The organism is Aliamphritea ceti (assembly GCF_024347215.1).
Taxonomy (GTDB): Bacteria; Pseudomonadota; Gammaproteobacteria; order Pseudomonadales; family Balneatricaceae; genus Amphritea; species Amphritea ceti.
Window position 1 is genome coordinate 920511 of sequence record NZ_AP025282.1, and the last position, 57671, is coordinate 978181.

The 57671-nt window shown below is 47.4% G+C and carries 45 protein-coding genes, 2 tRNA genes, 3 rRNA genes and 1 pseudogene (1 of these 51 only partly in view); 30 read left to right on the forward strand and 21 right to left on the reverse strand.

Translation table 11 applies throughout. The features are described 5' to 3' along the window. From OCU49_RS04170 to OCU49_RS04235, 14 genes are all read left to right on the forward strand, one after another. Positions 1-1038 carry the 3' portion of a nitric oxide reductase activation protein NorD gene (locus tag OCU49_RS04170; RefSeq protein ID WP_261843734.1) on the forward strand. It extends 834 nt beyond the left edge of the window, so 1038 of the gene's 1872 nt are visible here — the last part of the coding sequence; its start codon lies beyond the left edge, outside the window; it ends in the stop codon at positions 1036-1038. Positions 1039-1176: 138 nt separating this feature from the next. Next, positions 1177-2565: a siroheme synthase CysG gene (cysG, locus tag OCU49_RS04175; protein WP_261843735.1), complete on the forward strand. Its 1389-nt coding sequence runs from the start codon at positions 1177-1179 to the stop codon at positions 2563-2565. 253 nt (positions 2566-2818) lie between these two features. Further along, positions 2819-3664: a uroporphyrinogen-III C-methyltransferase gene (gene cobA / locus OCU49_RS04180; RefSeq protein WP_261843736.1), complete on the forward strand. Its 846-nt coding sequence runs from the start codon at positions 2819-2821 to the stop codon at positions 3662-3664. Between the two features lie 34 nt (positions 3665-3698). Continuing rightward, positions 3699-4043, forward strand: a complete 345-nt coding sequence (locus OCU49_RS04185; protein WP_272885320.1) for a c-type cytochrome — start codon at positions 3699-3701, stop codon at positions 4041-4043. Next, the gene (locus OCU49_RS04190) at positions 4040-5230 is read left to right on the forward strand and encodes a cytochrome D1 domain-containing protein (RefSeq protein ID WP_272885321.1); all 1191 of its coding nucleotides are present in this window, start codon (positions 4040-4042) and stop codon (positions 5228-5230) included. The genes OCU49_RS04185 and OCU49_RS04190 overlap by 4 nt, the downstream gene beginning before the upstream one ends. Before the next feature lie 2 nt (positions 5231-5232). Continuing rightward, positions 5233-6240: a siroheme decarboxylase subunit beta gene (gene ahbB / locus OCU49_RS04195; protein WP_261843737.1), complete on the forward strand. Its 1008-nt coding sequence runs from the start codon at positions 5233-5235 to the stop codon at positions 6238-6240. Then, a complete protein-coding gene (locus OCU49_RS04200) occupies positions 6237-6716 on the forward strand; it encodes an Lrp/AsnC family transcriptional regulator (RefSeq protein ID WP_261843738.1) in 480 nt (159 codons plus the stop codon). The genes ahbB (OCU49_RS04195) and OCU49_RS04200 overlap by 4 nt, the downstream gene beginning before the upstream one ends. Continuing rightward, positions 6706-7197 (forward strand): siroheme decarboxylase subunit beta, encoded by a 492-nt coding sequence (ahbB, locus tag OCU49_RS04205; RefSeq protein ID WP_261843739.1) that lies wholly within the window; start codon positions 6706-6708, stop codon positions 7195-7197. The genes OCU49_RS04200 and ahbB (OCU49_RS04205) overlap by 11 nt, the downstream gene beginning before the upstream one ends. 3 nt (positions 7198-7200) lie before the next feature. Continuing rightward, entirely contained in the window at positions 7201-8412 is a 1212-nt protein-coding gene (nirJ, locus tag OCU49_RS04210) for a heme d1 biosynthesis radical SAM protein NirJ (protein ID WP_261843740.1), read from the forward strand. Next, positions 8402-9901 (forward strand): cytochrome D1 domain-containing protein, encoded by a 1500-nt coding sequence (locus OCU49_RS04215; RefSeq protein WP_261843741.1) that lies wholly within the window; start codon positions 8402-8404, stop codon positions 9899-9901. The genes nirJ and OCU49_RS04215 overlap by 11 nt, the downstream gene beginning before the upstream one ends. 451 nt (positions 9902-10352) lie before the next feature. Next, positions 10353-11981, forward strand: a complete 1629-nt coding sequence (locus OCU49_RS04220) for a cytochrome D1 domain-containing protein (RefSeq protein ID WP_261843742.1) — start codon at positions 10353-10355, stop codon at positions 11979-11981. An 84-nt stretch (positions 11982-12065) separates the two neighbouring features. After that, on the forward strand, positions 12066-13838 hold the full coding sequence (locus OCU49_RS04225; protein WP_261843743.1) for a NapC/NirT family cytochrome c: 1773 nt from the start codon (positions 12066-12068) through the stop codon (positions 13836-13838). A 214-nt stretch (positions 13839-14052) separates the two neighbouring features. After that, on the forward strand, positions 14053-14733 hold the full coding sequence (locus OCU49_RS04230; protein ID WP_261843744.1) for a Crp/Fnr family transcriptional regulator: 681 nt from the start codon (positions 14053-14055) through the stop codon (positions 14731-14733). An 85-nt stretch (positions 14734-14818) separates the two neighbouring features. Beyond that, positions 14819-15454: a tetratricopeptide repeat protein gene (locus OCU49_RS04235; protein ID WP_261843745.1), complete on the forward strand. Its 636-nt coding sequence runs from the start codon at positions 14819-14821 to the stop codon at positions 15452-15454. 113 nt (positions 15455-15567) lie between these two features. Here OCU49_RS04235 and OCU49_RS04240 read toward each other — a convergent pair whose 3' ends face one another. The 7 genes from OCU49_RS04240 to OCU49_RS04270 all read right to left on the reverse strand — a co-directional run bounded on the left by OCU49_RS04240 (position 15568) and on the right by OCU49_RS04270 (position 24271). After that, on the reverse strand, positions 15568-16497 hold the full coding sequence (locus OCU49_RS04240; protein WP_261843746.1) for an MBL fold metallo-hydrolase: 930 nt from the start codon (positions 16495-16497) through the stop codon (positions 15568-15570). Positions 16498-16545: 48 nt separating this feature from the next. Continuing rightward, positions 16546-17256, reverse strand: coding sequence for an HAD family hydrolase (locus tag OCU49_RS04245; RefSeq protein ID WP_261843747.1), 711 nt, complete (start codon positions 17254-17256; stop codon positions 16546-16548). 36 nt (positions 17257-17292) lie between these two features. After that, on the reverse strand, positions 17293-19035 hold the full coding sequence (locus OCU49_RS04250) for a Na/Pi cotransporter family protein (RefSeq protein ID WP_261843748.1): 1743 nt from the start codon (positions 19033-19035) through the stop codon (positions 17293-17295). A 127-nt stretch (positions 19036-19162) separates the two neighbouring features. Then, on the reverse strand, positions 19163-20797 hold the full coding sequence (locus tag OCU49_RS04255) for an ABC transporter ATP-binding protein (RefSeq protein WP_261843749.1): 1635 nt from the start codon (positions 20795-20797) through the stop codon (positions 19163-19165). Beyond that, positions 20794-21690: an ABC transporter permease gene (locus OCU49_RS04260; RefSeq protein ID WP_261843750.1), complete on the reverse strand. Its 897-nt coding sequence runs from the start codon at positions 21688-21690 to the stop codon at positions 20794-20796. Before OCU49_RS04260 ends, OCU49_RS04255 begins: the two co-directional genes overlap by 4 nt. A 19-nt stretch (positions 21691-21709) precedes the next feature. Continuing rightward, positions 21710-22678 carry an ABC transporter permease gene (locus tag OCU49_RS04265; protein ID WP_261843751.1) on the reverse strand — a complete coding sequence of 323 codons (969 nt, stop codon included), beginning with the start codon at positions 22676-22678 and terminating at the stop codon, positions 21710-21712. 3 nt (positions 22679-22681) lie between these two features. Beyond that, positions 22682-24271, reverse strand: coding sequence for an ABC transporter substrate-binding protein (locus OCU49_RS04270; protein ID WP_261843752.1), 1590 nt, complete (start codon positions 24269-24271; stop codon positions 22682-22684). A gap of 595 nt (positions 24272-24866) precedes the next feature. On the opposite strand from OCU49_RS04270, the gene OCU49_RS04275 reads away from it, so the two are divergent. Continuing rightward, positions 24867-25799 (forward strand): LysR substrate-binding domain-containing protein, encoded by a 933-nt coding sequence (locus tag OCU49_RS04275; protein WP_261843753.1) that lies wholly within the window; start codon positions 24867-24869, stop codon positions 25797-25799. 74 nt (positions 25800-25873) lie between these two features. Here the strand turns inward: OCU49_RS04275 and OCU49_RS04280 are convergent, their stop codons facing one another. Next, positions 25874-27115, reverse strand: a complete 1242-nt coding sequence (locus OCU49_RS04280) for an alkaline phosphatase family protein (RefSeq protein ID WP_261843754.1) — start codon at positions 27113-27115, stop codon at positions 25874-25876. 268 nt (positions 27116-27383) lie between these two features. On the opposite strand from OCU49_RS04280, the gene bufB reads away from it, so the two are divergent. From bufB to OCU49_RS04295, 3 genes and pseudogenes are all read left to right on the forward strand, one after another. Next, positions 27384-28226 (forward strand): MNIO family bufferin maturase, encoded by an 843-nt coding sequence (gene bufB / locus OCU49_RS04285; protein ID WP_261843755.1) that lies wholly within the window; start codon positions 27384-27386, stop codon positions 28224-28226. Then, positions 28216-28980, forward strand: coding sequence for an HvfC/BufC N-terminal domain-containing protein (locus OCU49_RS04290; protein WP_261843756.1), 765 nt, complete (start codon positions 28216-28218; stop codon positions 28978-28980). The genes bufB and OCU49_RS04290 overlap by 11 nt, the downstream gene beginning before the upstream one ends. Positions 28981-29161: 181 nt before the next feature. Beyond that, positions 29162-29347 (forward strand): annotated as a pseudogene (locus OCU49_RS04295) (BufA1 family periplasmic bufferin-type metallophore); the annotation flags it as partial. Positions 29348-29417: 70 nt separating this feature from the next. On the opposite strand, the gene OCU49_RS04300 reads toward OCU49_RS04295, so the two are convergent. From OCU49_RS04300 to OCU49_RS04315, 4 genes are all read right to left on the reverse strand, one after another. Further along, a complete protein-coding gene (locus OCU49_RS04300) occupies positions 29418-30005 on the reverse strand; it encodes a hypothetical protein (protein ID WP_261843757.1) in 588 nt (195 codons plus the stop codon). A gap of 4 nt (positions 30006-30009) precedes the next feature. Beyond that, the gene (gene hemL / locus OCU49_RS04305; RefSeq protein WP_261843758.1) at positions 30010-31290 is read right to left on the reverse strand and encodes a glutamate-1-semialdehyde 2,1-aminomutase; all 1281 of its coding nucleotides are present in this window, start codon (positions 31288-31290) and stop codon (positions 30010-30012) included. Between the two features lie 104 nt (positions 31291-31394). Next, positions 31395-32036, reverse strand: a complete 642-nt coding sequence (gene thiE / locus OCU49_RS04310) for a thiamine phosphate synthase (RefSeq protein ID WP_261843759.1) — start codon at positions 32034-32036, stop codon at positions 31395-31397. Positions 32037-32153: 117 nt separating this feature from the next. Further along, positions 32154-33914, reverse strand: coding sequence for a chloride channel protein (locus OCU49_RS04315; protein WP_261843760.1), 1761 nt, complete (start codon positions 33912-33914; stop codon positions 32154-32156). Positions 33915-33955: 41 nt separating this feature from the next. Here OCU49_RS04315 and argC point away from each other — a divergent pair, with 41 nt between their 5' ends. After that, positions 33956-34987, forward strand: coding sequence for an N-acetyl-gamma-glutamyl-phosphate reductase (gene argC, locus OCU49_RS04320; RefSeq protein ID WP_261843761.1), 1032 nt, complete (start codon positions 33956-33958; stop codon positions 34985-34987). Between the two features lie 134 nt (positions 34988-35121). Next, entirely contained in the window at positions 35122-35472 is a 351-nt protein-coding gene (gene erpA / locus OCU49_RS04325) for an iron-sulfur cluster insertion protein ErpA (protein ID WP_261843762.1), read from the forward strand. A gap of 74 nt (positions 35473-35546) precedes the next feature. Here the strand turns inward: erpA and OCU49_RS04330 are convergent, their stop codons facing one another. Beyond that, positions 35547-36653, reverse strand: a complete 1107-nt coding sequence (locus OCU49_RS04330) for an anhydro-N-acetylmuramic acid kinase (protein ID WP_261843763.1) — start codon at positions 36651-36653, stop codon at positions 35547-35549. 29 nt (positions 36654-36682) lie between these two features. After that, positions 36683-38125: an OapA family protein gene (locus OCU49_RS04335; RefSeq protein WP_261843764.1), complete on the reverse strand. Its 1443-nt coding sequence runs from the start codon at positions 38123-38125 to the stop codon at positions 36683-36685. Between the two features lie 218 nt (positions 38126-38343). Between OCU49_RS04335 and tyrS the strand changes: the two genes are divergently transcribed. From tyrS to rrf, 5 genes are all read left to right on the forward strand, one after another. Beyond that, the gene (gene tyrS, locus OCU49_RS04340; protein WP_261843765.1) at positions 38344-39651 is read left to right on the forward strand and encodes a tyrosine--tRNA ligase; all 1308 of its coding nucleotides are present in this window, start codon (positions 38344-38346) and stop codon (positions 39649-39651) included. A 610-nt stretch (positions 39652-40261) separates the two neighbouring features. Next, a 16S ribosomal RNA gene (locus OCU49_RS04345) occupies positions 40262-41801 on the forward strand. A gap of 63 nt (positions 41802-41864) precedes the next feature. Then, positions 41865-41940 (forward strand) — tRNA-Ala (locus OCU49_RS04350). 275 nt (positions 41941-42215) lie between these two features. Then, positions 42216-45105: ribosomal RNA gene (locus OCU49_RS04355) — 23S ribosomal RNA — on the forward strand. A gap of 161 nt (positions 45106-45266) precedes the next feature. Then, a 5S ribosomal RNA gene (gene rrf, locus OCU49_RS04360) occupies positions 45267-45382 on the forward strand. Together the 16S, 23S and 5S rRNA genes with 1 tRNA gene alongside form the textbook arrangement of a ribosomal RNA operon. 545 nt (positions 45383-45927) lie before the next feature. On the opposite strand, the gene OCU49_RS04365 is transcribed toward rrf, so the two are convergent. Continuing rightward, complete coding sequence (locus OCU49_RS04365) at positions 45928-46203, reverse strand: peptidylprolyl isomerase (protein WP_376787890.1); 276 nt, start codon at positions 46201-46203, stop codon at positions 45928-45930. 102 nt (positions 46204-46305) lie between these two features. On the opposite strand from OCU49_RS04365, the gene OCU49_RS04370 reads away from it, so the two are divergent. Continuing rightward, positions 46306-46848, forward strand: a complete 543-nt coding sequence (locus OCU49_RS04370) for a GNAT family N-acetyltransferase (RefSeq protein WP_261843766.1) — start codon at positions 46306-46308, stop codon at positions 46846-46848. Here OCU49_RS04370 and OCU49_RS04375 read toward each other — a convergent pair. After that, a complete protein-coding gene (locus OCU49_RS04375; RefSeq protein WP_261843767.1) occupies positions 46845-47633 on the reverse strand; it encodes a substrate-binding periplasmic protein in 789 nt (262 codons plus the stop codon). The genes OCU49_RS04370 and OCU49_RS04375 overlap by 4 nt on opposite strands. Positions 47634-47864: 231 nt before the next feature. Between OCU49_RS04375 and OCU49_RS04380 the strand changes: the two genes are divergently transcribed. The 4 genes from OCU49_RS04380 to OCU49_RS04395 all read left to right on the forward strand — a co-directional run bounded on the left by OCU49_RS04380 (position 47865) and on the right by OCU49_RS04395 (position 50864). Next, positions 47865-48299 (forward strand): disulfide bond formation protein B, encoded by a 435-nt coding sequence (locus OCU49_RS04380; RefSeq protein WP_261843768.1) that lies wholly within the window; start codon positions 47865-47867, stop codon positions 48297-48299. Beyond that, positions 48296-48934, forward strand: coding sequence for a DsbA family protein (locus OCU49_RS04385; protein ID WP_261843769.1), 639 nt, complete (start codon positions 48296-48298; stop codon positions 48932-48934). The genes OCU49_RS04380 and OCU49_RS04385 overlap by 4 nt, the downstream gene beginning before the upstream one ends. Before the next feature lie 347 nt (positions 48935-49281). Then, positions 49282-49764: a 5-(carboxyamino)imidazole ribonucleotide mutase gene (gene purE, locus OCU49_RS04390; protein WP_261843770.1), complete on the forward strand. Its 483-nt coding sequence runs from the start codon at positions 49282-49284 to the stop codon at positions 49762-49764. Continuing rightward, positions 49764-50864: a 5-(carboxyamino)imidazole ribonucleotide synthase gene (locus OCU49_RS04395; RefSeq protein ID WP_261843771.1), complete on the forward strand. Its 1101-nt coding sequence runs from the start codon at positions 49764-49766 to the stop codon at positions 50862-50864. The genes purE and OCU49_RS04395 overlap by 1 nt, the downstream gene beginning before the upstream one ends. Positions 50865-51541: 677 nt before the next feature. Here the strand turns inward: OCU49_RS04395 and OCU49_RS04400 are convergent. The 5 genes from OCU49_RS04400 to OCU49_RS04420 form a co-directional block, all read right to left on the reverse strand. After that, entirely contained in the window at positions 51542-52537 is a 996-nt protein-coding gene (locus OCU49_RS04400) for an acyltransferase family protein (RefSeq protein ID WP_261843772.1), read from the reverse strand. A gap of 378 nt (positions 52538-52915) precedes the next feature. Beyond that, a tRNA-Ile gene (locus tag OCU49_RS04405) sits at positions 52916-52992 on the reverse strand. A 63-nt stretch (positions 52993-53055) separates the two neighbouring features. After that, entirely contained in the window at positions 53056-54861 is a 1806-nt protein-coding gene (gene rpoD, locus OCU49_RS04410) for an RNA polymerase sigma factor RpoD (protein ID WP_261843773.1), read from the reverse strand. 214 nt (positions 54862-55075) lie between these two features. Beyond that, on the reverse strand, positions 55076-57055 hold the full coding sequence (dnaG, locus tag OCU49_RS04415) for a DNA primase (RefSeq protein ID WP_261843774.1): 1980 nt from the start codon (positions 57053-57055) through the stop codon (positions 55076-55078). Positions 57056-57153: 98 nt separating this feature from the next. Further along, positions 57154-57603 (reverse strand): GatB/YqeY domain-containing protein, encoded by a 450-nt coding sequence (locus tag OCU49_RS04420; RefSeq protein ID WP_261843775.1) that lies wholly within the window; start codon positions 57601-57603, stop codon positions 57154-57156. Positions 57604-57671: the final 68 nt, after the last annotated feature.

A 57671-nucleotide genomic window follows, 5' to 3' on the forward strand; every position in this document is an offset into this window, starting at 1 on the left:
GATCAGGCTGAGTCGATCGCCAATGATATCGATAGAATGGCGGTCACCCAGGACAGCACACCAGTTGCCAGCCGTATCAAGTTTGATTTAGACCTGCCTTCTGCACTGGAAGATGATATTCCGCTGGGCGAGGGGATCCGTTACCCGGAATGGGATTATAAGCGTCAGGTTTTGTTACCGGATTACAGTTGTATTGTGCCGATGGAGAGCCGTAATGCTAAGGCATGTGATTTACCGGGACACCTGCAAACCACAGCCCGGCGGCTGCGTCGTCAGTTTGAAATGCTGACCAACCGTTCAGTTCGTTTGCGTAGTCAGTACGACGGTGACGAACTGGATATTGACGCTTATCTCCAGCACCGTAGCGCACGGGCCACCGGTCGAGGTGATGACGGTCGTTTGTATAGCCAGAAGCGGCAGTTGCAGCGGGATTTGTCATGCCTGCTGCTGGCCGATTTATCATTATCCACAGATGCCTGGGTTGGTACCCGTAACCCCGGCGAGGACTGTCAGGTTATTGATGTGATCCGTGACAGCTTGTACCTGTTTTCTGAAAGTTTGCATGCCAGTGAAGATCAGTTTGCCATTCACGGATTTTCATCCCGCCGGCGGGAGCATGTGCGCTTTAATTGTTTGAAAGACTTTGGTGAAACCTACAATGACAGTGTTCGGGGTCGTATTGCGGATATCTCGCCGGGATTTTATACCCGGATGGGGGCTGCGATCCGTCACGCTTCAGCCCTGTTAGCGAAACAGCCTGCAGAGAAAAAGTTGCTGTTGATTGTTACTGACGGTAAGCCCAATGACCTTGACCGCTATGAAGGGCGGCACGGCATTGAAGATACCCGTAAAGCTATTCAGGAGGCTCGCTGTCAGGGGCTGGTACCTTTCTGTATCACTATTGATGAGCAGGCTAATCAGTACCTGCCATATCTGTTTGGTCGGCAGGGATATACTTTTATCCACAGAGCCACCGAACTGCCTAAGAAACTTCCGCAGCTGTATCTGAAACTTACCGGTAAATTACTGGAACACTGATCGACTGCTATGTGCAGATTGATATACATCAAGGCGTCAGTCTGCGTGCCTGTTTAGGCTGATGTGAAAAGAGTGTTTTTTGTTTTCGTGCGCTCATAGACGAGCTTGCATATCAGATCTTTGCCAGGGGGCCGGCCAATGGATTTTCTGCCAATCTTTTATAATCTTCAGGATCAGCGCTGTCTGTTAGTAGGAGGCGGTGACGTCGCGCTGCGTAAGGCCAGTCTATTAGTGAGCGCGGGTGCCAGGCTGTGTGTCGTCGCACCGCAGTTATGTCCGGATCTGGAATCTCTTGTTCAGCAACAGGGCGGAGAGCATTGTCCGGCAGAATACTGTTCAGCGCACCTGAAAGGGGTAGTACTGGTCATTTCAGCCATCGAAGACCAGCACGTTGATGAACAGGTTTCAGCCGATGCAAAACAGCTCGGTCTGCCTGTTAACGTAGTGGATAAACCGGCCCTGAGTAACTTTATTATTCCTGCCGTCATTGACCGCTCTCCGATCGTAATGGCGGTATCCAGTGGTGGTCAGTCACCGGTGCTGGCCCGTCTGTTACGGGGCAAGCTGGAATCTATGATTCCTGCCAGCTACGGGCGGTTGGGGCAGCTAGCCGGTCGTTTCCGGGAGCAAGTAAAAGCCCGCTTCAGCACGCTTAATCAGCGTAGGGTCTTCTGGGAATCTGTTTTACAGGGACCGGTGGCAGAAATGATGTTCGCCGGCAAAGACCGGCAAGCAGAAAGTTTGCTGGAACAGGCATTGGAAAATGCAGATACGGGACGTTCAGATACCGGTGAAGTCTATCTGGTGGGGGGCGGTCCGGGGGATCCTGATCTACTGACTTTTAAAGCACTGCGCCTGATGCAACAGGCAGATGTCGTTGTCTATGACCGGCTGGTATCCCATCGGGTGCTGGATTTGTGTCGCCGGGATGCTGACCGTGTTTTCGTAGGTAAAACCTGCAATCAGCACGTTATTTCTCAGCAGGAAATCAATGATTTACTGGTTAAACTGGCAAAAGAAGGTAAGCGGGTATTACGCCTTAAGGGTGGTGATCCGTTTATTTTTGGTCGTGGCGGTGAAGAAATTGATCAACTGATGTCGGAAGACATTCCTTTTCAGGTGGTGCCAGGCATTACTTCGGCTTCCGGTTGTGCAGCCTACGCCGGTATTCCGCTAACCCATCAGAGTTATGCCCAGTCAGTGCGCTTTTTGACCGGTCACTTAAAAGATGGGCACTGTGATTTGCCCTGGTCAGAACTGGTTCGTGAGCATCAGACGCTGGTGGTTTATATGGGACTGCTGAGTTTGTCGCAGATCTGTGAGCAATTAATGCGTCATGGAATGTCCCCGCGCATGCCTATCGCACTAGTGGAAAACGGTACCTTACCAGAGCAACGTATTCTTACCGGTAGTCTTATGGATATTGTCGATCAGGCCGCTGTGACTGATTTTCAGCCGCCGGCACTGATTATCATTGGTAAAGTGGTTTCCTTGCGTGACAAGCTTGATTGGTATAGCCAGCGTTAGTTTTTACAGTAAGCGATGAGGCGTAAAGGTAACTGGTCGCTATTGGTGTATCAAAATACTGATAAATGACGTCTTATTTTTAGCGCAGTCTTACTTTGCTGCGCTATCTCCTCAATTCCAAGAAGCCTCTTCTCCATTCATTTTGTAAGGTTTTTATTGCCTAATCATGACTACTTGATTTTTATCAATGTGGCTCAGAAAGCTGCTGCATACACTGGCAATGTCTTTCAATCACAGTCAGAAGGAATGTGATATGAGCTTGCCTGAAACAGAATATTCTTCGTCCTCTAAGGGGAATATACCTCGCAACCCTAAGAGTAATGCTTGTGTATATCTGGTGGGTGCTGGTCCGGGCGATCCTGATTTACTGACTGTGAAAGCGCAGCGCCTGATTCATCAGGCCGATGCGGTGGTATATGACCGTCTAGTCTCTGAAGAAATCATCGCTCAGATTCCGGCAGGCGTTGCCAAAATTTATGTCGGTAAAGCCACTGGTCGTCATTCCATGCCGCAGGATGAAATCAATCAGTTGCTGGTCAAGCTGGCAAAAGGCTACCGGCATATTGTTCGCCTGAAAGGTGGAGATCCGTTTATTTTTGGCCGTGGTAGTGAAGAAGCTGAAGTACTCACCAAACATAACGTCCGTTTTGAGATAGTTCCCGGTATTACTTCAGCCATGGCCTGTGCGGCCTATGCGGGTATTCCACTTACCCACCGTGGTGTGGCAGACGGAGTGCACATTGTGACCGGACATCGCCAGAACGATCAGGGCCTTGAATTGGATCTTGGTGCCTTCAGTGACAGCCGCTGCACACTGGCCGTGTACATGGGGCTGGCGAATCTGACACCTATCGTCAATGCGGTGCTGGCCGCTGGCCGTTCGGCTTCTACACCGGTCGCGGTCATTGAAAAAGGCACCACGCCTGAACAACGCCGGGTTATTACTGATCTGGCACATCTGGTGGCTGATACCAAGGCGGCAGGTGTTGCTCCTCCAGCCATGGTTGTTATCGGGGATGTGGTCAATTTGGCCAACACGCTGGACTGGTTTGAACCGGCCAGTGATCAGTTACAGCAACAATCTCTGAGCCAGATGTAATCCACCGGATGTCAAAAAGGGAGATGTGAAGAATATGAAGTATTTAGCTGTTCTGACTATCTGCTTTTGCACTCTTAACCTGGCGCAGGCTGGTTCACTGACTGACAGTAATCAGTCTGTCACTCTTTCTGCTGAACGGCAGACAGAGCTGACTCATTTGCTCCGACACGATTGTGGATCTTGCCACGGTATGACCCTCAAAGGTGGTTTAGGCCCGGCGCTAACTCCGGATGTCCTGAACAATAAGCCTGAAGAATATTTGTTTCATGTCATCAGCTTTGGCCGTAAAGGAACGCCGATGCCACCCTGGCAGGGCATTCTCAGTAATGACGATATCCGCTGGCTGGTTGATGTACTTAAGGAAGGTGTTGATTCATGAATATTAAGAACTGGCGCCGGCATGCACTTAGCTGCTGTGTACTCCCTTTGTTAATCGGTTTCACGACTGCGGGCTACGCTGCCCGTGGTACCGGTGATCTGGGCGTTATTATCGAACGCGCTACTGGCAGTGTTCAGGTGGTTGAGCATACGAGCGGTTCTCAGCTTTATCAAATCGAAGGCCTGGGTGATTTATCCCACGCCTCTATCGTTTTTTCCCGTGATGAACGTTTCGCTTACGTGTTTGGCCGTGACGGTGGCTTAACTAAGTTGGATATTCTCAGTGGAGAAATCGATAAGCGGGTGCTGCAGGGTGGCAACAGCATAGGCGGAGCCATTTCTGAAGATGGCACGCTGGTGGCGGTCTCTAACTATGAGCCGGGCGGTGTCAAAATTTTTAATGCCCAGACCCTGGAACTGGTTGCCGATATTCCGGCAGTCGGGGCTAACAATGTGCAGTCAAAAGTTGTCGGGCTGGTAGATGCACCTGATAACCGCTTTGTCTTCAGCCTCTATGAGTCCGATGAAATATGGATTGCCGATGTGTCTGATCCGGCCACACCTGACATTACTAAGTTTACTGATATTGGCCGTCAGCCATATGACGCACTGATCACTCCGGATGGCCGGTATTACATTGCCGGTTTGTTCGGAGAGGACGGCATGGCGCTGGTCGATCTGTGGTATCCGGAGAAAGGCGTACGGCGGATTCTGGATAATTACGGCCGCGGTGAAGAGAAATTACCTGTGTATAAGATGCCCCATCTTGAAGGCTGGGCGATTGCCGGGGATTACGCTTTTGTACCGGCGGTTGGCCATAACCAGGTAATTGTAGTTGACCGTAAGAGCTGGCAGCAGACGGGCAGTATACCGGTTCACGGCCAGCCTATTTTTGTAATGGCCCGGCCAGGTGGACGACATATGTGGGTAAATTTTGCATACCCCAATAACGATACTCTACAAATTATTGACACCGAAACTCAGGAAATTGTTAAGACCCTGAAGCCCGGTAAAGCGGTGCTGCATATGGAGTTCACGCCAAAGGGAGACAAAGTTTGGACCTCAGTACGGGATGACGATCAGGTGCAGATTTACGATACCAGGAGTTTTGAGAAGCTTGATCAGTTACCTGTTGAAAAACCGTCCGGCATCTTCTTTACCAACCGTGCACACACCATAGGTCTATGATCATGAGTAGCCTGGAACAACGATTACTGAACAACTATCAGCGTAACTTCCCACTGGTACCTCAGCCCTATGAACAACTGGCTGGCGAGCTGGGATCGGACAGTCAGACTGTCCGCGATTTGCTGGCGGAGTTACTGATGCGGGGCAAGGTCAGCCGGGTTGGTCCCGTATTTAAACCCCGTATGCTTGGCAGCAGCACGCTGGCGGCCATGAGTGTGCCCCAGGAGATGCTGACCGAGGTAGCCACACTGGTGAATGGTTACCCGGAAGTGAACCATAACTATGAGCGTGAGCACCGGCTGAATCTGTGGTTTGTTGCTGTGGCGGCAGATCAGGAAAAGCTGGAACAGGTGCTTAGCGATATTGAATCCCGCAGTGGTTATGAGGTGATGAGCCTGCCTCTGCTGAAGGAATACCACATTGATCTGGGTTTCCGGATGGATGCCGGCGACAAACAAAAGGTCGCCAGTAACACTGAGCAGAACAATACGGACTGCAGTTTTGATCCGGCTCTGCACGGCTCACTGATTGCGGCAATACAGACCGGCCTGCCGCTGACAGAACGGCCTTACCTGACAGTCGGAGAACAGCTGGACTTATCAGAAGAGACGGTCATTGAAACCCTTTCTGAAATGCAGTCTGCGGGTATTATCCGCCGTCTTGGTGTCATTGTCCGCCATCATGAACTGGGATACCGGGCCAATGCCATGCTCGTGTGGGACGTGCCGGATGATCAGGTAGATGCACTGGGCCAGCAGCTAAGTGCTGAGCAAAAAGTCACCCTCTGTTATCAGCGTCCGAGAATCAAGCCACGCTGGCCTTATAACTTGTTTAGCATGATTCACGGGAAAAGCCGCGATGAAGTAATGGCTTACGTAGATGATTTGGTGGATAAGCTGGCACTGAAAGATACCCCTTATGAAGTACTGTTTTCACTGCAACGATTTAAGCAGTGTGGCGCGAAATACATTGTTCAGGAAAATGTTCCGCAACAGGCGGTAATGCGATGAACGAATTGAGTACAACGGCTTCTGCCGATGCACTGGACGCGCTGGATAAACGCATCATCAATACCTTGCAGCGCAGTTTTCCGGTTTGTGAGCACCCCTTTGCGGTTGTAGCTGAAGAACTTGGCACGACCGAAAACGAGCTGATCAGCCGTTTGACCCGGTTACGTGAAGACAAAATCCTGACCCGCTTCGGCCCGCTGTATAACGCCGATCGCTTTGGCGGAGCGGTGAGCTTATGTGCCATTGCCGTTCCGAAGGACAGGTTTGATGTGGTTGCCGAACAGGTAAATGCCTTTCCACAGGTAGCACACAATTACGAGCGGGATCATGAACTGAATATGTGGTTTGTAGCGGCAACTGAGAGCTGGCAGGAACTGGAAGAGACACTGGCCGCTATCGAAGCTGAAACCGGCCTGACAGTCAGGAATATGCCTAAATTACACGAATTTTATGTGGGGCTGTATTTTGAAATCTGATGAGCAGTTACAGGTACTGGACCGCGAAATTATTTTACTGACCCAGGCGGGACTTCCTCTGGTAGCAGAACCTTATCAACAGGTTGCTGAACAACTGGGTATAGAGACTGATTTGCTGATGCAGCGGATGAGAATCATGCAGGAAGACGGCCGGATCAGACGTATCGGAGCGGTACCGAATCATTATCGGCTGGGATATACCGGTAACGGTATGTCGGTATGGGATGTGCCTGATGAGCAGGTACATACGTTAGGGGAAATGATAGGTGGGCTGGACTACGTCAGTCACTGTTATCACCGCCCACGTTTTATGCCCGACTGGCCATATAACCTGTTTGCCATGGTACATGGTCACAGCCGCGATGAAGTGCGTGAAAAAGCACAAAAGATAGCTGAATTACTGGGAGAACACTGCCGTGCCAGAGACGTTCTTTTCAGTAGCCGAATATTGAAGAAAACCGGAATCCGCATTGGAGGCTGAATTATGTTTCGTATCTCTCAGTACATGCAGGAGCTTATAAATCCGACCCCTGTCGGGCCTAAACGTAATCCTCCGGGGCCGGTGGTTATCTGGAATTTAGTACGTCGCTGTAATCTTGCCTGTAAACATTGTTATTCCATTTCTGCCGACGTTGATTTCCCCGGTGAGCTTTCTACCACACAGGTCGTCGATGTGATGAAGGACCTGCGCAGTTTTAAAGTGCCGGTACTGATTCTTTCCGGTGGTGAGCCCATGTTGCGTCCGGATATTCTGGATATTTCCCATCAGGCCAAAGCCATGGGGTTTTATGTGGCACTGTCCACCAACGGTACCTTGATTGATGAATCTAATATTCAGGCACTGGCGGATGTTGGTTATGACTATCTGGGGATAAGTATTGATGGTGTGCGGGAAACCCACGATGAGTTTCGCCAGAAGCAGGGCGCTTTTGACGCGTCATTCAAAGGCCTGCAACTGTGCCGTGAAGCCGGCATTAAAGTCGGTATGCGGTTTTCAATTACGCAGGACAATTCCCACGAACTGCCTTATCTGCTTGATGTGATGGATCAGGAGAAGGTTGATAAGTTTTATCTGTCTCACCTGAACTATGGAGGGCGGGGCAACCGTCATAGGGGACATGATGCCGTACATCAGATTACCCGTGAAACACTGGACCTGCTGTTTGAGCGTTGCTGGGAAGATGTAAAAGCGGGCCGTAATCGTGAGTTTGTTACCGGCAATAATGATGCCGATGGTGTGTACTTTCTTCACTGGGTACAGCGGAATTTTCCTGACCGTTATGACCATATGCGCGCCAAACTGGCGCAATGGGGAGGCAACTCTTCCGGCGTGAATGTGGCGAACATTGATAACCTGGGTAATGTGCATCCGGATACATTCTGGTGGAATTACAATCTGGGTAATGTGCTGGAACGGCCATTTTCGGAGATATGGCAGGATACCAGTGATCCTCTGATGGCGGGCTTTAAAGCTGAACAACGAACATTAGGAGGGCGTTGTGGTGTGTGCAGCTATAAAGATGTTTGTGGCGGAAACACCCGGGTAAGAGCATTTCAGACGACCGGTGATCCCTGGTGGGAAGACCCTGCCTGTTATCTGGATGATCAGGAACTAGGCATCAACCTTGCCGATTATGAAACAGAAAAACCCGTCAAAATGGATCTGAATGTACGGAGGATTCGTTTTGCCAGTTAAGTGCCTTTCTGTATTGCTGCCGCTTTTGATCAGTGGTCTGGTGACGGCAGCTGAGCCACAGCAAGAACAATTGTTCCAACAACACTGCGCGGCCTGTCATGGGGCTGATCGGCTGGGTTTAATCGGTCCGGCACTGTTACCGGAAAACTTAAAGCGGGTACGTAAAAAAGCAGCTATCAGCTCGGTGACTAACGGGTTGCCAGCTACTCAGATGCCTGCGTTTGGCGAGGTTCTGAGCATAGCAGAAATTGCCAGTCTGACGGACTACATTTATACCCCGCTGGAAGAAGTGCCGCAGTGGACTGAGCAGGCGATAAAAGACAGTCATGTAATTCATAAGCCGGAGCTGGTAACTGGTGATGCCAGTACTGCAAAACCAGTGTATGACGCTGATCCGCTGAACGTATTTCTGGTGGTAGAGGCAGGCGATCATCATGTGTCGGTACTGGATGGCGATACGTTTGAGCCGATTCACCGCTTTAAATCCCGTTATGCACTGCATGGCGGGCCGAAATACACTTCGGACGGGCGATATGTGTATTTTGCCTCCCGGGATGGCTGGGTGACGAAATATGACATGTATAACCTGGAAGTGGTGGCAGAAGTCCGTGCCGGTATAAATGCCCGCAACGTTGCTGTTTCCGGAGATGATCGCTATGTGTTGGTGGGGAATTACCTGCCGCATACGCTGGTGGTGTTGGATGCTACTGACCTGAGTCTTGTAAAGATTATTCCGGTGTCCGGTGAGCAGGGGGAGAGCTCCAGAGTAAGCGCCGTATATGCTGCGCCGCCTCGACAGAGTTTTATTGCGGCTTTGAAAGACTTTAAGGAAGTTTGGGAAATCAGTTATGCCTCTGAAACACCCTTGCAGGTGACCCGCATTGGGTTGGATGATTATCTGGATGACTTCTTTTTTGACCAGCAATACGACCATATTATGGGTGCAGCCCGGAATGCAAAGAATGGTCAGGTATTTAATCTGAACCTGCAGCAAAAAGCCGCTGATCTTGATTTGACCGGCATGCCGCATCTGGGATCAGGCATTACCTGGCCGTATAAAGATACTGTTGTGCTGGCGACGCCAAACCTGAAGGAGCATACCGTTACTTTTATTGATACGCAGAACTGGAAAACTATCAAAAAAATCGATACTCAGGGACCAGGCTTTTTCATGCGCAGTCATGAGAACTCGCCTTATGCCTGGGTCGATGTGTTTGTAGGGCCCGATAAAGATGTGATGCACGTGATTGATAAGGCGACGTTAGAGATTGTTAAAACCCTTAAGCCTGAGCCGGGCAAAACATCCGGGCATATAGAGTTCACTAAAGATGGCCGCTATGCATTGCTCAGTATCTGGGAAATGGATGGCGCGATAATTGTTTATGATGCCGAAACACTGGAGGAAATAAAACGATTACCTATGAAAAAGCCGGTCGGTAAATATAACGTTTATAACAAAATAACCCGTTCATCCGGTACCAGTCATTAGAAAATTTGCGAATGAACTCAGTGTGCTTGCTGTAAGGCTCTCGTAAGTACACTGTTTTTGTTCGCACCTTCTTCTTTAAATAGATACGCATTTAAGCGTAGGTTTGTTTGCGTCTGTATTTTCTTTGTAAAATTGCTTTTTTGTTTTCAAGAAATTGATTTTTAAGCACTTTGTTTTTATAAGTTAATCTTGAACTCCTCTTTTTTGAAAGATTCACTGTTTAATTTAATTACAAAATACATTTTGTGATAATAAAAACTAATGCGTGATTTTTATTTTATATAAATTTCTTGATCCAGATAAATATGATGCTATTTAAAATAATCATATTGAAACTTTTTTATATAAATTGACCATTGTCAGTTTTTTTATTGCCAACATGATTAATAGTGCATCCAGTATAAGTTATTTAGCCAAACGAAAACGTAAATAACCGCTGGAGATGTGGTCGATGAAAACATTAAAGTATGGACTATCCACAATTGGCCTGGCTATTGGTATGGCAACAGGTGGATTTTCTATGTCTGCTGTTGCAGCTGAACCTACCTTATCTGAAGCAGACTTTGCGAAAGCACAGTTACAGTACTTCCAGCGTTGTGCTGGTTGTCATGGTGTGCTGCGCAAGGGCGCAACAGGTAAGAATCTGGAGCCAAAGGAAACACGTAAAAAAGGCCAGGAGCGCCTGGAAAAAATTATCGCCTATGGTACTGAGGGCGGTATGAATAATTTCGACGATATTTTCTCTGAAGAAGATATTGCTAATCTGGCAACATTTATTCAGATGGAGCCACCGGTTCCACCAGAAATGTCTTTAGAGCAAATGCGTTCGCATACTAAAGAGTTTGTTGCCCCTAAAGATTATCCAACTAAGCCAATGCATGATCGCAACTGGGAAAACTTCTTTGTTGTTATCGAGCGTGATGCGGGCACAGCGGCAATCATCGATGGCGACACTAAAGAAGTGATTACCCATATCGATACAGGTTATGCAGTACACGTAATCAAAGGTACTGAGCACCACAAAATTGATCACGCAGAAGATATTGGTCGTTTTTGGTACACCATTGGCCGTGACGGCAAGGTTAACAAGATCGATCTATGGCAAACCCCTGACAAGATGCTAGTTGCCGAAACTAAGATGGCTTATGACGCACGTGATATTGCTGTTTCAGGCGATGGTAAATACGTTGTTGCTGGTGGTTACTGGCCTGCGCATTTTGTAATCATGGATGCGGTTACATTAAACCCATTAAAAGTTATTACTACGCGTGGTTATAACACTAAAGGTGAGTTTGTTAACGAAGCGCGTGTAGCTGCCGTTTACACTTCTCCAAATAAATCTGAGTTTACTGTTGCTGTTAAAGAAACAGGTCAGATGTTGCAAGTTGATTACAGCGATTTAGATAACTTAACAATTACTTCAATTGCCTCTTCAGAATTCTTGCATGACGGTTTTTACGATCCTACAGGCCGTTACTTCCAAATTGCAGCTAACGCATCAAACAAGATGGTAATTGTTGATACTGAAACAGGTAAGTTAGAAGCTCAAATTGATGTTGATTCACTTCCTCACCCTGGCCCTGGTGCTAACTGGAACGATAAAGACTGCGGCCCTGTGGGCGGCACAACTCACTTAGGTACTGGTTTAGTATCTGTTTGGGGTAATGATCCGGCTGGTCACGCAGATAGTGCATGGAAACTTTGCTACGAAGTTGAGACTGATGGTGCTGGTGCATTCATCCGTACTCATCCAACGTCACAATACGTTTGGGCTGACCAAATTAAGCACCCTGAGCCAGAAATTCAGCAATCAGTACAGGTATTTGATAAAGATACCCGTGAGATTGTTAAGACTATCCGTGTAACTGAAGAGCCAGGTAAGGCGGCACTTCACATGGAGTTTAACGCTGACGGTACTGAAGTTTGGGTGTCTGTCTGGAACCGTAAAGATGCGAAGAACCCTACAGGTGAAATCGTGGTTTACGATGCGAAAACTCTCGAAGAGAAGACGCGTATTAAAGGCCTCACTACACCAACAGGTAAGTTCAACGTTTATAACCGTATGAACCATAAAACCTAGTCAACATTGAGTGATTAATGTGGCAGGCATAACGGGTGTTATGCCTGCTTTTTGTTCGCTTTGATTATAGTTGAAGAGTTGATCATGGATAAAAATACATCAAGCAAGCAAGGCTTCTGGTCCCGTCGTCGGATACTGGGGGTTACCGCTGCCGGTGCTTTAGTATTTTTTGTTGTTGGGATTATTTTCTGGGGCGGTTTCAATACCGCTATGGAAGCCACCAATAGCACTGAATTCTGCATTGGCTGCCATGAAATGAAAAATAACGTTTACGAAGAATATAAACCAACTATCCATTACACCAATCGTACCGGCGTTCGCGCAGGCTGCCCTGATTGTCACGTTCCCCGACCCTGGGTTCATAAAATTATCCGCAAAATTAAGGCATCCAGAGAATTGTTTTATTGGGCTACCGGCAAGATCGATACGCCTGAGAAATTTGATGAACATCGTCTGGGTCTTGCAAAAAGCGTTTGGGGAGCCATGAAAAATACTGATTCAAGAGAGTGCCGTAACTGCCACAACTTTGAGTCAATGAACCCAGAATTCCAAAAACCACGTGCACGTAAGCAACATCTTAATTCCTTTGAAACAGGTCAAACCTGTATTGATTGTCATAAAGGTATAGCGCATCACGATGTTCGTGATCAGTTGAATGACGAAGAATTAGAAGCATTAGAAGCGCCGAATCCTAAGTTTATCAAACCAATACCAAAGGAATATTTAGAAGGATTGGCACGTGCAGAAGCTAAAGAAGCAGCTGTTGTTGCTAAACAAAAAGCTGATACAGAAGCGATTGTTAAGCGCGCCGTTGATGCGGCTAAGGCTGAAGCAAAAGCGGAAGCCGAAAGTAAGGAGGCAGCGGTAAGCACAAATTCACCTGCACAGAGCAGTAATATCAATGTCGATTGGAATAAGGCTGGAACAACCGATATTACGGTTTTCTACCCTGGTACCGCTTCTATGGAATGGGTTCTTGGTCGTAAGCATGGTGGCAAGCGTGCCTTTACTAAAGGTGATCGTTGTGTCGAGTGTCATGATAAAGAGACAGCTGCAATCGGTGACCTGATTGTTAGCGGTGAAAGTAAAAAGGTTGAAGAACCTAATCTAATTCCGGGTAAGCGCGGCAGTATTCCGGTAGAAATTAATACTACTTATGATGATGAAAATCTGTACCTGCGCTTTAGCTGGACAGATGGTGATCATGCTCCTGCCCCTTTTGTTGAAGGCGGTAAAATGGATCCTGAAAACCCAATGAAACTGGCGTTTATGCTGGCTACTGATGAGGTTGAATATGCAGACCGTGCCGGTTGTTGGGGTACCTGTCATGCCGATGCTGATGAAATGCCTTTTGCACCGGAAGATCAGGTACTTAAAGATTCTGAATTGGCAGCACGTTTAGATCTGAGTTCAGGTGTGACTAAGTACCTGAAAGAATCCCGTAGCAAAATTGAGCTTAAGGGACGTAAAGGTAAAGCGTTAGGCGGCTGGGATAAGTTGAAAGCTGAAGGTGATATCACTGCTGCAATGGCTGCTAATCAGTATATGGATCTGGTGCGTTACAAGTCAGGTTCAGACGAAACTGAAGATGGTCAGATTCTTGCCGAACGGTCTATGCATGGCGGCCAGGGCGCTGAAGTGGAAGCGTCTATGAAAGCTGGTACATGGTCTGTGGTCATTAAACGTAAACTGAAGTCTGATAAACCAGGTGATGTAAATATTGAGCCAGGTAAACAGTATAACTTTGGTTTCGCAATTCACGATGATTTTACTGGTGGACGTTACCATCACGTATCGCTGGGCTATAAATTGGCACTGGATGATGCCGAAGCAGAGATTAATGCGGTTAAGCAGTAACAAATAACCGCTTCTACTAGGATAAGAGGGCTTGTGCTTACAAGCCCCTTATTTTTCTAAAAATGCTGTTTCTTATGAAATTAGCTCTTTCAAATCTGAATTTTGTTATACGAAAGCATCGGTCTTTGACATGTGTCGGGGTAACAGGTGTGTTCTGGCTGCTATTATTTGCAGATAACCATTGAACATATAATTGCCCGAGAGCCCGATAATCATGATTGAAGAAATTGCTGCAGAGGTCAGACAGCATCTGTTACTTTCATCGCTATCTGATCAGGCGTTTGCTGAATTAATCAGCCATTGCCGGATTGTGCACCTTGGACATAACGAAAGTCTGTTTCATCAGGGCAGCGATGCCCATAGTTTTTATATTGTCCTGAAGGGTAGGGTTAAGCTATTTAGAGTATCTCCGGATGGCCAGACTAAAGTCATTGAAGTGGTCAGCCCAGGGCAAGCCTTTGCTGAAGCCTTGATGTTTCTTGATCAGCATAGGTATCCTTTGAACGCTGAAGGTATGGAGCCGGGAGATGTGCTACTAATTCCTCGTCAGTACTATAAAAAGTTGCTACTGGCTGAGCCTGAGTGTGCAATGCGTTTACTCGGCAGCATGGCGCTGAAGCTACATCGACGTATTAATGAAATTGAAACCTTGACGTTACAGAACACCCGCCATCGTCTGGGACATTATCTTTCTAACCTGGCACCTGATCAGACAGCGCAGAGCTGCAAATTTGATTTACCAATGGCGAAGCAACTGATTGCTTCGCAACTGGGTATGCAACCTGAGACTTTTTCCCGTCTGATTAAAGAAATGAAGAGTGCTGGCATTATTTCCGTACATGGGGCGGAAATCTGTGTACATGACTTATCGCGTTTGAGGGCCTTTGGGCACTAGCTGAATGTGTCGCTGCCGGTATAATGGTCATATATATAGAGCTTTTAGTCCGGCTCAGGTTATTACCAGCAGATAAGGATTTTTCATGTCACCGATTAAACTTGCCGCTCTGGCTTTCAGCGTTTTGCTGACCGGTTGTGCGACTTCAAATTTTGTACCGGTTGTAGAAGAACGTGGTCAGAGTTCAGTGGGAGAAACCCGTTCGGCATCTGATTCCCGTCAGGGTGTGATCGTGACACCGGTTGATCCTACTCAGCCAATCGGTTCTGTTACTCGGGTAGATACCAGTGGTCAGATCCAGTCCCGTTCGCTGGACAGTCAGCCGGTTAAGCCTGATGTGCTGCCTACACAGGCTACAAAGCCTATTAAAACCTCCGCTTCTCTGACACAGGCGCCGCCGCGTAATCCTGCTGTTATTGCATTGTTAAAAACTGCTTCTCAGCAACAACAGCAAGGATCACTGAGTTCTGCCCAGTCGAGTCTGGAGCGTGCTCAGCGGATTGCACCACGGGATCCTCAGGTGTATTACCAGCTGGCAGATGTTCGCTGGAGGCAGGGGCAATTCCTGCAAGCAGAGCAATTAGCATTGAAAGGTGTTGCGGTTGCAGGTGGTCAGCCGAAAGTTGAACGTCGTTTATGGCTACTGATAGCGGATATTCGTCGGGAAGGTGGCGATAGCAGTGGCGCTAAAAAAGCTCGCGAGAGAGCCGGACAGCTGTAACATTTGATGATGAATTAAAAGAGGCGCATTAGCGCCTCTTTTTTTATGTATGCAGTTTTTGTGAAAGGTTCTGCATAAGAGCTCTTCACAAGAGCTTAATTTAAGAGCTTTGTTTAAGGCTCGAGCTGAATGATATCCAGATCATTCGCGAAGATAATATCACCGTTATACTGCTTACGAATTTCAGCTTCGGTTTGCGCTTCTTTACCCAGGCTTCGGTTCATACGGTGCGAAATGACCAGTTTTTCGGGTTTGGTTTCTCCGGCAATTTTACCTATGTCGCTTGGCAGCATATGGAGTCTGGCTGCTACGCCGAATGCACTTTCCGGGACGGCGTTGTGGGCAACAATAATGTCGCTGCCTTTAGCCAGAGTACTGAAGGTATCGTACTGGTTGCTCATATCACCAGTGAAACTGATACTACAGCCGGCAATGTTAACTCGCCAGGCCGTTGCTGCAATGGGGCCGTGATTGACAGGAATTGCTTGCAGGCTGATATCATCATTTAATGCATAGTTGCTGATTTCTAGCGGCGTTAGTGGAACATCCGTGGTCTGGATTTTGTAAGCACTGCGCTGGTCTGGTTCAACAAAATTTTGCAGGTATGAATAGCTGCCTTGTGGGCCAAAGTTTCTACGTATGAATGTTGATGTTGATGGCATCACCCGGTTACCGGCCGGGCCGTAAATCAGTAAATCGCTGCGTCGTGGTGTAAAGAATGAGGCTTTAATAAAGGCTGGAAGGTCGGCGCTGTGATCGACATGTAAGTGGCTAAACAGAATAGCATCAAGATCTTCGATTTTAGCACCGCTTTTTTCGAAGTTAATCCCACTGCCTGCACCTGTGTCGAGCAAGATTCTGGCGCGGTTGTCGAGCTTAATAAGATAACTGCTGGAGGCGCGGTTATCAGTGAATTCAGGGCCGCCGGAGCCTAGCACTTGCAAGCTCACACGATCGGCGTCGCATTGATGACTGGCTTGCACAAAGCTGGCTGTTGTCAGAAGGGTTGAAGCAAAGATCAGACGTTGCAATGAGGTAAACATGGTTGGCCCTCTTCCGTGAAAAAGGGCCAAGATGCCGTAAGCCGGTACTTATTGCAAGCGGTCCAGCAGGGCTGGGATTTCATTAATATTATTAAGAACATGATCAGCATGTTCGCCCAGCAGTTCAGCTGTGCTGGTACCGGTTAATACACCAATAGCCATGCCTGCTTCAGCGTTGCGTGCCATTTCGATGTCATGAAGGTTATCGCCGACAACAATTACTTCTTCAGGTTTGAGGCCTGTCTCTGCACAGAAACCCATTACCATACCTGCGCCAGGCTTGATGCCGTGACCGGTGTCGTAACCGCAGATAAAGTCTAATTTATCCAATACATTGAAGCGACCCAGCGAGCTGTAAATACCTTGCTCACTGTCGCTGGTAGCAATACCCAGCTTTAGCCCCATAGCGCGGAATGTGTTGAAGAGCATACCAAGATCCGTAACCGGTACACTGTGTTCAGTACTGCCTTCCTGAAAGATAGTGTTCAATTCATTTACCAGCTCATCACTTATCGGACGGTTGATAAATGGCGCCCAATGTTCGGCAATTTCACGGTTACTTGCCGCAGCCAGTACTGAACCACCGAGAATGATGTTTTGTTCTACATCATAGCCGGTCGCTTCCAGCATTTTTGCTGCAACTAACTCATCACCATCCGCCATCTTTTTAGATGCCTCATGAATCAATGGTAACCAAGAAGCCATGAAGTCGATGAGTGTACCGTCTTTATCGAAGAGTAAACCTTTGTAATGGGTCATAGTCATTTTCTTATAGAACTGTGTGTGAATAACGGATCACTGCGACGGTTTCGTGTCGGGCGTGGCAGTGGGTATTTTCTTATCTACCTGGGAGCTGATCAGCTCCTCCTGAGGTGTTTGGGTCGTTTGACGGCGTAACCGGCTGGCACGTAACTCACCGGCACGGTCGAGAATAGGATAGGCAACCGATGCCAGATGCGAATTGATGCGCTTAATATCACGAAGAATATCGAGAAAGAGTGCGCTGTCGGTCGCTGGCGAATTCACTTGCTCACGCAAGCGGCGCTGGTGAGCGTTAATGGCGTTGTTTTCCATTTCGCGAATAGCTGTTTTTTGCTCGAGTAATTCACGGGCATTACCGACCCGGCCATTCATTAACACGGTAAAAGCAAGTTTCATATTGTTCTGCGTTGCCGCGTGCAGTTCTTCAATCGCTCGCATATCGGCCGTTGCGAACTGAATGTTCTGGCTGAGAGTGCGGGATATCAGATCGGCGAGACTGCTTTCAACAATGTCACCCAAGTGTTCCAAGTTAGTGGTAAACGACATGTACTGATTGCAGCGGCGGCGGTTCTTTTTTCCCAGATCCCGGCGGCTTAGCTCGGTCAGATAGTGTTTGATCTTCTCGTGATATTCATCGACCAGATCATCTGACTGAGTGATCTTCTTCAGTGTACTGTTGTCCCGTTGCTGAAGGGCTTCAATACTCTTATTTACCATGTTATCCAACAGGTCTCCCATGCGAAGTACCTCACGCATGGCATTGGACAGAGCTATGGCCGGGTTATCCAGTGCTGAGCGGTCCAGGTAACGAGGTTTGACACTATTCGCGTCTTCTTCACGTTCTGGCAATAACCTGGTAACCAGTTTGGCTGCCGGATTTACTAACGGCAGGAACAGTACCGCAAGGCCCAGGTTGAAGAACATGTGGAAGTTTACCAATTGGCGTGCCGGTGATTCGCCTAATTCTGGCAGCCATGCCGTTACGATATTCAGTAATGGCAGCATGATCAGCACACCGACGGTGCGGAAGATCAGATTCCCCAGTGGTGGACGGCGTATTGCTGGGTCAGCGCGCATAGTCGAAAGAATAGCAGGTAGCGCACCACCTAGGTTTGCACCAAGGATTAAGACAAAACCAACATGCAGTGGCAGTGATCCGGAGGCGCCTAAAGCAACAACTAACAGGACGGTTGCCAGGCTTGAATGTGCCAGGAAGCTGATCAGTGCGCCGATCAAAATCGCCAGGACAGGCTCATCAGCCAGTGATGATAGCAAGAACTGAATAGTCGATGAGTCCCGCATAGGGGACGACGCGGTCACAATGAGCTGTAATGCCAGCAGCATCAGGCCGAGGCCCAGAATGATCTGTCCCAGATGTTTCTGACGTTCACTGCGGGCATTAAAATATAAGCAGACGCCTGCAAAGATTAAGACGGGTTTGAGCAGGCTGAGATCCATCGACAGGGCTTGGGCAACCAGGGTGGTGCCAATGTCAGCGCCAAGCAATAAAGCCAGTGCAGGTGCGGCAGAAAGGCCCTGAGCGGCAAATGAACTGGCAAGTAACGCAGTTGCTGTGCTGCTTTGTAACATACAGGTTACGGCGATACCGACACCAAAAGCTTTGAAGCGGTTGCTCATACTGCGGCCGAGATGACGCCGCAGTTTACCGCCATAAGCGCTGATTATACTGGTCTTAACCATGGTTAGTCCCCAAAGAAGCAGGGCTACGCCACCTAGTAGGTTGATCAGAACTGTTGTGCCGACCGCTGTATGCATTATGCCATTACCATGTTGAGTCGATTGTCTCCTGCCGGGCGTGCCGGTAGTCAGATAAATAATAGATAGTCTCTGTATCTCCCGGGAGATACAGAGTCAGTTTGCCTGAGTTTTCCCGCAGGAAAGATCAGTTTCCTGCCGATTCCATCCGGCGTGTGCTGAGGACTTTTTCCAGCCAACCCAGTTCCATTTCCGGTACGGAAGAAAGCAGCAGGTCGGTGTAGTCATCAAAAGGTGGTGACAGCACGCTGTCTTTGTCGCCGAATCGCATCAGCTTGCCCTGATACATCACGGCGATGGCGTCAGAGATTGCCCGGACAGTGGCGATATCGTGCGTGATGAACAGATATGCAATGTTATGTTGCTTCTGTAAGCGTAGCAGTAGACGGAGGATTTCATCGGCAACCAGAGGGTCCAGCGCCGAGGTTACTTCGTCACAGATGATCATTTTAGGCTTGGCTGCCAGGGCGCGGGCAATACAAACTCGCTGCTTCTGACCACCGGAAAGTTCCGCGGGGTAGCGGTCCATATATTCTTCGCCAAGTTCGATCTGTTCGAGTAGTTCGACGGTCTGTTTGCGAAGCTCTGCACCGCTCACACCAAAGTAAAAGCCTAAGGGCCGACCGACAATCTGGCCAATGGTATGACGTGGATTCATTGCTACGTCTGCCATCTGATAGATCATCTGCAGTTCACGTAACTGCTCTTTGCTACGTGACTTAAGCGCTGCCGGTAATGTTTCGCCGTCGAACTCAATACTGCCTGACATCGGCGGTAACAGGCCTGTTACTACTCGTGCCAGGGTTGACTTACCTGAGCCGGATTCACCGACAATTGATAAAGTCTGACCAGGCTTCAGGAACATAGTGACATCGTGCAGAATCTTATTCTTGCCGTCGTATGCTGCGTCGATCTGATTGATCTTCAGGATCGGTTCCTGATCACAGGGGGCAGCCTGATCTTTCTCAATACCACGAACACTTACCAGATCTTGTGTATAAGTCTGCTGCGGATTATTGATGATCTGGTCGGTACTGCCGTATTCAACGGTTTTACCGTGTCGGAGTACCATGATGTCATCGGAAATCTGCGCCACAACTGCAAGATCGTGAGTGATATACAGTGCAGCCGTTCCTGTATCAGCGATGGCATGCTTGATGGTTGCCAGTACGTCAATCTGGGTGGTTACATCCAGCGCAGTGGTTGGCTCATCAAATACAATCAGGTCAGGCTTGGAACACAGTGCCATAACTGTCATAGCACGTTGTAACTGACCCCCGGATACCTGGTGCGGATAACGGTCGCCAAAGTTATCAGGGTCAGGCAGGCCTAACTTGTGATACAGCGTATTAGCATAGCTTTCTGCTTCATCGCGGCTCATCAGCTTATGTTCCAGCGCCGACTCAATGATTTGATCACCGAGACGGTGGGCTGGATTGAAAGCGGCTGCCGCAGATTGCGCAACATAAGCCACCCGTGCACCGCGTACTTGCCGTATCTGGCCGTGATTGTGAGCCAGAATATTCTCACCGTTTAACCAGACTTCGCCACCGCTAATGTGACAGCCGCCACGGCCATAAGCCAGGCTGGATAAACCAATGGTTGATTTACCGGCACCGGATTCACCGATTAGTCCCAGTACTTTTCCTTTCTCTAAAGAGAAAGAGACACCTTCAACAATGGTGATGGTTTTTGCTGGCTGGCCTGGTGTATGACTGGTGACAGAAATCTGCAGGTTTTTGACGTCGAGTAAAGTGCTCATTCCCGGCCTCCTTTCAAACTACTGGTACGGCTTAGAATTGAATCCACAACGAGATTAATACTGATAGTGAGTGTGGCAATCGCTGCCGCAGGAATCAGTGCTGCAGGAATACCAAAGACAATACCGTCTTTATTTTCCTTAACCATACTTCCCCAATCGGCTTCCGGTGGCTGAACACCAAGACCCAGAAAACTAAGGGTACTCAGGAACAGAACGGCGAAAGCAAAACGCAAACCGAATTCAGCAAACAGTGGCGATAGCGCGTTTGGCAGGATCTCACGGAAAATAATCCACAGGTTGCCTTCACCACGTAAACGGGCCGCTTCAACATAATCCATTACTACGATATCGACGGCCACAGCACGAGACAGACGGAATACCCGAGTCGAGTCCAGAACTCCCATGATGAGGACCAGAAACAGCATGTTTGCTGGCAATACTGACAGTACAACTAATGCAAAGATCAGTGTTGGAATTGACATCATCAGATCGTTCATACGGCTTAATATCTGGTCGGTATGGCCACCGCTAACGGCTGCCAAAAATCCCAGAAATGTACCCATGAAAAAGGATAACAGAGTCGCAGCACCGGCAATAAAAAAGGTGTTACGTGCCCCGTAAATCAAACGGGAAAGAATATCCCGTCCTAACTGGTCAGTACCCAGTGGAAATTCAAGAGACATTGGTAACCATACGTCACCAACAATCTCTACTTGAGAGTAGGGCGCTACCCAAGGAGCAAAAATAGCTGAGAGGGCGAATACCACCAGGCTTACTAAGCCAATCCGGGCACCCCAGGATAAGTGGCTGAGAAAACTTTTCAGCCAGTGTGGCTTATGTGGAGCAGCCTGAGCTGCGCCAGCGCCGGATAAATCAGAAGCAGTTGAGTTCATTATTTTTATTCCTGGCCTCTTATTTTGGATGACGCAGACGTGGGTTTGCAATGATCGACATAACGTCGGCAAACACATTAAGCAGGATATAAATCGCTGCGAAAATAAGACCTGTGGCCTGTACAACAGGAACGTCTCGCTTAGTTACGTGGTCAACCAATAATTGTCCCATACCCGGATAGACGAAGATAATTTCAACGATAACAACGCCGACTACCAGATACGCCAGGTTCAGTACTACAACAGTAATGATTGGCGAAATAGCATTTGGAAAGGCGTGGTGGAAAATAATCTTGAATGGACTGATGCCTTTTAGTTCAGCAGTTTCTATGTATGCACTGGACATCACATTGAGAATAGCCGCACGGGTCATTCGCATCATGTGTGCTAATACAACCAGCGTCAGGGTAGCGCAGGGTAAAGCAATGGCGGTCAGTTTTTCGCCAAGTGACATACCTTCATAAACCAGTGAGCTGGAAGGTAACCAGCCAAAGTTAACTGCGAATACTAGAATCAGTAAGTAGCCGATAAAAAACTCGGGAAGAGATATCGCTGTAATTGTCGTAATAGAAATAAGTTTATCGACAATACCGTTTCGAAAGTGAACCGCAACCATGCCTAGAATTACCGCCAGCGGTACGGCAATAATTGCAGTAGTCGCAGCCAAAAACAGTGTGTTGCCCAGACGTCCGCCGATCATAGCGCCGATGTCGCGACCACTGCTCAGGGAGTTACCCAGGTCACCTTGTAAAATACCACCCAGCCAGGATAAATAACGCTCCAGTGGAGGTGTGTTAAGACCCATGTCAGCCCGTAGGTTAGCCAGGGCTTCCGGGGTGGCGCTTTGACCAAGAATACTCTGCGCAACGTCGCCAGGCAGCATTTCAGTGCCGGCAAAAATCAGTGCAGAGATGGCCAGTAAAAGCCCAAGGCCAAGCGCAATGCGCTTGACCACCAGGGCTGTCAGAGAGTTAGACGCAAGAGCCATTGTTTAAACCAACCAGCAACGGATCAGGGAGTAACCATTGGACATTTCACCGGAAGGGTCGCGAACATAGCCGCCAACCTTTTTGGATACGCCATCAATGAAGTCGTTGAAGAACGGAATCATTGCTCCTCCGTCATCGCGAACCATACGGCCCATATCGCTGTATATCTGCTTACGGTTTGTACGGTCAGTCTCAACACGCGCCTGAGATAACAACTTATCAAATTCAGGGCGACGCCAGTTAGTGTCATTCCAGTCAGCATCTGATTTGTATGCTACGGCATACATTTCATCCTGGGTGTTACGGCCACTCCAATAGGATGTACAGAAAGGCTGTGCATTCCAGACGTTAGACCAGTAACCGTCAGCAGGCTCACGCTTAACTTCAACCTTGATGCCTGCTTTAGCAGCTTGCTGGCTAAACAGAATTGAAGCATCTACTGCGCCGGCGAAAGCTGCATCAGAGGTACGCAGAACAACCGGGCCAGTGTGGCCAGATTTCTTGTAATGGTATGCCGCTTTATCCAGATCCTGAGTACGCTGTTCAATTGAATCATCAAACAGGTCGTATGCTTTGTTGATTGGGAAATCGTTACCAACAGAACCGTAACCTTGCAGAATACGTGACACCATGTCTTCACGGTTGATCGCATATTTCAGTGCCAGACGCAGGTCCAGGTTATCGAAAGGTGCAGTGTCAGCATGCATCAGGAATGGGTAGTGACCCTTACCTGAAGTGTTTTCAATCGTAATGTTTGGCAGGCGTGCCATTAATTTAGCCGTTTTTGCAGCTACTACGTTTGCAATATGAATGTTGCCAGACTGCAGGGCAGACATACGGGCAGTCTGGTCGTTCATTACGCGTATTTCGACAGTGTCAGCGTGACCAACTTTATCGTTCCAGTAGTCTTTGAATTTCTCACCAACGTGACGGATACCCGGCTCGTTTACAGTAACTACATATGGTCCGGTACCGATACCAGCATTGGGATCGTCGAAACCGCCACCTGGCTGAATTGTAAGGTGGTAGTCGGACATCAGATATGGCAAGTCAGCATTGCCTTCTTTCAGTTCCAGGATTACCTGATACTTACCGTTAGCTTTAATGCTTTCGATATCACGCATGATACCCAGCGCACCTGACTTAGTGTCTTCGCCTGAGTGACGCTGTAGTGTTTTCACTACGTCGTCAGAATCCATTTCTTTTCCGTTGTGGAACAGCACGCCTTTCCGCAGAGTGAAGGTCCAGGTTTTAGCGCCGTTGGACGGCTCCCAAGAAGTTGCCAGATGAGGAACAGGCTCGCCGGCAGGGGTAATGTCGACCAGGGTTTCACCCCAGGTACGCAGGAAGCTGTAAGGTACTTTGGATGCGTTCAGAGCCGGATCAAGAACGTCAGTGGAGCTGCCGCCTTTCAGGCCAGCAATCAGGTGACCGCCTTTTTTTGGTGTTTCTGCAGCCAGAACACCCTGACTTAAAAGCGTGGAAGCCAATGGTGCTGCTACACCAATAGCTGCTGCATGGCCCATGAATTCGCGACGGCTCAGTCGGCCTTTTGCCGCTTCAATAGCCAACTTATTTAAATCGTGTGACATGTCTACCTCGTTTTATTATTCAGTTAAGTAGCCGGTGGTCACCGGTATGCGTAAGCAGGTTTGGCATCTATATATTCCGGATAAGCTGATGTTGCGTAGCTACGGTCTCGGGATAATCTCACGGCGCCAAACCTGTTTAGCGAAATATTTATTCTTATCCTGAACAGCTAAGTTTTGGCTGTTATTTCAGGTGCCCTCAATAGTGGCAAATTAAAGATAGTCTAAAAAGCGAGAATTTCGGAACAAAAGCTTTAGTTTTTCTAAAGAGTTCTGTCATTTTAATGTAACAGTAAGGTGTTAATTCAAAGCTATTTTATGGATCTAATGTATTTATAATCAAGTGGTTAGTGTTATTAAGGAATTGTTACAAAAATATAATATTTTGATGTCGGTCAAAGTTATGAAAAATAATTTTTCAGAAAATCTAATAAAATTATTGCACTGTGATTGTCGTTGAGGAGTGCCTGAGTTACATTCTAGGCATATGTTCTTTTATCCGTTCTTGCTCACCGTGAAGCGTTTTGGTTCTGCTTTTTGATGAATTAAGTCGCCGGATATTCAGTTTTAAGATAATTTTCGTTGGGAGAGAGCTCGCATGCAGCGGCCGAAAAAACCCATGCCACCTCTGAATGCATTGCGCGCATTTGAAGCCGCAGCACGTTTACAGAGTTTAACTAAAGCTTCTGAAGAATTATTTGTTACTCAGGGGGCGGTGAGTCAGCAAGTAAAGTTGCTTGAAGAGTATCTTGGTGCCCCACTGTTTACCCGTAAATCCCGGAAATTACAGTTGACTGATCTGGGACGTTCCTATGTGCCCGTGCTTACGCAGGCATTCAGTAATATGCGGGCCAGTACGCAGGAGCTTTTTGATACATCGCATCAGCCGGTATTACAAATCAAGTCCGGTACTACGTTTGCACAGCGCTGGCTGGTTGAGCGTTTACCTAAGTTTATGGCGCAGTATCCTGAATACCGGGTACGTTTGAAAACTTCAGTCTGGCCGAATGGTGAAGGTGTTGATGGTGTTGATCTTGAAATTTGCCATGGCTATGGTGATTTTTCGGGATCACTGGTACAGCGCATTATTAAAGAACAATGGCAGGTAGTGGCAAGCCCAGGGTTTATGGAAAGGTATCCCGGCAGTCATCAGCTGGATCAGTTAATCGAAATGCCGCTGATCAGCATCATGGGTTATCGGGAAGGCTGGCATAGCTGGTTTGGTGAGCAGGGGTTAGTTGAATTGCAACCAATGACCAGTTTTGAAAGTGATAACACGACTATGGCGATAGATATGGCCGAGTCAGGGGTTGGAGCACTACTGGGGCTAAGTGGGCATTTGTATGAGCCGTTGCAAAGTGGCCGGCTGATTAAAGCTAATGAGTACGAAATGGAAGCGGAGTGCGGGCATTATCTGGTTCTGCCAAACCGCCCTATGACGGCCAAAGTTGATAATTTCTGTCGCTGGATGCTCGAAGAGTTAGAAGAGCATCCCTGCAAAGATAATCTCGATTGGAATCTGAGTTTGTAACTTTCAATTTGAAATTTCTAAGTGATAAAAAATCCCGGTAAGGACCGGGATTTTTTATGCATGATAACTTCGAACTACACTGGCTGAAGAATAGATTCGACTGTCCAGTCTGTTTCAATACCCATAATAGCTGCCATTGTTGGAGCTACCTGTACTGAGGTGGCAAACTCGACTTCTAGCTGTGGCACGTTAGGGCCTGCGAAGATGCAGAACCGGTTGTCTTCAGGAGTCCCCGGACGCATGCCGTGGTTAGACTTGTATTTAGAGGCTCCACGAATGGCTCCTGTACCCATTACATCTGCTTCAAAGCTGACATATTCACCTTCAGGGCAAGTAAAGGCGATCAGAGTATCGTGAAGGTCTGCGGGTATGAAGTCTTTCGACATGACTTCCATACCTTGTTTCAGCAACTGTTCTGTGACGGTCGCGGCTTCTTCCGCTGAACGTGGTGCAACCATTAATACACTGCCTTCACTGGACCAGCGACAGCCTTCGGGTAGCAGCAAGTCGCAGCGTACAGCGTCAGGCATAGAAGTATGACCGTGATCACTCATGATGGCGAAATTGTACTTATCCAACGTGCCGTTATTGCGCAGTTGTGTCATCAGCGCGCCAACCTGCGCGTCTGCAGTACGTAAAGACAGTTCTGTTTGCGGGTGCTCAGTGCCGTACTGGTGCAAATAGTAATCGGTAATGCCTACTTCCAGCATAATCAGATCAGGTGCATCAGCACCCGCCAGAGTGGCAGCAACCTGCATCAACTGATAGTCAGCCAGCATACCCAGACTAAGTGTTTGTTCCCGGTCGGCAATCGGATCGACCATATCGTCAATGCTCATGCCAAGACGTTGCAGACGGTTATCCGGATCCAGGTTCTTATTGGTGAGGCTCCACTGCTCATTCGCCGGATGCGGTTCATTATCACGGCCGCGGCTCATTACATCATTTACCCACCATGGCTTGATAAACAGATTGCAGTCTTCCGGACGCACCATGCCATAGCCAACGTTTATAACATCACCGCCGGCTTTACGGGCAAAGCCTGCAAGGGTTTCGCCACGAACGTCATAAGGGTTAGACCAGCGGAATACGTCGCCATCCCAAATTTTGTTGCCGTAGACACCATGTTCAGCTGGCGGTCGGCCAATGATCATAGATGTTCGGCCGGGGAATGATGTTCCGCAAATCTCCGGTGTCAGTTCTTTTACCTGACAGCCCTGTTTGGCCAAAGCATCCAGGTGAGGCAGCTGAGCGCGCATCTGTTCAAATTTACCGGCGCTGATGCCGTCAATCATGATGAGAATGAGTTTATTCATAATGGTGCTTCTGAGTTCTCAAGGTTGCACTTATCTTATTTTCGCTAAGCATCCAGCAAAATGGTTTCGGAATAAAGTCAGAAAAGTGAATCTTTATCATTAGAGATAGTAATGTTTGCGGTTGCGCAGTATGGGCAGTTTAGCCGTAAAAGCATTCAGTTTTGTTTCAGACTGCATATTTAGCATGGACATCAATAAAAATGCGCTGTGGAAATGGATCCGAATTTAGGTATTGGTGATGACGTAATAACAGTGCGGAGGAGTATATATGCAGACGAATGAAACTGCTTTCGTCGGGGTAGGGTTAAGACAGGCACATTATCAGGCTGTTATTGATCAGGCTCCGTCGCTGGGGTGGTTTGAAGTGCATAGCGAAAATTATTTTAATCCCGGCGGGCCGAATCATTATTTTTTGCAATGTGTCAGGGATCATTACCCGCTTTCGCTTCATGGCGTAGGTATGTCTGTTGGATCGACAGATCCATTGGATATGAATTACCTGGCTTCGTTAAAGCAGTTAATCGACCGTTATGAGCCTTTTCTGGTTTCAGACCATATTTCCTGGAGTCGGCATAACGGAGAGTATTTTCCGGATTTATATCCGTTACCTTTCACCGCCGATGTTATTCAGCATCTTGTATCGCGTATTCAACAGGTGCAGGAATATTTGGGTAGAAAGCTGATTCTGGAAAACGTTTCAAGCTATGTGACTTTCGCTGAGTCAGAAATGTCGGAGTGGGATTTTCTAAATGAAGTGACTGCCAGAAGTGGCTGTCAGTTATTGCTGGATGTAAACAATGTTGCCGTGAATAGCTGTAACCATGGTTTTGCCGCAACAGATTTCATTGCCGGAATAAGCCCCTGCAGTGTGGCTGAAATACATCTTTCAGGTGCGGCGCACAAAATTATTAATCAGCAGCCTTTTATTATCGATAGTCATGATGCAGAAGTGGCCGATTCAGTATGGTCATTATACCAGCAGGCGATTGAGCGATTTGGTGTCGTACCAAGCCTGATTGAGTGGGATAGCCAAATGCCAGATCTGCAGGTATTAGTCGATCAGGCTGCGATTGCTTCAGAAATATTGGGAGAGTGCGTGCATGCTGGCTGAACTGCAAAGTAATTTCATTACTACGTTAAAGCAGCGGGAGCTCACAGACTTTGCTTCTGAACTGGTTTCTACCGAAGTCTCTGCGGCTGAGCGTATGCATATTTATGCAAATCATCTGGGGCTGACATTGCGTGAGTTACTAACTGCTGCATATCCCATACTAGCTGTTCAGTTGGGTGAGGCTGAGTTTACCCGTTTATGTGTCAGCTACTACCGGCAAAGACCAATGGAAAAGCCAGAGGCGTGGCATTTTGGTGAGGGCTTCGCAGAGGCTATGCAGGAAGATGCTGCATTGGTATCAGAAATTCCTTTAATTGATCTGGCTCGTATTGAGAGGGCATCACAGTGTTGTTTTTATGCTGCCGAACTGACGCCATTAGCTGCTGATGCTTTAGCCGGGCTGGATGTTGAGGCCTTATGTAAAGTGCGTTTTGAGTTGTTGCCGAGTGTTCAGTTATTAAATGTAGCCTCTCAGGCGCTTGGTTACTGGCGACAGGCACAAAATGTTCAGCTCCCGGCCAGGCTTGTGTTACCTGAACAGCGTTCAAGATTGCTAATACAGCGTTTACCCAGCGGTGAGGTTGGTGTAATCGAGCTGGCTCCTGCAGTGTTTTTGTTTATTGAGCTATTGGCAGCAGGTTCCGATTTTATAACGGCTTATGAAGAGGTGTTGAATCACTTCGCGGACTTCTCCGTTCAGGAGACATATCAATACTGCTTAACTGCAGATGTTTTTTCTAATCAGTCCGGCTGAGGTTACTTGCCATCAGACTGAATATTCAACAGGAGTCAGGATTATGAAAGATAAAAATAAACTCGCCTTGGCATTACTCTCTGCAGTTGCACTTCAGGGTTGCGCAACTGTCGAGGCCCGGTAGGGCAGTCAGACAGCTGTAACGCAGCCTGTACAGTCGGGCAGTAAAGATACGCAGAAGGCTGCCAGTACCGGTAACAGGGCTAATTACGAAAAATGTTACGGTATTGCTAAGGCTGGAGAAAACGATTGCCGTTCCAATGGGTTGAGTTGCTCTGGACATTCAACCCGGGATGGTCAGGCGAATGCCTGGATTCTGGTGCCACAGGGGCTGTGCAATAAAATTGCTGGCGGGCGTAAAGGTTAGTTTCTGAAGCAATAAAAAAGGAGGATCATAGATCCTCCTTTTTTATTGCTGATGTCTAATGATTAGCAGGTTATACGCGGCGGTTACCCATAACAAATAATGGCAGACCAGCGGTGAGGCAGGCACTGAAAAATATTGTGCTTTGCATACCTGTCAGCAACGCTCCCTGACTAAACAGAGTTAAGCCAGCTGCTATAAGAATGCTGCCAGACCATAACATTGGACGGTTATGAGGCTGGTCTTGACGAACAGCTGCAAAAATCAGCAAGGCGGCAGCGGCAGCGGCAATAAACTGAGCGTATTGTTCACCGTATTGCATGCGTCGCAGTAATTCGAAGAATGCAAATAAGCCAATCAGCCAGCGCCCCCAGGCTGGCTTTGACCATACCTTGCGCATACTGGTTGCAATTGCTGCTGTTGCTAACAGAGGTATAGCAGCAAAATAAGCAAGGTTTTCCAGCATTTGACGCAGTGTATAAAGGTCTCCGTTCTGGTTGTTTATCAATAGCTGCGCAATAGCGGAAAGCGCAATAAATAAACTACAGAGAGCCAGAACTTTATGGTTAATTTCAGCATCGTCATCACTGGTCTGACGATGTTGCCAGACCGATGAATACCCGCTGCTAATAGCCAATAGCAATAATGCAACAGAAGTCATTTTTTTATAGCTTAGCGAAAACGCGGCCGGCAGCTTCGATTGTCGCTTCGATATCAGCTTCGCTGTGCGCCGCTGATAAGAAACCGGCTTCGAAAGCTGAAGGTGCCAGGTAGATACCTTCTTCCAGCATGCCGTGGAAGAAGCGGTTGAATTTGTCAGTATCGCACTTCATGACATCCGCAAAGCAGGAAACACTTTCCTGCTCAGTGAAGAACAGACCAAACATTCCGCCCACGTAATTCGTAGTGAAAGGTACGTTATGGCGAAGGGCCATGCTTTCCAGGCCTTCAGCCAGTAGTTCTGTTTTGGCTGAAAGACGCTCATGGAAGCCTTCTTCCTGTAACGCGTTTAGCATGGTCAGGCCAGCTGCCATGGCGATAGGGTTGCCAGACAAAGTACCTGCCTGATAAACCGGGCCAAGTGGAGCAATCTGTTCCATGATTTCACGTTTACCGCCAAAGGCACCCACTGGCAGACCGCCGCCGATAACTTTACCCATGGTTGTCAGGTCTGGAGTAACACCGTAATAGCCCTGAGCACCGGTCAGTGAAACCCGGAATCCGGTCATTACTTCATCAAGAATCAGGACTGTGCCATGTTCGTCGCATACATCGCGCAGGCCTTGCAGGAAGCCGTCAACTGGTGGAATGCAGTTCATGTTACCGGCAACCGGCTCAACAATGATGCAGGCAATCTGATCACCGGCAGCAGCGAAGGCTTCACGAACATTGTCGATATCGTTGTATGTCAGCGTAATAGTGTGTTCAGCCAGTGCTGCTGGTACGCCCGGAGAGTTTGGTTCGCCCAGTGTCAACGCACCAGAACCTGCTTTAACCAGCAGGGAGTCAGAGTGGCCATGGTAGCAGCCTTCGAACTTAACGATTTTGTCACGGCCGGTATAACCCCGGGCCAGACGAATCGCGCTCATAGTCGCTTCGGTGCCGGAGTTAACCATTCGTACCAGGTCCATACCCGGCATCATTTCACAGACTTTATCCGCCATATCAATTTCGATAGCAGTTGGCGCACCAAAGCCCAGACCACTGTCGATCATACCGCGTACGGCATTCAATACGTCCGGGTTGGCATGTCCCAGAATCATTGGGCCCCATGAGCCAACGTAATCGATATATTGCTTGTCGTCTTCGTCAAACAGGTAAGCACCTTCACCACGCTTGAAGAAAATAGGTGTGCCGCCGACACCTTTAAAAGCACGTACCGGTGAGTTTACACCGCCTGGGATGTGGTTTTGAGCTGCCTGGAACAGGGATTCTGAGCGTGACATATCTGTTTCTCTATTCGGATGCCTTACCTGGGGTAGGGCCTGTTATATATGGAATCTCAGACCCGTAACCGGGCTAACCGTTACGGATCGTCTGTTAAGTCGTTTTAACGAAAAAGCTGTTGAAAGCTTTGTGCCCGGGCGGTTATGTCTTCAGCGCTGAATAAACTATGTACTACAGCTAGCATATCCGCTCCGGCGTTAATGATCTGATGTGCATTATCCACAGTAATACCGCCTATCGCTACTACCGGAACAGGGAGGTTTTGCTTTGCGTCATGAAGAAGGTGCATTGGCGCAGGTTTAGCATTCGGTTTAGTCTTTGACGCAAAGAAAGCACCAAAGGCAACGTAGTCTGCATCATAGCTGCATGCCTGTTCTGCAAGCTGTAAATCGTCGTGACAGGTAATGCCTATAATGGCATTCGGACCGAGAATATTGCGGGTGTCAGCATGGTTACCATCACCTTGCCCAAGATGCACACCATCTGCTGAAATTGCTTGTGCCAGCTCAATGTCATCGTTGATCAGTAGCAGACTGTCATACTGATGGCAAAGATCTAACAGGGCTGCAGCTTGCTGTTGGCGCTGTTTTGCGCCTGTTGATTTATCGCGATACTGAATTATGCCGCAACCGCCCCGTAATGCTGCTTCTACCTGAAAAAGCATGCTATTCAGGTTAGGCATAAGTTGACTGTCGGTAATACCGTAAAGCCCTTGCAGGCGGGGATCGGAAGCGCGGCTATTCATGGGGTTTCCTGTGACTGATGATTACATATCTGAAGCAGCAGGCATGATACTCCAGTTATGTAATGATGTTCAGGCGGACTGCTTGTAAAATGTCATTAAAAGGGCTGATGTCGATTATCAGTTGTGCAGTTTCTGCGTATAGATATGCTCTATCTGTTCACGGGTGATGATGCCTGAAATTTGCTGATTAATATTGCAAACATAGAGAGCATCAAGCTGGTCATGATTCATTTTATCTAATGCTTCTTTTAGGCTAGCTTTAATGCTTAGAGCGGCGACATCTTTACGTAAAGCAGGAATTTCCATTAGGTCTATATCTTGACCGGTCTCTTCAGAATGTTCGTGGATATAAGCTTCTAGGTCTGCAGGAAGTAGAATGCTGTCAGGTGAGTCATTACCGAGTAACAGCCATTGGGGTTTTTCCTGCAAAGCATTTTTAGCGGCTGTTAGGTTGCAGTTAATAGATAGCTGAACGGTGCTTTGTAAGACGCTGCTCACACCTATGCGGGAGAGTGCAAGACTAAGAGGTTCGTGCCGGTAATCTAAACCCTGATTCTGTAAGGTCGCCAGGAATATAGAGGGTAGTTTAAAGACATAACGAACAGTTGTAGTTGCAACCACGATAGCCAGCATGCCGGGGAAGATAATATTCGGATTAGCTGTTAATTCCAGTAGGGCAATTAAGGCTGCTAACGGTGCGTTAAGCACAGCTCCCATCATTGCCCCCATACCCAGCATTGCATACAGGCCTACTTCAGAATGTTCCGGGCCAGTCATACCTGCAGTGAGCAATGCGAAAGCAGCACCAGTAATAGCACCGATAAAAAAGGTTGGGCCTATTAAGCCGCCGGGAATGCCGAGACCTAATACAATTGGCGTAAGTAAGCACTTAGTAATCAGCATGCCGAGCAATAATGCTAAGGTAAAGTTCCCCTGCAATGTTTCGCTTATCGTGTCATAGCCGATGCCCATTACCTGTGGATAAAACAGTGCTGCCAGGCCAGTTAATACGCCAGCGAGTAATAGTCGCGAGGTCATTGGCCATGCAGCACTCTTTTGGCTATATAACATCAAACGCATAAAACCGGCAGCGACCAGAGCGATGATAAATCCGAGCAGAATCACCAGTGGGATTTCGTTTAGTGACTGGATTTGTAATGCCGGAATGTTGAAGTCTGCGTCATGTCCGTACACTGATTTTACCAGCAGAGCAGCTGTCACTGATGAGACCAGTACAGGGGTAAAACCGATAACTGTGTACTCCAGCAGAATAACCTCCATCGCAAAAATAACGCCGGCCAAAGGCGTGTTGAAAGCAGCGGAAATTGCCGCTGCAACGCCGCAGCCAACTAATAGGCGTAAAGAGTTATTAGGTAAATGCAGTACTTGCCCTAACAAACTGCTGCAGGCTGCTCCAAGATGTGCTGCCGGACCTTCGCGGCCGACAGAATGACCGCTGAGAATTGCGACAGAGGCAGATACAAACTGTAACCACATGTTCTTTGCAGGCAGATGTCCCTGATGATAAGTCAGCCGCTCCATTACATGGACAATGCCGACTTTGCGGGTTGCTGGCGCCAGTTTGTAAAAAATACCGGCGAGTATTATTGAGCCGAGTACCGGCAGGGCGAAATGTAGCCAGCGGGGCAGATCTTCAAAATTCTCAGTATTGCCGCCGGGTAGCCACTCAGAAAGCGGTAGCTCGATTGCCAGGCGAAATGCCAGAATCAGCATGCCGGTGACTAGGCCGGAAAAGATCCCCAGCAATACGAGTTGCGGGAGGGCTTCGGCATGAGCAAGCCGGTGGCGAAAATGTTCGAAGGAAAAAATGTTTTTCAGCATTATACGATAGTAAAGGTTAGCGAGGGTTTGTATCATGTAACACTGTATCAAACCGTGACGTGTATTGTGAGGCTAAAGTGGTAAAAGTAGGTATTGTCGGCGGCACCGGTTACACCGGTGTAGAGTTGCTTAGATTATTGGCGAACCATTCTCAGGTAAAAGTTGAAGTTATTACTTCCCGATCTGAAGAAGGTGTTCGCGTTGATGATATGTACCCGAACCTGCGTGGTCACTATGATTTACGCTTTTCTGTGCCGGACGTATCGACACTGAGTCAGTGTGATGTGGTTTTCTTCGCGACGCCGCACGGTGTAGCAATGAAAATGGCGCCGGAGCTGATGGCTAACGGTGTGAAAGTGATTGATCTGGGTGCGGATTTCCGGATTAAGGATCTTGAGCTTTGGTCGCAGTGGTACGGAATGGAGCACACGTCTCCTGAAGCGGCTGCTATGGCTGTGTATGGTTTGCCTGAAGTAAATCGTGAAGCGATTAAATCTGCTCAGCTGATTGCCTGCCCGGGTTGTTACCCAACAGCGGCTCAGCTGGGGTATCTGCCATTGATTGAAAACAAGTTGATTGATCATCGCCGTCTGATTGCCGACTGTAAGTCTGGTGTCAGTGGTGCAGGTCGAGGTGCAAGTGTTGGTGCACTGATGTGTGAAACCAGCGAAAGCATGAAAGCATACGGAGTGTCGGGTCACCGCCACTTACCAGAAATTAAACAGCAGCTGAGTGAAGCTGCAGGCCGTCCGGTTGGTTTGACATTTGTACCACACCTGACGCCAATGATTCGTGGTATTCATGCAACGCTATACGGCACCCTGAAAGACCCTGTTGATGGTTTGCAGGAGCTGTTTGAGGAGCGTTATGCCAACGAGCCTTTCGTTGATGTGATGCCGGCGGGTAGCCATCCGGAAACGCGCAGTGTTAAGGGCGCAAATATTTGCCGGATCAGTGTGTTCCGTCCGCAGAATGATGACACTGTTGTTGTGCTGTCTGCCATTGATAACCTTGTAAAAGGCGCAGCAGGTCAGGCTATTCAGAATATGAACATCATGTTTGGTATCGCGGAAGATGAAGGTCTGCGCGCTGTTGGAATGATGCCATAATAGATAAAGGGTTTGTGCCAGTAAGTCTGAGGTCAGTGAAAATACTTGACCTCTTTACTGGGTTAAGCGGATAATGCCGGTCAGATTAGAAAGGTCTGTAATCAGATCTGTGAAAGTAAGAGGGTGGGGTAGTTATGTCAGAATCAATGTATCAGGAACCAACAATGGCTTTCACTGATTCGGCGGCATCTAAGGTGAAAAGCCTTATTCAGGAAGAGCAAAATGACGACCTGAAACTGCGCGTGTACATTACCGGTGGCGGCTGTGCTGGATTCTCTTATGGTTTTACGTTTGATGATGCAATGGCTGAAGATGATACGGCAATCATAAATGATGGCGTAACTATGGTTGTTGATTCGATGAGCTTCCAGTATCTGGCTGGTGCTGAAGTAGACTATAAAGAAGGTTTAGCGGGTTCTCAGTTTGTAATTAATAATCCAAATGCAACGACTACCTGTGGCTGTGGGTCATCTTTTTCGATCTGATATGCTTCTGTGAATTCCAAAAAAAACCGCGACTTAGTTCGCTGTTTTTTTTGTCTGTTTAATCGCCTGTTTTATCAGACTGGATAGACGGAGCCTAATATACGATAGCCTGATGCACCGGTAACTGCAGGCATATTGCCAGGCATGTTATCCAGCGTTTGTTTTGCTAGCCATGCAAAAGCTACCGCTTCAACCCAATCGGGGTGAAGATCCAATTCAGTTGTTGTACCGACAGTAAAGCCGGGTAAAAGCGCCTGAATTCTCTGTAATAAATACTGGTTATGACTACCACCGCCACAGAGATACACTTCAGCTTTATCCAGATTGTGAGACTTAATTGCAAGCGCGATGCTGGTGGCAGTCAGTTCGGCAAGCGTCGTCTGTATATCAGTATTGTTTGGCGCCTGATCAAGCAGGGTCAGCATGCGTTGAATCCATAAAAGATTAAACTGCTCACGGCCGGTGCTTTTAGGAGGTGCTTCATGGAAAAAAGGCAGTGATAGCATTTGTTCAAGAAGTTGTGGAATTATTGTTCCCTGCGCTGCCCAATCACCGTTTTTATCATAGTTAAGCTGCTGGTGTTCTTTTATCCAGCTATCGAGTAAGACATTGCCTGGCCCGGTATCGTAGCCAAGAACATCTGCTTGAGGGTCCGCGGGTAAAATGGTCAGGTTGGCCATGCCGCCTATGTTAACAATCACTCGATTGGTTTTGCTGCTACGGAACAACGCGTTATGAAAAGCAGGAACCAGAGGTGCTCCCTGGCCGCCGGCAGCCATGTCCCTGCGCCTGAAATCAGCGACAGTCATTATACCGGTGTGTTCTGTTATGGTATTGGGGTCGCCACTTTGCAGGGTGAAGTTGTGTTCCGGGCGATGGCGAATAGTCTGGCCGTGACTGCCAATTGCATGTACGTCAGATTTATCGAGATGACATGTAGCTAACAGGTTGTTCGTTGCTGTTGCAAAGGCTTTTCCCAGTTCGAGATCCAGTATGCCAAGGCGGTCGATTTCATTATCGCCGGGAGCAAGTAAACTGCGGATTTGTTGATTTAAAAATTCTGGGAGCTGTTCGCTATGGCAACCAATAAGCTGGAATTGAGGATCAAAGCGAACAGCAACAGCATCGATACCATCTAAGCTGGTGCCGGACATTAAACCAATATAAACGGGTGCCGGCATAGCTTATACCTGATGATGTTAGCTAAAACTTAGTTTGCTGTAGATGCCAGCTGGGTTGCTTTATAGCTTTCCAGTTTAGCGACAACGTCTGCTGCGACTTTGTTAAATAGCTTGCGCTCCGATTTAGGGACCGGATTGGCTTGCGGTAATTTAACTGTCTGGGAGTTCTTATGTACGCCGTTTACACGGAATTCATAATGCAGGTGTGGGCCAGAAGATAAACCGGTTGATCCTACGTAGCCAATAACCTGACCTTGCTTAACCCGTTTGCCTACTCGCTGGCCTTTTTTGAATTTCGACATATGCGCATATAAAGTTGTGATGTTACCGCCATGCTGAACAATTACAGCATTACCATAACCACCCTTTTTGCCACGCCAGATTATCTTACCGTCACCGGAGGACTTAATTGGTGTGCCTGTACGTGCAGCATAATCGGTACCGCGGTGTGGGCGGGTGGTTTTCAGTACGGGATGCTTACGCTTTAAATTAAAGCGGGAGCTGATGCGTGCAAAATCAATAGGCGTACGTAAAAAGGCCTTTCGCATACTTTTACCGTCTGGGGTGTAATAGCTGCTCTTGCCTTTGCTGTCAGTAAAACGCAGGGCAGTAAAAGTGTCGCCACGGTTAGTGAACTGAGCAGATAGTATGTTGCCTTCGCCAATCATCTTACCGTCGAGGAATTTCTCTTCATAAACAATGTTGAATGAATCACCTTTACGGATATCCAATGCAAAGTCGATGTCCCAGCCAAAAATAGCGGCCAGTTCCATAATCATACGGTTAGAGAGACCTGCCTGTTGAGCATCAAGAAACAGGGAGTTGTTAATTGTACCGTTTACAAAACGCTGAAGTGTTTCAGGTTTGCGGGTATGTTCTTCAAGGATATAGCTGTCTTCGGTTTTACTGATGACAGCAGTATCTAACTGACTCTTAATATGACGCAGTTGAACAAGCTGGTCATTTTTAATCAGGAAGCTAAGTGTTTGGCCTGGATATATACGTGTCAGCGCTTTGGTGTCTTTAACAGCGTTAGTTACTCGGTAAACATCAGTAGCTGTCAGGCCCGCTTTGAGAAAAATACCAGAAAGGCTGTCACCATTGCTGACTTTGAAGTCCTTCCATTCATCTTCAAGTGGAATATTCTCAACGACCATGCGCACAGGTTTATCAGCGTCGTCGGAAAGTTGTTCGATATCTGCTGAACCAGCAGCTGGAGGCGTTGTTGCAGTTTCAACCAGAGCTAACTGAAGTTCAGTCTGAGTTGCGTTAACGGCAATGTCGTTATCTTCTAGGATATCAGTAACAGCACTGGCGGTATCTTCGTTAATAGTTACCGGTAGTGATTGTGTCTGTTGAGCATTACTCTCTGGTAGTAAAACCAGTGTCGTGCCGATGACCAGAGTACAAATGGCAGCGGCAGCCAAATGTGTGGTAGGAAAAAACTTAGCAATGTGTTGAACTGTACTCAAAGTCCCATGCTCCCCTTATATAACGCAGTCTGCCGGTAGTATATCTAATGAAATGCATATTGGCTAAACCTCGGATTCCATATTGGTGAAAAAGTTCGTCTTTTAGTCATAATTCTACGGGTTTGGGGAATTTATGACGGGAATTAAGTTGTCTGCAACGAAACCTGAGGTAAAATAGCCGCCCTAAATTTATCTAATGCAACCGGAAGAAAGCGGCAATGACAGAAAAAACGTTGTTACAGGATCTAAATGCGCGAGGCCTAATTGCGCAGATGACCAGCGAAGATGAGCTGGAAAAGCACCTGGCAGAAGGTTCTGTTACGCTTTATTGCGGCTTCGATCCAACTGCAGATAGTCTGCATATTGGTAGTCTTGTTCCTTTATTAGCACTTAAACGCTTTCAGCAGGCTGGACATAAGCCGCTGGCGTTGGTCGGTGGCGCAACAGGTTTGATTGGCGATCCAAGCTTTAAAGCTCAGGAACGTAAATTGAATGATGATCAGACAGTAGGTAACTGGGTCGAAAAGCTAAAAGCCCAAGTAAGCCAGTTTATCGATTTCGATTCTGCGCAGAACCCGGCTGAAGTTGTGAATAACCTGGACTGGACTAAAGATATGGACATTCTGACATTCCTGCGGGATGTCGGTAAGCATTTCTCTGTTAATCAGATGATTGCTAAAGAGTCAGTTAAGCAGCGTATAGATCGTGAAGGCGAAGGCATCTCCTTTACTGAGTTCACCTATATGATTCTGCAGTCCTATGATTTTCAACAGTTGAATAAGTCTCACAGCTGTACGTTACAGATAGGTGGTTCTGATCAGTGGGGTAACATTACCGGTGGTACTGAATTAACCCGTCGAATGAATGGTAATAAAGCCTATGGTTTGACCCTGCCTCTGATAACTAAGTCAGACGGTACTAAGTTTGGTAAAACTGAAAGCGGTACTATCTGGTTATCAGCTAATAAAACCTCTCCTTATGCTTTCTATCAGTTCTGGCTGCAGACAGCAGATGCTGATGCTTACCGCTTCCTTAAATACTTCACTTTCTTAGCAGTTGAAGATATTGATCGTATTGAAGCGGAAGATGCGGCTGCCCAGGGTCGTCCACAGGCGCAAGGCATTTTGGCTGAAGAAGTGACGCGGCTTGTTCATGGTGAAGCAGGATTGATTGCAGCCAAACGTATTACCGATGCTTTATTTAGTGGTGATCTGTCTGATCTGACTCAAGAAGAGTTTGTGCAATTAGCTCAAGATGGATTGCCTTCATCTAGTTTGGAAGAAGTGATGGCTTTTGAATTGATCACTCAGCGGTTGGCGGAAGTTGGTATGGGAACTGGGAAGCAGATTAAAGATGCCTTGCAGCGGAGTGCGGTGATTGTAAATGGTAAAGCTGTAGGGATGGACGATAATGCAAACGCAGATGCTATTTTTAGTAAGGAAAATGCATTCCATGGAAAGTACTTTATGGTGAAGCTAGGGAAGAAAAAGCATCATTTATTCCTAAACTACAGTAGTGCTGTGTAAGACAGGTAACATTACAAAAAAACGCAGCTTATATAGCTGCGTTTTTTTATGCCTGTCGTTAGCAGTATATGTAGCGATCAACTTAGCTATAAAAGCCGGAGTTTTTGCAGCGCAAAAACTAATTACAATTATTGTTAAAAAGGCTGTTGACTCTTTTCAGTTGGTCCCTATAATACGCCCCCACATTGAGACGCAAGACAGCGGCAACGCAGACAGCAGACACAATGAGAAACAAAGTAACTCACTGATAAACAGCTTGTTTTGAAGTTCGAGTGAAATGCTTCGACCGGAACGAAAGCTTGTTTTTCCGGTTTTGAAACATTCTGCGGAATGATTCAAAATCTTCTGAAAATAAGCGTTGACTTCCACCGGGTGTTGAGTAGAATACGCACCTCGCTTGAGACGACAGCAGCCACGGTCAACACCGACTGCTGAGACGGATTAAGCAACGCTCTTTAACAATTTGATCAGATAATTCGTGTGGGCGCTTGTTGAGATGAAGCACAAAAGCTTTATCAAAGATAAGCAACCTAGTGAATTCATTTATGAGATTTACAAAGTTAGTTTAACTTTGAGCTAGATTTAAGACACTGTTTACAGTGTCGAAATTAAACTGAAGAGTTTGATCATGGCTCAGATTGAACGCTGGCGGCAGGCTTAACACATGCAAGTCGAGCGGTAACAGGGGTAGCTTGCTACCCGCTGACGAGCGGCGGACGGGTGAGTAACGCGTACGAATCTGCCTAGTAGTGGGGGATAGCCCAGAGAAATTTGGATTAATACCGCATACGCCCTACGGGGGAAAGCAGGGGACCTTCGGGCCTTGCGCTATTAGATGAGCGTGCGTCGGATTAGCTAGTTGGTGGGGTAATGGCCTACCAAGGCGACGATCCGTAGCTGGTCTGAGAGGATGATCAGCCACACTGGGACTGAGACACGGCCCAGACTCCTACGGGAGGCAGCAGTGGGGAATATTGCACAATGGGCGCAAGCCTGATGCAGCCATGCCGCGTGTGTGAAGAAGGCCTTAGGGTTGTAAAGCACTTTCAGCAGTGAGGAAAGGTTAGTAGTTAATAACTGCTAGCTGTGACGTTAACTGCAGAAGAAGGACCGGCTAACTCCGTGCCAGCAGCCGCGGTAATACGGAGGGTCCGAGCGTTAATCGGAATTACTGGGCGTAAAGCGCGCGTAGGTGGTTATTTAAGTCAGATGTGAAAGCCCTGGGCTCAACCTAGGAACTGCACCTGATACTGGATAACTAGAGTACAGAAGAGGGTAGTGGAATTTCCTGTGTAGCGGTGAAATGCGTAGATATAGGAAGGAACACCAGTGGCGAAGGCGACTACCTGGTCTGATACTGACACTGAGGTGCGAAAGCGTGGGGAGCAAACAGGATTAGATACCCTGGTAGTCCACGCCGTAAACGATGTCTACTAGCCGTTGGGACACTTGATGTCTTAGTGGCGCAGCTAACGCACTAAGTAGACCGCCTGGGGAGTACGGCCGCAAGGTTAAAACTCAAATGAATTGACGGGGGCCCGCACAAGCGGTGGAGCATGTGGTTTAATTCGACGCAACGCGAAGAACCTTACCTACTCTTGAAATCCTGCGAAGTCGGAAGAGATTCTGATGTGCCTTCGGGAACGCAGTGACAGGTGCTGCATGGCTGTCGTCAGCTCGTGTTGTGAAATGTTGGGTTAAGTCCCGTAACGAGCGCAACCCTTGTCCTTATTTGCCAGCACTTCGGGTGGGAACTCTAAGGAGACTGCCGGTGACAAACCGGAGGAAGGTGGGGACGACGTCAAGTCATCATGGCCCTTACGAGTAGGGCTACACACGTGCTACAATGGCCGGTACAGAGGGCTGCAATCCTGCGAGGGGGAGCTAATCTCACAAAACCGGTCGTAGTCCGGATTGGAGTCTGCAACTCGACTCCATGAAGTCGGAATCGCTAGTAATCGTGAATCAGAATGTCACGGTGAATACGTTCCCGGGCCTTGTACACACCGCCCGTCACACCATGGGAGTGGATTGCACCAGAAGTAGCTAGCTTAACCTTCGGGAGGGCGGTTACCACGGTGTGGTTCATGACTGGGGTGAAGTCGTAACAAGGTAGCCCTAGGGGAACCTGGGGCTGGATCACCTCCTTAAACGATAGCGGATTCTCAGCAAGCGTTCACACGAATTATCTGATCAGTTGTAGAGTAAGTACTGGGGCTATAGCTCAGCTGGGAGAGCGCCTGCTTTGCACGCAGGAGGTCTGCGGTTCGATCCCGCATAGCTCCACCATTTCTCATGCCTTGAGAGTGGTTAGTACTTAAGATTTGTATTTGAGAATACAAAAGCTAATACATGAAAATCATGTGTATTACCTTTTGTCTTTTTTTAGACAGAACGCTCTTTAACAATTTAAATCCTGTAAAAAACGAGAATTAAGAAGTAAAAAATGTACAAGCGCTAATCCGGCGTAAATGTATCGTTACTTCAGCGTTATTTACTTTGTATAAAGTAGATGGCTATGAAGTTTTATCAGTCACTTTGAATCAGACCCTTTTGGGTTATATGGTCAAGTGACTAAGCGTGCACGGTGGATGCCTTGGCAGTCAGAGGCGATGAAGGACGTGGTAACCTGCGATAAGGTTTGGGGAGTCGGTAAACAGGCTTTGATCCAAACATTTCCGAATGGGGAAACCCACCCAGTGTAAGCTGGGTATCTCTTGAGTGAATACATAGCTCTTGAGAGGCGAACTCGGGGAACTGAAACATCTAAGTACCCGAAGGAAAAGAAATCAACCGAGATTCCCCTAGTAGCGGCGAGCGAACGGGGACCAGCCCTTAAGCTGTGTTGTAGTTAGTAGAACGCTCTGGAAAGTGCGGCCGTAGTGGGTGATAGCCCCGTATACGAAAACTTATACACAGTGAAATCGAGTAGGACGGGACACGTGATATCCTGTCTGAACATGGGGGGACCATCCTCCAAGGCTAAATACTCCTGACTGACCGATAGTGAACCAGTACCGTGAGGGAAAGGCGAAAAGAACCCCTGTGAGGGGAGTGAAATAGAACCTGAAACCGTGTACGTACAAGCAGTGGGAGCGGACTTGTTCCGTGACTGCGTACCTTTTGTATAATGGGTCAGCGACTTAATTTCAGTAGCAAGGTTAACCGTTTAGGGGAGCCGTAGGGAAACCGAGTCTTAATAGGGCGTGTAGTTGCTGGGATTAGACCCGAAACCGAGCGATCTATCCATGGGCAGGTTGAAGGTTGAGTAACATCAACTGGAGGACCGAACCGACTGTCGTTGAAAAGCCAGCGGATGACTTGTGGATCGGAGTGAAAGGCTAATCAAGCTCGGAGATAGCTGGTTCTCCTCGAAAGCTATTTAGGTAGCGCCTCATATCTCACCTACGGGGGTAGAGCACTGTTTCGGCTAGGGGGTCATCCCGACTTACCAACCCGATGCAAACTCCGAATACCGTAGAGTGCAATTATGGGAGACACACTGCGGGTGCTAACGTCCGTTGTGGAAAGGGAAACAACCCAGACCGTCAGCTAAGGTCCCAAAGTTATGGTTAAGTGGGAAACGATGTGGGAAGGCTCAGACAGCTAGGAGGTTGGCTTAGAAGCAGCCACCCTTTAAAGAAAGCGTAATAGCTCACTAGTCGAGTCGGCCTGCGCGGAAGATATAACGGGGCTCAAACCATACACCGAAGCTACGGACGCAACTTGTTTGCGTGGTAGAGGAGCGTTCTGTAAGCCGTTGAAGGGAAAGCTGTAAGGCATCCTGGAGGTATCAGAAGTGCGAATGCTGACATGAGTAACGATAAGGGGGGTGAAAAACCTCCCCGCCGGAAGACCAAGGGTTCCTATCCAATGCTAATCAGGGTAGGGTGAGTCGACCCCTAAGGCGAGGCCGAAAGGCGTAGTCGATGGGAAACAGGTTAATATTCCTGTACTTCTTGTTATTGCGATGGAGTGACGGAGAAGGCTAGGCCATCACGGCGTTGGTTGTCCGTGTTTAAGGCTGTAGGCTGGGGAATTAGGAAAATCCGGTTCCCTAAGGCTGAGAGTCGATGACGAGTCCTCTTTTGGACGAAGTGGTTGATGCCATGCTTCCAGGAAAAACTTCTAAGCTTCAGATAACAAGAAATCGTACCCCAAACCGACACAGGTGGTCAGGTAGAGAATACCAAGGCGCTTGAGAGAACTCGGGTGAAGGAACTAGGCAAAATGGTACCGTAACTTCGGGAGAAGGTACGCCCCTGACGGTGATGAGACTTGCTCTCTAAGCTGTTGGGGGTCGAAGATACTAGGTGGCTGCGACTGTTTATTAAAAACACAGCACTCTGCAAACACGAAAGTGGACGTATAGGGTGTGACGCCTGCCCGGTGCTTGAAGGTTAATTGATGGGGTTAGCTTCGGCGAAGCTCTTGATCGAAGCCCAAGTAAACGGCGGCCGTAACTATAACGGTCCTAAGGTAGCGAAATTCCTTGTCGGGTAAGTTCCGACCTGCACGAATGGCGTAACGATGGCCACACTGTCTCCACCCGAGACTCAGTGAAATTGAAATTGCGGTTAAGATGCCGTATATCCGCGGCTAGACGGAAAGACCCCGTGAACCTTTACTATAGCTTCGCAGTGGACTTTGATATTACTTGTGTAGGATAGCTGGGAGGCTTTGAAACTTGGACGCTAGTTCGAGTGGAGCCAATCTTGAAATACCAGCCTGGTACTATTGAGGTTCTAACGCAGGTCCCTTATCGGGATCGCGGACATTGTGTGGTGGGTAGTTTGACTGGGGCGGTCTCCTCCTAAAGAGTAACGGAGGAGTACGAAGGTGCGCTCAGCATGGTCGGAAATCATGCATCGAGTATAAAGGCATAAGCGCGCTTGACTGCGAGACTGACACGTCGAGCAGGTACGAAAGTAGGTCTTAGTGATCCGGTGGTTCTGTATGGAAGGGCCATCGCTCAACGGATAAAAGGTACTCCGGGGATAACAGGCTGATACCGCCCAAGAGTTCACATCGACGGCGGTGTTTGGCACCTCGATGTCGGCTCATCACATCCTGGGGCTGAAGCCGGTCCCAAGGGTATGGCTGTTCGCCATTTAAAGTGGTACGCGAGCTGGGTTTAGAACGTCGTGAGACAGTTCGGTCCCTATCTGCCGTGGACGTTTGAGATTTGAGAAGAGTTGCTCCTAGTACGAGAGGACCGGAGTGAACGAACCTCTGGTGTTCGGGTTGTCATGCCAATGGCATTGCCCGGTAGCTATGTTCGGACAGGATAACCGCTGAAAGCATCTAAGCGGGAAGCCCCCTTCAAGATGAGATCTCACTGGGACCTTGAGTCCCCTGAAGAGCCGTTCAAGACCAGGACGTTGATAGGCTGGGTGTGTAAGCGTTGTGAGGCGTTGAGCTAACCAGTACTAATTGCTCGTGAGGCTTGACCATATAACGCCAAAAGCGTTTGGTTGTGTGATTACACAACACGGATCAAGTGATTGATGAAGATACATTGCTGCAAAGCATGTTGGATTAGAGTTTGTACATCATCTTAAGACTCGGATTAGCCTGAAGAAGGCATACAGGATTTTTATTGTTACAGTTTTTTGCTTGGCGACCATAGCGAGATGGAACCACCCGATCCCTTACCGAACTCGGAAGTGAAACGTCTTAGCGCCGATGGTAGTGTGGGGATTCCCCATGTGAGAGTAGGTCATCGCCAAGCACCTATTTAAGAAACCCTGCTACGTTGTAGCAGGGTTTTTTTTTCGTCTGCAGAAAAGGTCGGCCATCGGCTGCTCAAGGTCACCTGTTTAAGAAACCCTGCCAGGCTGCAGTATCAGGCTCTATCGTGTGCAGAAAAGCTCGGTCATCGGTTGTTCAAGTTCACTCGTGCAAGAAGACCTGCCATGTTGCAGTATCAGGTTCTATCGTCTGCCGGAAAGCCGGGTCACCAGCTGTTTAATAATACCTATTTAAGATCTTCTGCCAGGTTGCAATATGAGAGCTCTGTCGTCCGAAGGAGAAGCCCGTTATCGGTCGCTACAGGCTGTTTGATTAGGAGTCCTTAGACATTTTGTTATTGAAGTTTTAACTAGGCTGAAAATTGATGGGTTACGGATTTTGTGGCGGTAAAAGGTGATGAAATATATAGGTTAGCTAGGATGTATTGAGAAATTGTGTAAGTGAGATTTTCTGTATAAGAATAAAGTTGAGACATCTGTGCGTTATGTATTGGCAGGTGTCTCAGTGGGAGCGGTTGATTGAAAGTTAGTCGCGATAAATAGTTTTAATCAGGTGAAAGCCAAATTTTGTTTTCACCGGGCCGTGTATTTTTAGAAGCGGCTTCTTAAAAACTACATCATCGAATGGCTTAGCCATTTGACCTTTTTTGAATTCGCCTAAGTCCCCGCCACGCTTTCCCGAAGGGCAAATGGAGTACTTTTTGGCGAGCTTTGCAAAGTCCCCGCCTTTTTCTAGTTGTTGTAAGATCTTTTCGGCTTCAGGCTTTGTCTTAACAAGAATATGGACTGCGGATGCTTTCATTATTTAGCTTTCTGATTGATTGTATTGAGTTAACGAGACTATAGACTGTGTATAAGTATTTTACCTGAAATGATTTTATTCAGGGATGTACAAGGAGGACTTATGGGGTTTAATTTTCCAAATGAGCTAAAAGTTGATGATGAAATAAATTTGGTTGTGCTTTCCTTAGCTGACGCTAAAGACTTGCATACGCTTATTCTACGGAATCATGCTTATCTTTCTAAATATTTAGCCTGGGCTGAAAAAATTAGTGATCTGGCCTCTACGGAGGACTTTATTCGACTACGTGTTGCTGTACCAGGTCTCATTTCAGGCTGGTATAAGGTTTATGTGAATAATCAGCTATGTGGCATTTTTGGCGCTAAGTCAGTTATCGATAACAGGGCCGAATTAGGTTGCTTCATTGCAGAAGATTATCAGGGGCAGGGGATTATTAATCGTTGTATGCTGTTTTTCACTGAGTATCTCTCAAGAGAGTTTCAGGTCTCGATGATAGAGTGGCGTTGTTTAGCTGATAATAAAGCGAGTATTAAAGTTGTTGAGCGTTTTGGAGCTGTATTGGATGATGTCGAAGTAGGTACTATTGCAGGTAGCGATGAAATGCAGCGTTTATGTGTTTATCGTAAACAGATAGCTAAAGTTTAGTTTGTGGTATCAAGATAACCGTAGTAGCTAGGCATACGAGTGCGGTAAATCTGGTCTCTATATGCAGCAACCTGATTCCATATGGTATCAATAAGATAGGGGTTCTGAACGGCAAATTGATGGCTAAAAATAAGGTAATAGTGCTTTTCTGCGAGAGGTATTTTAACTTTTTCAAAATGTTTCTTTTGTGTTTTTTGAAGATAAGCGTCAGCAATGGCTTCCTGGTCAACGACTCCTTCAACACGTTCTGCGTCTAGCATTTCAAATAGTTGTGATGTACTGCTGCCTTCAATTACATCAACACCTGCTTTCTTGATATCAGCGACGATTGAATAATTCAGTTTAGCGGCAAGGCTTCCTGTTAGTTTTTCAAAGCTGTTGCCATTCCACTCGAGCTTGCTACTTACAGGTCGATATAATACGTATGAGAGGGTATCCATTCGCCTTGTTGTATCTACTTTACCGTCGTTCATTGGGTAGACGCCAAACTCCCTGCGTGACTCTTTATATGAAAAGATAAAGGCTGCGTCTAAATCTCCTCTTTTCAGGCTTTGTAGTACCCTTTGGCCGGGCATACGCTGGTAATTAATATTCAGATTGAGCACTGCTGATACGTGATTGATTAAATCAACAGAGATGCCTGGGGGTGACGAAAGTTGCTCACCCTTACCCAGAAAATAAGGAAACGAGTCGACATTGTTAAAGCCGATTTGAATGGTTTTTTGTGCTGTTGCAAATGCAGAGCACAGTAAGCAGATCAGAAAGATGACTGTCTGTTTAAGCATTATTACCTCTTAATGTTGAGAGGAGTTACTTAAACTCTATCCTTGAGGTGTGAGCTTTTTATTACATCCGGCATTTTAATGCCTGAGGTATCCTATAACAGATTATGATATATGCCTAATCATGGATTTCCTTTTGACTCTGAAGCCACTACAGGCTTTAGAATCGGCTTGTTTATTCTCTGGTAGGGGATCTGTCTACCTGATTTCTGCGTATTTTGAATGGGAAATACAATGTCTCAGAGTTCTTCTGAAATGCAGGCCTGGTGGTTTTTACTTTTGGCCTGGCTAGTTGCGCTGGTCGCAACCTTTAGCGCGATTTTTATTGGTGAAGTAATGGGACAGATGCCCTGTACTTTGTGTTGGTATCAGCGAATTTGTATGTTTCCACTTGTGTTTATATTGGGGCACGGGAGCTTCAAATCTGATCCGAAGGCAGCGGTTTATGCTTTACCGCTTGTCCTGCTCGGCGCTGCCTTTGCGCTTTATCATTCGCTCATGTATGCGGGTATCGTTATGGCTGAGATTGTACCTTGCGGTTCAGGTACATCCTGTAGTGGCAGTTCTATGACGATTCTCGGCGGTTTGCCATTGCCTTATCTGGCACTGGTAAGCTTTGTTGGAATTACATGTTTGCTTTTACGGGTTCTTAGGAAAAATAAATCATGAGTCGTTCTAAAATTGTTGTTTTTGCATCTGTATTGGTGGTGTTTGCCTTTGGGCTAGCAGGGTATATGTGGCAAAAAAGTCAAATTAATTCCGTTGAGGTGGTAGCAAATTCTGGTTCGTTGGAGCGCCCTTATTCGCCAGTATTAGGTCCTGCTGATGCCAAGGTCACTATCGTCGAATTTTTTGATCCTGCCTGTGAAGCTTGTCGGGCATTTTATCCCTTTGTGAAAAAGATCATGGCTGAATATCCACAAGATATTCGTCTGGTGCTACGTTATACCACTTTCCATGAAGGATCTGACGAGGTAGTGCGCATTTTAGAGGCTGCTCGTAAGCAAGGGCTTTTTAAGTCTGTACTGGAAGAAGTGCTCAAACGACAGCCGGAATGGGCCGTTCATGGTCAGCCTGATATCAATAAGGCGTGGGCGGCGGCAGAATTTGCCGGGCTGGATATTGAAAAGGCTGAAAAAGATGCTCAAGCAATTACAGTGACTTCTTTACTTAAGCAAGAAGCTGCAGATGTTAAGGCGATGAATGTTGAGAAGACTCCAACGTTCTTTGTGAATGGTAAAGTACTACCCAGCTTTGGAGCTCAGCAGTTGTATGATCTTGTGATTGCTGAAGTAAAGCGTTAAATTTTGTACGTTGCCGGATTGTGGGGCCGGCAGCGCTTATCATTATGCGTCCTGTGCAGAAAGAATATAGTTATTTTGTAGCGAGTTTTGGTATCATAGCGGCCTCTGATCGGGGCGGCCGTATGCCGTCATATCCAGAGCATGTTCTTCAGTGCCAGATATAGGCTGTGAACGAATTTTAATGTTGCTCCGGCCACTGTGTGCCTGCTTTCCCCGTCATCAATCAGAATTTTTTATTACTGCTTTCTGGCTGCAGCCTATATTCTTTGAATATGGGCTGCGCAGTATTTTCAGACAGCAATAAGTAAACTTACAGCTTAAGCCAAAGAGAACGCAGGTATTTATTGATGAGCAATGTGACAGTAAGCATCATTATGGGATCACGGTCTGACTGGCCGACCATGGAGCTGGCAACTATACCCCTGAAGGAACTTGGGGTGGAGTTTGAAACTCAGGTTGTTTCTGCTCATCGTACACCAGACCGTCTGCATCAGTTTGCAAGCGAAGCGCATACTCGCGGTATTCAGGTCATTATTGCCGGTGCCGGCGGTGCTGCTCACCTTGCGGGTATGGCTGCTGCAATGACACATTTACCTGTTATTGCTGTACCGGTTGCCAGTAAATACATGAAAGGTATGGATAGCCTGATGTCTATGGTACAGATGCCTAAAGGCGTGGCTGTTGCCTGTCAGGCGATCGGTGAAGCTGGCGGTTATAACGCCGGTTTGATGGCTGCGCAGATGTTAGCTTTACAGGATGAAGCCCTGAGTGAGCGTTTGCAGGCATGGCGTAAGAATCAGACTGACAGTGTGCCACTGGAGGTGTGTTAATGCATATTGCAATAGTAGGCTGCGGACAGCTGGCGCGAATGATGGCGCTTGCTGGCTGGCCAATGGGGTATCGATTTACCTTTCTGGCCGGTGCCGGTGAGAATACCACCTGTGTGCAGGGGTTGGGTGATATTGTTGATCTAACCGACGATATGAAAGGTAATGCTCTTTTTAATGCATTGGGTGAGCCTGATGTAGTTACCGTTGAGCGTGAGCATGTAGATACGGTATTACTTAAAACGCTTGTACCTCACTGTGCTGTCTATCCTCAGCCAGAAGCGATCGAAGTCTGCCAGCATCGTGGTCGTGAGAAAACCTTCCTGAATAATCTGGGCATTCCGACAGCTAGTTTCCGGGTTGCTAATAGTACTGAAGAATTGCAGGCGGCCGTTGATGAGATGGGTGCTCCTGTACTGATCAAGTCATGCGAAGAAGGTTATGATGGTCGTGGCCAGTGGTTGATTGAAAATCCACAGCAATTAACTGATTTACTAAGCAGCGATACTGTTTTGCCGGAAGTTGTTGTTGAAGGTTTTGTGAAGTTTGAGCGTGAGGTGTCTCTGGTTGCAGCCCGTTCGCCGAACGGAGATATCAGCTGTTATCCGTTGGCAGAGAATCATCACAGCGGCGGTATTCTGCTGAGTTCTGTTGCGCCGGCTCCCGAGCTGACTGATGAAATGACTGCTCAGGCTAAAGAGATTGCTGATGCCGTTTTCAACGAACTAAATTATGTTGGCGTATTGGCAATTGAGTTGTTTGTGAGTGAAGGGAAGCTTATTGTTAATGAGTTAGCTCCACGGGTGCATAACAGTGGCCACTGGACTCAGATTGCCGGTATTTGCACACAGTTTGAAAATCATATGCGAGCGATTACTTCTGTTGGTTTGGGTACAACTGAGCCAGATGGTTATTCTGCGATGGTAAATCTTCTTGGCTGTGATCCTACCGATGAGATGGTGGATATGAGTAACGTACAACTACATAAGTACAATAAAACTCTGCGACCTAACCGTAAGGTTGGTCATCTGAACCTGCGTCACAACACTCTTAATGAGCTTCAGGTGCAGGTTGAGACTTTTAAACAGGAACTTTACGGTTAAGTACTTCTAACTATTTATTCGATAAGAGCCCGGTCGCTGATGTCAGCCACCGGGCTTTTTTATTGGAAGTGATTATTTAGCTATTAGGAATGAGTTTTAGACAGACAAAGTACTGGCTTAGTCAGGGAAGGTGTTGCTGTTAATGTGATGTTAAAGGCAAAACGCCTGCTTCATGGAAGGTTTAGCGAAGCAAGCGTGTGTGGAGAATTTCAGTTCTGAATGCTTTACTCAGTGTCCTGAGTGTCAGTTTTATTTTCCTCAGTTTTATTTTCCTCAGTTTCTTTTTCGGTTGGTTTTTCATCGTTTTGTCCATCGCAGGAACCGCAGCAGCTCATAGTTTTTCCTTTGTATTAATTCAACATTGTAGTGATGCTTCAATGTAACTTTCCGGTTATGAAATGCATTTGATATTCGTCAATCGAGCGTGTTTTGAGAGGCCATCTATATGATTGAACTACAACCCGGAATTGAACATTTAATTGGCCAGTCTTTAATAGGCATTTTATTGCGTTGAATTAACGTCGTTAGAAGGCGTAGTTCGCACCAAAGGTTTTCCCGATGAGTTTAAAATTTAAGCAGTCATGGCTTCGAGCGTTTTTTCTTTATGGTTACCGTAAAGTCATGATGACTTGAGAGTCTGGATGGGCTCAGAGTAAGTGAAGTTATGAGCTTCTGGCCTAATTTGAGGTTTTCGTCATCTGATAGTTTTTTCTATGGCGCTTAAGTATAGGCTGTTCTATCAGATAATAACTTATAGCAGCAAGCGCAATGCCAATCGATAGAGCTGTTATTAATGAGGTTTGCCAGCTGGCATCAAGGTTTCTCATAATATGTATTACAGGGTAGTGCCAAAGATAAAGTCCATAAGACATTTTCCCGAGCCACGCTAATATGCTGCTGCCCATCCATGTAGGGGCGGCGAGAATGATCATGGCAGCGCCGATTTCAGTGAGACTGAATCCGAATAATGTAGTTGATTCCATACGCCAGCGAAAATAAGCCATTGCCAAGCTGGTTAGCATAAAGCCAATAATAGTGACGAGTTTGTTCTTGATGGGGTTGATAGTAGTTAGCAATGCACCAAATATCAGGCCGCTGCAATGTGTGTCAGCTCTATCGTAAATATCACGCCAGTCTTGAAGCCAATAGTGTTCTTGCCATCTCCAGAGAGTCGCGGCAATCCACATGAAAGAAAGAGTGAGTCTAATATGTTCTTTAGGGAGTTTTAAGATCAAGGCTAAAATGAGGGGCCATAGTAAATAGAAGTGCATTTCTACTGAAAGGCTCCAGGTATGGCTTAGCACTTCAAGGGGAATATCAAAAGCCCGAGCGTAATCTGCCAGATAAAGACCCGATAAAACAATATCTTGGTAGTGTTGTGTAGTTTTATATTGTGGATACAGTATTGGTGCAAGAAGAGCATAAACTGTTATCAATAAAAGTAGAGCGGGATATAACCGCCACAATCGTCTTGTATAAAAGCGACAGTAGTTGATCTGATTTGTTTTCTGCCTTTCATCCACAAGGAGTTTTGTTATGAGGTATCCGGACAGGACGAAGAAAATATCTACGCCAAGAAAGCCGCCGCTAAGTTGAGGAACTTTAGCATGAAATGCTACAACCAAGATTGCGGCGATAGCACGCAAACCATCTAGCTTGGGATCGTAGTGCATGATGTAGTTAGCGAGTTCATGGAGGTCTTTCTATTCCTTAAGCTATTTCGTTTATCCTTAAATGTAGTGCCTTGCGGGTACTAAAACCAACTAACTACTTAGAAAGCAGTGGGTCTTCCGTGACTAGAGCTAGGAGCTGAATGGTCTTATCAGTAAAGAGTGAGTCGGATGCTCTAAAGAAAGTTTGTAGGGATAAAAATGGTGGGCGTTCCGGGACTCGAATCCATGACCTGTGCGGGTTTATAAAGAGTGAGTCGGATGCTCTAAAGAAAATCTGTAGGGATAAAAATGGTGGGCCTTCCGGGACTCGAACCCGTGACCTGTGCGGGTTTATAAAGAGTGAGTCGGATGCTTTAATAAAATCTGTGGGGTTAAAAATGGTGGGCCTTCCGGGACTCGAACCCAGGACCTGCCGATTATGAGTCGGATGCTCTAACCAACTGAGCTAAAGGCCCCCACAAGAGGGTGCCCATAATACCACAAGGTAAAATGGGCACAAGAGTTTGATTTAACTACTTTTAATGATCGTCCAGGAAACCGCGCAGATGATCAGAGCGGCTTGGGTGGCGCAGCTTACGAAGTGCTTTCGCTTCGATCTGACGAATACGCTCACGAGTTACATCAAACTGCTTACCTACTTCTTCCAGTGTGTGATCGGTATTCATGTTAATACCGAAACGCATACGAAGAACTTTGGCTTCACGAGCTGTCAGGCCGGCAAGAACTTCTTTAGTTGCTTCACGAAGACCTTCGCCTGTGGCTGAGTCTACCGGAGAGTCGATAGTTACATCTTCAATGAAATCACCCAGGCTCGAATCTTCATCGTCGCCAATTGGAGTTTCCATAGAGATAGGCTCTTTAGCAATCTTCAGAACTTTACGGATCTTATCTTCAGGCATATCCATACGTTCAGCCAGTTCTTCAGGTGTAGGTTCACGACCCATTTCCTGTAGCATCTGACGAGAGATACGGTTTAGCTTGTTGATAGTCTCGATCATATGAACAGGAATACGAATTGTACGTGCCTGGTCAGCGATAGAGCGGGTGATTGCTTGTCGAATCCACCATGTTGCATAAGTAGAGAATTTGTAACCGCGACGGTATTCAAATTTATCTACTGCCTTCATCAAACCGATGTTGCCTTCCTGGATCAGATCCAGGAATTGTAAGCCACGGTTGGTATACTTCTTGGCAATCGAAATTACCAGACGAAGGTTTGCTTCAACCATTTCTTTCTTAGCGCGACGAGCACGAGCTTCACCAATCGACATGCGACGGTTAACGTCTTTCATTTCGTTCAGCGTTAAGTGGAGCTCGCCTTCGATCTGAATCAGTTTCTTCTGAGCACGCTTAAGTTCGATTTCGTGACGCTTCAGAGCCGGCGCGAAAGCGTTATCTGAATTAATCAGGTTCTGAAGCCATTCTGGGTTGGTTTCATTGCCTGGGAATTCTTTTATAAACTGACGACGAGGCATCTTTGCACGCTGAGTGCAGATCTGCATGATCGCACGTTCCTGACGACGAATACGGTCTATTGCGCTGCGCACATTATCAACCAGCATGTCATAGTAACGAGGTGACAGTTTAATAGGCGAGAAAGCGTCGGTAAGCTCTTTAAAGGCTTTAGAAGCGGCTTTGCTGTCGCGCCCCTGGCTTTCTGCGGCTTTCAGATACGTAATGTAAGTGCTACGAACCAGGTCAAAGCGTCGTTTTGCTTCTTCAGGGTCTGGGCCGCGCTCTTTTTCTTCTTCGTCATCGTCATCGCTGTCAGCTGCTGGCTGAGGTGCCGCTGTCGGAATCTCGTTACCTTCATCAGGATCGATATAACCGCTGAAAATATCACTCAGTCGGCCTTCTTCTTCTAATGTGGCGTCGTAAGCACCGAGAATCGCTTCAACTGACCCAGGGAACGCAGCCAGGCCAGCCATAACTTCACGGAGGCCTTCTTCGATGCGCTTAGCGATTTCTATTTCGCCCTGGCGAGTCAGCAGTTCAACTGTACCCATTTCTCGCATATACATACGAACAGGGTCAGTGGTGCGGCCTGCATCGGATTCTACTGCAGCCAGTGCGGCAACTGCTTCGTCGTCTGCTTCTTCCGCGGAATCGCCTTCGGTCATCAGCAGGGTATCGGCATCTGGTGCTTCTTGAGATACTTTGATGCCCATGTCGTTGATCATGCGAATAATGTCTTCGACCTGATCCGGATCGGCAATATCTTCTGGCAGGTGGTCATTGACTTCGGCGTATGTAAGGTAGCCTTGCTCCTTACCGCGTGCGATCAGTTCCTTGAGGCGTGACTGCTGCTGGGAGGTGTCTGACATAAGTGCCCTTCATGATGATGACAGAGTGAAAAATTAGCCCGACATTATAGCGACAGACCGTTGTAAATACTACTGATAAGCACTGTTGGATCGTGCCAATGTGGTTAAAATGTTTACTCTTTTTGCTGTTTAATTCAGGCAACAGAAAGACTTTACCTGAGTTATTGATTAAGCATAGTAAATAGATGGGGGTAATGCCTAATACTTCAAGGGCTTAGCGGCTGGCTCTGCTGCTATGTTGTTGCAATAACAGTTGGTTCAGGCGCTTATTATCTTCAGGCGAGCGTTGATTGAGAGATTTTAGTTCATCTATCTGCTGATCAATACTGCGTTCCTGTAAACGCTGTAAGGAATCGCTCAAAACATTTTGTGCATTATCTGTGTTTTGAATCGGTTCCAGGTGGGATATCTCGTTGAGCGTACCAAGATAGCCTGCCAGATCCGTCTCGGACTCCCAGTCAACAAATAGCATGCCAAGTGTCGCATCAGGTGTCTGGCGCAAGTATTCGACAAGCTTGAAGAGTAGTTGCTCCGTTCGACTATTGCTGTTGGCCAGAAAACTGAGTTCACAGCCATTAGCCAGGTGCGGTGCATGTAACAAAATTGATATAGCGCTGCTTGCTGGTGTAATGCGTATATTCAGATCTTGTGGCGGCCTGAATTCAGGCTTTTCCTGGCGAAAGTTCTTGTTTTTAAACTTCCCCTTTCCTGATTTGCCCTTACGCTTGAAGCCATTGTTCTTCTGGCTGTTACCATCGCCATAGCCTGAGTAATCATTGTCGTAATAACCACCGCCCTGATCGTATTCTGGCTGTGGATAGTCGTCGTAGTCTGAAGCAGGTTCGTATTCAGTTGTCTGATATGTTGGCTGAGGTGATGCTTTCGTGGCTTCCTGGAGGTTGCTGATGCTGTTTAGCTGTTCAAAACTGAGACCCGTGAGCTCACTTATTTTATCTTGCATCATTTGCTGCAAAATACTTGGTTGCATCAGCTGAATCATGGGTAGTGCCTGATTACTAAAGCTGGCCCGGCCGTCGAGACTGTTAAGGTCTGCGTCTTCTCCAAGGGTGCGGAAGAAAAAGTCTGATAATGGCAGAGCTTCAGTCAGGCGTTTTTCAAATTTCTCAGTGCCTTCCTGGCGTACCAGGCTGTCCGGGTCTTCGCCTTCCGGCAGAAAGAGAAAGCGTGCCTGTTTGCCGTCAGAAATGACAGGTAAGGTGGTTTCTAATGCCCGGCTTGCTGCTTTTCGGCCAGCCTGATCGCCGTCAAAGCAGAAGATGACTTCATCGACCATTTTGAAAAGGCGTTCGAGGTGTTGTGCGGAAGTGGCTGTGCCAAGTGTAGCAACGGCATAGCTAATGCCATATTGAGCCAGCCCTACAACATCCATATAGCCTTCGACAATAATCAGTTTGTTGAGATGCTGATTGAATTTTCGGGCTTCATACAGGCCGTAAAGCTCGCGACCTTTATGGAAGGTCTCTGTTTCTGGGGAGTTAAGGTATTTAGGTTTTTCATCACCTAGTACACGTCCGCCGAAAGCGATAACTCTGCCGCGCATATCCTTGATTGGAAACATAATGCGATCACGGAAGCGGTCGTAATAGCGATCACTCTCTTCCTTGTGGATAAGCATTCCTGCCTGTTCAAGGCGAGGCTTGTCTGCTTCAGTCTGGCTTAGTTTTTTGAGGAGATTGTCCCAGCCAGGTGGTGCATAACCTATACCGAACAGGGCAGCAATTTTTCCGGTTAAACCGCGTCCTTTCAGGTACTCTACAGCTTTCGCTTTCTGACTGTGTTGCTTTAATTGTTCCTGATAAAAGCTGGAAGCTTCTTCTAGCAAGGCAAAGATATCTTTGCGACGTAATTCACGTTGATGGTCGACTCTGGACTCATCGCGCGGAACTTCAACGCCGGCCAGTTTGGCAAGCTCTTCCACAGCTTCAGGGAAGCTAAGCCTGTCATGCTCCATAATGAATCCCAAGGCGTTACCGCCAGCACCGCAGCCAAAACAGTAATAGAACTGTTTTTCGTTATTAACGGTGAAGGAAGGGGATTTTTCATTATGGAAAGGGCACAGGCCAGAATAATTTTTGCCGGTGCGTTTGAGTTTTACCCGCGACTCAACAATATCCAGCACGTTAATGCGGGCAAGCAGGTCATCAATAAAAGATTGCGGGATTTTTCCGGCCATAAGACATTCGCCTGGGTAACCAATTACCGGTTATGTTAGCGGTTAAGGAAATGCTTGTCAGTATGGCTGAGTTGCCAGTTGATACTGGCAATATATTCTCAGGATGTCAGACGGGTTTTAACCAGTTGACTAATGGGGCCCATATCGGCGCGGCCCTGTACCTGAGGTTTAACCAGTGCCATTACTTTACCCATATCTTGCATACTTTGTGCCTGGGAGTCAGTGACAGCCTGATCAATGATGCTGATAAGTTCAGCTTCTGAAAGTGCCTGAGGCAGAAACTCTTTGATAACAACGAGTTCCTGCTTCTCAATATCGGCCAAATCATTTCGGTCAGCCGCTTCAAACTGGCTGATCGAATCGCGACGCTGCTTTTGCATTTTATCCAGCGTGGCGAGAATACGGGTATCGTCAGGTGTAATCCGCTCATCAACTTCGATGCGCTTGATTTCGGCAAGAATCATTCGGATGGTTGTCAGGCGTTCTTTTGCCTTAGCACGCATTGCTGTTTTCATCTCATCACTGATGCGTTGCTTCAGGTCAGACATAGTAGCTCCGATAGAATTCTTTAGACTGTTCGATGGGATAATCAGGTCATTAGCAAATGCTCAGGACC

What these genes read in the sequence shown, in the direction of transcription:
- cysG (WP_261843735.1), top strand. Translation starts at nt 1,177, where the DNA reads ATGGATTTTCTGCCAATCTTTTATAATCTTCAGGATCAGCGCTGTCTG.
- cobA (WP_261843736.1), top strand. Translation starts at nt 2,819, where the DNA reads ATGAGCTTGCCTGAAACAGAATATTCTTCGTCCTCTAAGGGGAATATA.
- OCU49_RS04185 (WP_272885320.1), top strand. Translation starts at nt 3,699, where the DNA reads ATGAAGTATTTAGCTGTTCTGACTATCTGCTTTTGCACTCTTAACCTG.
- OCU49_RS04190 (WP_272885321.1), top strand. Translation starts at nt 4,040, where the DNA reads ATGAATATTAAGAACTGGCGCCGGCATGCACTTAGCTGCTGTGTACTC.
- ahbB (WP_261843737.1), top strand. Translation starts at nt 5,233, where the DNA reads ATGAGTAGCCTGGAACAACGATTACTGAACAACTATCAGCGTAACTTC.
- OCU49_RS04200 (WP_261843738.1), top strand. Translation starts at nt 6,237, where the DNA reads ATGAACGAATTGAGTACAACGGCTTCTGCCGATGCACTGGACGCGCTG.
- nirJ (WP_261843740.1), top strand. Translation starts at nt 7,201, where the DNA reads ATGTTTCGTATCTCTCAGTACATGCAGGAGCTTATAAATCCGACCCCT.
- OCU49_RS04220 (WP_261843742.1), top strand. Translation starts at nt 10,353, where the DNA reads ATGAAAACATTAAAGTATGGACTATCCACAATTGGCCTGGCTATTGGT.
- OCU49_RS04225 (WP_261843743.1), top strand. Translation starts at nt 12,066, where the DNA reads ATGGATAAAAATACATCAAGCAAGCAAGGCTTCTGGTCCCGTCGTCGG.
- OCU49_RS04230 (WP_261843744.1), top strand. Translation starts at nt 14,053, where the DNA reads ATGATTGAAGAAATTGCTGCAGAGGTCAGACAGCATCTGTTACTTTCA.
- OCU49_RS04235 (WP_261843745.1), top strand. Translation starts at nt 14,819, where the DNA reads ATGTCACCGATTAAACTTGCCGCTCTGGCTTTCAGCGTTTTGCTGACC.
- OCU49_RS04240 (WP_261843746.1), bottom strand. Translation starts at nt 16,497, where the DNA reads ATGTTTACCTCATTGCAACGTCTGATCTTTGCTTCAACCCTTCTGACA.
- OCU49_RS04245 (WP_261843747.1), bottom strand. Translation starts at nt 17,256, where the DNA reads ATGACCCATTACAAAGGTTTACTCTTCGATAAAGACGGTACACTCATC.
- OCU49_RS04250 (WP_261843748.1), bottom strand. Translation starts at nt 19,035, where the DNA reads ATGCATACAGCGGTCGGCACAACAGTTCTGATCAACCTACTAGGTGGC.
- OCU49_RS04255 (WP_261843749.1), bottom strand. Translation starts at nt 20,797, where the DNA reads ATGAGCACTTTACTCGACGTCAAAAACCTGCAGATTTCTGTCACCAGT.
- OCU49_RS04260 (WP_261843750.1), bottom strand. Translation starts at nt 21,690, where the DNA reads ATGAACTCAACTGCTTCTGATTTATCCGGCGCTGGCGCAGCTCAGGCT.
- OCU49_RS04265 (WP_261843751.1), bottom strand. Translation starts at nt 22,678, where the DNA reads ATGGCTCTTGCGTCTAACTCTCTGACAGCCCTGGTGGTCAAGCGCATT.
- OCU49_RS04270 (WP_261843752.1), bottom strand. Translation starts at nt 24,271, where the DNA reads ATGTCACACGATTTAAATAAGTTGGCTATTGAAGCGGCAAAAGGCCGA.
- OCU49_RS04275 (WP_261843753.1), top strand. Translation starts at nt 24,867, where the DNA reads ATGCAGCGGCCGAAAAAACCCATGCCACCTCTGAATGCATTGCGCGCA.
- OCU49_RS04280 (WP_261843754.1), bottom strand. Translation starts at nt 27,115, where the DNA reads ATGAATAAACTCATTCTCATCATGATTGACGGCATCAGCGCCGGTAAA.
- bufB (WP_261843755.1), top strand. Translation starts at nt 27,384, where the DNA reads ATGCAGACGAATGAAACTGCTTTCGTCGGGGTAGGGTTAAGACAGGCA.
- OCU49_RS04290 (WP_261843756.1), top strand. Translation starts at nt 28,216, where the DNA reads ATGCTGGCTGAACTGCAAAGTAATTTCATTACTACGTTAAAGCAGCGG.
- OCU49_RS04300 (WP_261843757.1), bottom strand. Translation starts at nt 30,005, where the DNA reads ATGACTTCTGTTGCATTATTGCTATTGGCTATTAGCAGCGGGTATTCA.
- hemL (WP_261843758.1), bottom strand. Translation starts at nt 31,290, where the DNA reads ATGTCACGCTCAGAATCCCTGTTCCAGGCAGCTCAAAACCACATCCCA.
- thiE (WP_261843759.1), bottom strand. Translation starts at nt 32,036, where the DNA reads ATGAATAGCCGCGCTTCCGATCCCCGCCTGCAAGGGCTTTACGGTATT.
- OCU49_RS04315 (WP_261843760.1), bottom strand. Translation starts at nt 33,914, where the DNA reads ATGATACAAACCCTCGCTAACCTTTACTATCGTATAATGCTGAAAAAC.
- erpA (WP_261843762.1), top strand. Translation starts at nt 35,122, where the DNA reads ATGTCAGAATCAATGTATCAGGAACCAACAATGGCTTTCACTGATTCG.
- OCU49_RS04330 (WP_261843763.1), bottom strand. Translation starts at nt 36,653, where the DNA reads ATGCCGGCACCCGTTTATATTGGTTTAATGTCCGGCACCAGCTTAGAT.
- tyrS (WP_261843765.1), top strand. Translation starts at nt 38,344, where the DNA reads ATGACAGAAAAAACGTTGTTACAGGATCTAAATGCGCGAGGCCTAATT.
- OCU49_RS04365 (WP_376787890.1), bottom strand. Translation starts at nt 46,203, where the DNA reads ATGAAAGCATCCGCAGTCCATATTCTTGTTAAGACAAAGCCTGAAGCC.
- OCU49_RS04370 (WP_261843766.1), top strand. Translation starts at nt 46,306, where the DNA reads ATGGGGTTTAATTTTCCAAATGAGCTAAAAGTTGATGATGAAATAAAT.
- OCU49_RS04375 (WP_261843767.1), bottom strand. Translation starts at nt 47,633, where the DNA reads ATGCTTAAACAGACAGTCATCTTTCTGATCTGCTTACTGTGCTCTGCA.
- OCU49_RS04380 (WP_261843768.1), top strand. Translation starts at nt 47,865, where the DNA reads ATGTCTCAGAGTTCTTCTGAAATGCAGGCCTGGTGGTTTTTACTTTTG.
- OCU49_RS04385 (WP_261843769.1), top strand. Translation starts at nt 48,296, where the DNA reads ATGAGTCGTTCTAAAATTGTTGTTTTTGCATCTGTATTGGTGGTGTTT.
- purE (WP_261843770.1), top strand. Translation starts at nt 49,282, where the DNA reads ATGAGCAATGTGACAGTAAGCATCATTATGGGATCACGGTCTGACTGG.
- OCU49_RS04395 (WP_261843771.1), top strand. Translation starts at nt 49,764, where the DNA reads ATGCATATTGCAATAGTAGGCTGCGGACAGCTGGCGCGAATGATGGCG.
- OCU49_RS04400 (WP_261843772.1), bottom strand. Translation starts at nt 52,537, where the DNA reads ATGCACTACGATCCCAAGCTAGATGGTTTGCGTGCTATCGCCGCAATC.
- rpoD (WP_261843773.1), bottom strand. Translation starts at nt 54,861, where the DNA reads ATGTCAGACACCTCCCAGCAGCAGTCACGCCTCAAGGAACTGATCGCA.
- dnaG (WP_261843774.1), bottom strand. Translation starts at nt 57,055, where the DNA reads ATGGCCGGAAAAATCCCGCAATCTTTTATTGATGACCTGCTTGCCCGC.
- OCU49_RS04420 (WP_261843775.1), bottom strand. Translation starts at nt 57,603, where the DNA reads ATGTCTGACCTGAAGCAACGCATCAGTGATGAGATGAAAACAGCAATG.